The organism is Winogradskyella costae, assembly GCF_013403865.1.
GTDB lineage: Bacteria > Bacteroidota > Bacteroidia > Flavobacteriales > Flavobacteriaceae > Winogradskyella > Winogradskyella costae.
The window spans coordinates 519,042-576,712 of the sequence record NZ_JABFDK010000001.1 but is presented as its reverse complement, the minus strand read 5'-3'; the positions used below and the strand labels follow the sequence as shown (position 1 = coordinate 576,712).

The 57,671-nt window shown below is 33.8% G+C and carries 47 protein-coding genes and 2 tRNA genes (2 of these 49 cut by a window edge); 35 read left to right on the top strand and 14 right to left on the bottom strand.

The genetic code is table 11. The annotated features are described in order from the left end of the window. The 5 genes from HM986_RS02530 to HM986_RS02510 form a co-directional block, all read left to right on the top strand. Window positions 1-647 carry the 3' portion of a sulfatase family protein gene (locus HM986_RS02530; RefSeq protein WP_179333506.1) on the top strand. Its footprint begins 1,048 nt before the window's first position, so 647 of the gene's 1,695 nt are visible here — the last part of the coding sequence; its start codon lies off the left edge, out of view; it ends in the stop codon at window positions 645-647. Window positions 648-650: 3 nt separating this feature from the next. After that, window positions 651-2,498, top strand: a complete 1,848-nt coding sequence (locus tag HM986_RS02525; protein WP_179333505.1) for a family 43 glycosylhydrolase — start codon at window positions 651-653, stop codon at window positions 2,496-2,498. A gap of 81 nt (window positions 2,499-2,579) precedes the next feature. Then, window positions 2,580-4,346: a DUF4886 domain-containing protein gene (locus tag HM986_RS02520; RefSeq protein ID WP_179333504.1), complete on the top strand. Its 1,767-nt coding sequence runs from the start codon at window positions 2,580-2,582 to the stop codon at window positions 4,344-4,346. 164 nt (window positions 4,347-4,510) lie between these two features. After that, window positions 4,511-5,332, top strand: coding sequence for an endonuclease/exonuclease/phosphatase family protein (locus HM986_RS02515; RefSeq protein ID WP_179333503.1), 822 nt, complete (start codon window positions 4,511-4,513; stop codon window positions 5,330-5,332). Window positions 5,333-5,380: 48 nt separating this feature from the next. Beyond that, window positions 5,381-6,757 (top strand): sugar porter family MFS transporter, encoded by a 1,377-nt coding sequence (locus tag HM986_RS02510; RefSeq protein WP_179333502.1) that lies wholly within the window; start codon window positions 5,381-5,383, stop codon window positions 6,755-6,757. A gap of 104 nt (window positions 6,758-6,861) precedes the next feature. On the opposite strand, the gene HM986_RS02505 is transcribed toward HM986_RS02510, so the two are convergent. The 3 genes from HM986_RS02505 to HM986_RS02495 form a co-directional block, all read right to left on the bottom strand. After that, on the bottom strand, window positions 6,862-7,698 hold the full coding sequence (locus HM986_RS02505; protein ID WP_179333501.1) for a universal stress protein: 837 nt from the start codon (window positions 7,696-7,698) through the stop codon (window positions 6,862-6,864). Between the two features lie 57 nt (window positions 7,699-7,755). Next, window positions 7,756-8,586, bottom strand: a complete 831-nt coding sequence (locus tag HM986_RS02500; RefSeq protein WP_179333500.1) for a universal stress protein — start codon at window positions 8,584-8,586, stop codon at window positions 7,756-7,758. Between the two features lie 699 nt (window positions 8,587-9,285). Further along, window positions 9,286-9,361: transfer RNA gene (locus tag HM986_RS02495), tRNA-Phe, on the bottom strand. 103 nt (window positions 9,362-9,464) lie between these two features. Between HM986_RS02495 and HM986_RS02490 the strand changes: the two genes are divergently transcribed. The 7 genes from HM986_RS02490 (at window position 9,465) to HM986_RS02460 (ending at window position 17,412) form a co-directional block, all read left to right on the top strand. Next, a complete protein-coding gene (locus tag HM986_RS02490; protein ID WP_179333499.1) occupies window positions 9,465-10,193 on the top strand; it encodes a type III pantothenate kinase in 729 nt (242 codons plus the stop codon). Beyond that, window positions 10,193-11,515, top strand: a complete 1,323-nt coding sequence (locus tag HM986_RS02485; RefSeq protein ID WP_179333498.1) for a hypothetical protein — start codon at window positions 10,193-10,195, stop codon at window positions 11,513-11,515. The genes HM986_RS02490 and HM986_RS02485 overlap by 1 nt, the downstream gene beginning before the upstream one ends. A 16-nt stretch (window positions 11,516-11,531) precedes the next feature. After that, window positions 11,532-12,893: a tetratricopeptide repeat protein gene (locus tag HM986_RS02480; RefSeq protein ID WP_179333497.1), complete on the top strand. Its 1,362-nt coding sequence runs from the start codon at window positions 11,532-11,534 to the stop codon at window positions 12,891-12,893. Continuing rightward, entirely contained in the window at window positions 12,893-13,459 is a 567-nt protein-coding gene (gene lptC / locus HM986_RS02475) for an LPS export ABC transporter periplasmic protein LptC (RefSeq protein WP_179333496.1), read from the top strand. Before HM986_RS02480 ends, lptC begins: the two co-directional genes overlap by 1 nt. 122 nt (window positions 13,460-13,581) lie before the next feature. Then, a complete protein-coding gene (locus HM986_RS02470; RefSeq protein WP_179333495.1) occupies window positions 13,582-13,773 on the top strand; it encodes a hypothetical protein in 192 nt (63 codons plus the stop codon). Window positions 13,774-13,776: 3 nt separating this feature from the next. Then, complete coding sequence (locus tag HM986_RS02465; RefSeq protein ID WP_179333494.1) at window positions 13,777-15,066, top strand: hemolysin family protein; 1,290 nt, start codon at window positions 13,777-13,779, stop codon at window positions 15,064-15,066. Between the two features lie 198 nt (window positions 15,067-15,264). Next, the gene (locus tag HM986_RS02460) at window positions 15,265-17,412 is read left to right on the top strand and encodes a SurA N-terminal domain-containing protein (RefSeq protein ID WP_179333493.1); all 2,148 of its coding nucleotides are present in this window, start codon (window positions 15,265-15,267) and stop codon (window positions 17,410-17,412) included. 154 nt (window positions 17,413-17,566) lie between these two features. Here HM986_RS02460 and HM986_RS02455 read toward each other — a convergent pair whose 3' ends face one another. Further along, window positions 17,567-18,499, bottom strand: coding sequence for a GYDIA family GHMP kinase (locus HM986_RS02455; protein ID WP_179333492.1), 933 nt, complete (start codon window positions 18,497-18,499; stop codon window positions 17,567-17,569). Window positions 18,500-18,521: 22 nt separating this feature from the next. Continuing rightward, window positions 18,522-19,850 carry a hydroxymethylglutaryl-CoA reductase, degradative gene (locus tag HM986_RS02450; RefSeq protein WP_317167339.1) on the bottom strand — a complete coding sequence of 443 codons (1,329 nt, stop codon included), beginning with the start codon at window positions 19,848-19,850 and terminating at the stop codon, window positions 18,522-18,524. A 228-nt stretch (window positions 19,851-20,078) separates the two neighbouring features. Between HM986_RS02450 and HM986_RS02445 the strand changes: the two genes are divergently transcribed. From HM986_RS02445 to HM986_RS02430, 4 genes are all read left to right on the top strand, one after another. Beyond that, window positions 20,079-22,265, top strand: a complete 2,187-nt coding sequence (locus HM986_RS02445; RefSeq protein WP_179333490.1) for a S9 family peptidase — start codon at window positions 20,079-20,081, stop codon at window positions 22,263-22,265. 64 nt (window positions 22,266-22,329) lie between these two features. Then, entirely contained in the window at window positions 22,330-24,159 is a 1,830-nt protein-coding gene (locus HM986_RS02440; RefSeq protein WP_179333489.1) for a peptide MFS transporter, read from the top strand. Between the two features lie 60 nt (window positions 24,160-24,219). After that, window positions 24,220-26,340 carry a peptide MFS transporter gene (locus HM986_RS02435; RefSeq protein ID WP_179333488.1) on the top strand — a complete coding sequence of 707 codons (2,121 nt, stop codon included), beginning with the start codon at window positions 24,220-24,222 and terminating at the stop codon, window positions 26,338-26,340. 95 nt (window positions 26,341-26,435) lie between these two features. Next, entirely contained in the window at window positions 26,436-26,975 is a 540-nt protein-coding gene (locus tag HM986_RS02430) for a thioredoxin family protein (protein ID WP_179334371.1), read from the top strand. Between the two features lie 9 nt (window positions 26,976-26,984). Here HM986_RS02430 and HM986_RS02425 read toward each other — a convergent pair whose 3' ends face one another. The 5 genes from HM986_RS02425 to surE are packed head-to-tail and all read right to left on the bottom strand — an operon-like array spanning window position 26,985 to window position 31,819. Next, window positions 26,985-29,015: a ComEC/Rec2 family competence protein gene (locus HM986_RS02425; protein WP_179333487.1), complete on the bottom strand. Its 2,031-nt coding sequence runs from the start codon at window positions 29,013-29,015 to the stop codon at window positions 26,985-26,987. Window positions 29,016-29,047: 32 nt separating this feature from the next. Then, window positions 29,048-29,557: a C40 family peptidase gene (locus HM986_RS02420; protein ID WP_179333486.1), complete on the bottom strand. Its 510-nt coding sequence runs from the start codon at window positions 29,555-29,557 to the stop codon at window positions 29,048-29,050. A gap of 54 nt (window positions 29,558-29,611) precedes the next feature. Further along, window positions 29,612-30,730 (bottom strand): lipid-A-disaccharide synthase, encoded by a 1,119-nt coding sequence (lpxB, locus tag HM986_RS02415; protein ID WP_179333485.1) that lies wholly within the window; start codon window positions 30,728-30,730, stop codon window positions 29,612-29,614. Between the two features lies 1 nt (window position 30,731). Continuing rightward, window positions 30,732-31,016 carry a hypothetical protein gene (locus HM986_RS02410; protein ID WP_179333484.1) on the bottom strand — a complete coding sequence of 95 codons (285 nt, stop codon included), beginning with the start codon at window positions 31,014-31,016 and terminating at the stop codon, window positions 30,732-30,734. 26 nt (window positions 31,017-31,042) lie between these two features. Next, window positions 31,043-31,819, bottom strand: a complete 777-nt coding sequence (gene surE, locus HM986_RS02405) for a 5'/3'-nucleotidase SurE (RefSeq protein WP_179333483.1) — start codon at window positions 31,817-31,819, stop codon at window positions 31,043-31,045. Window positions 31,820-32,077: 258 nt separating this feature from the next. Between surE and HM986_RS02400 the strand changes: the two genes are divergently transcribed. Together HM986_RS02400 and HM986_RS02395 are read left to right on the top strand one after the other, a co-directional pair. Then, window positions 32,078-34,264, top strand: a complete 2,187-nt coding sequence (locus HM986_RS02400) for a carboxy terminal-processing peptidase (protein ID WP_179333482.1) — start codon at window positions 32,078-32,080, stop codon at window positions 34,262-34,264. Window positions 34,265-34,345: 81 nt separating this feature from the next. Then, window positions 34,346-35,440 carry an ABC transporter permease gene (locus tag HM986_RS02395; RefSeq protein WP_179333481.1) on the top strand — a complete coding sequence of 365 codons (1,095 nt, stop codon included), beginning with the start codon at window positions 34,346-34,348 and terminating at the stop codon, window positions 35,438-35,440. A 1-nt stretch (window position 35,441) separates the two neighbouring features. Here HM986_RS02395 and yihA read toward each other — a convergent pair whose 3' ends face one another. Then, complete coding sequence (yihA, locus tag HM986_RS02390; RefSeq protein WP_179333480.1) at window positions 35,442-36,059, bottom strand: ribosome biogenesis GTP-binding protein YihA/YsxC; 618 nt, start codon at window positions 36,057-36,059, stop codon at window positions 35,442-35,444. A gap of 139 nt (window positions 36,060-36,198) precedes the next feature. Beyond that, window positions 36,199-36,963, bottom strand: a complete 765-nt coding sequence (locus HM986_RS02385; RefSeq protein WP_179333479.1) for an alpha/beta fold hydrolase — start codon at window positions 36,961-36,963, stop codon at window positions 36,199-36,201. 285 nt (window positions 36,964-37,248) lie between these two features. Between HM986_RS02385 and mraZ the strand changes: the two genes are divergently transcribed. The 17 genes from mraZ to HM986_RS02300 all read left to right on the top strand — a co-directional run bounded on the left by mraZ (window position 37,249) and on the right by HM986_RS02300 (window position 55,133). Further along, the gene (gene mraZ, locus HM986_RS02380; protein ID WP_179333478.1) at window positions 37,249-37,719 is read left to right on the top strand and encodes a division/cell wall cluster transcriptional repressor MraZ; all 471 of its coding nucleotides are present in this window, start codon (window positions 37,249-37,251) and stop codon (window positions 37,717-37,719) included. Next, window positions 37,706-38,602, top strand: a complete 897-nt coding sequence (rsmH, locus tag HM986_RS02375) for a 16S rRNA (cytosine(1402)-N(4))-methyltransferase RsmH (RefSeq protein ID WP_179333477.1) — start codon at window positions 37,706-37,708, stop codon at window positions 38,600-38,602. The genes mraZ and rsmH overlap by 14 nt, the downstream gene beginning before the upstream one ends. Next, the gene (locus tag HM986_RS02370) at window positions 38,599-38,925 is read left to right on the top strand and encodes an FtsL-like putative cell division protein (RefSeq protein WP_179333476.1); all 327 of its coding nucleotides are present in this window, start codon (window positions 38,599-38,601) and stop codon (window positions 38,923-38,925) included. Before rsmH ends, HM986_RS02370 begins: the two co-directional genes overlap by 4 nt. Before the next feature lie 147 nt (window positions 38,926-39,072). After that, complete coding sequence (locus HM986_RS02365; RefSeq protein WP_179334370.1) at window positions 39,073-41,031, top strand: penicillin-binding protein; 1,959 nt, start codon at window positions 39,073-39,075, stop codon at window positions 41,029-41,031. After that, window positions 41,028-42,491, top strand: a complete 1,464-nt coding sequence (locus tag HM986_RS02360) for a UDP-N-acetylmuramoyl-L-alanyl-D-glutamate--2,6-diaminopimelate ligase (RefSeq protein WP_179333475.1) — start codon at window positions 41,028-41,030, stop codon at window positions 42,489-42,491. The genes HM986_RS02365 and HM986_RS02360 overlap by 4 nt, the downstream gene beginning before the upstream one ends. A gap of 13 nt (window positions 42,492-42,504) precedes the next feature. Beyond that, window positions 42,505-43,746, top strand: a complete 1,242-nt coding sequence (gene mraY / locus HM986_RS02355; RefSeq protein WP_179333474.1) for a phospho-N-acetylmuramoyl-pentapeptide-transferase — start codon at window positions 42,505-42,507, stop codon at window positions 43,744-43,746. A 96-nt stretch (window positions 43,747-43,842) separates the two neighbouring features. Further along, on the top strand, window positions 43,843-45,174 hold the full coding sequence (gene murD / locus HM986_RS02350) for a UDP-N-acetylmuramoyl-L-alanine--D-glutamate ligase (RefSeq protein WP_179333473.1): 1,332 nt from the start codon (window positions 43,843-43,845) through the stop codon (window positions 45,172-45,174). Between the two features lie 88 nt (window positions 45,175-45,262). After that, window positions 45,263-46,453, top strand: coding sequence for an FtsW/RodA/SpoVE family cell cycle protein (locus HM986_RS02345; RefSeq protein ID WP_179333472.1), 1,191 nt, complete (start codon window positions 45,263-45,265; stop codon window positions 46,451-46,453). Then, complete coding sequence (gene murG, locus HM986_RS02340) at window positions 46,453-47,550, top strand: undecaprenyldiphospho-muramoylpentapeptide beta-N-acetylglucosaminyltransferase (protein ID WP_179333471.1); 1,098 nt, start codon at window positions 46,453-46,455, stop codon at window positions 47,548-47,550. Before HM986_RS02345 ends, murG begins: the two co-directional genes overlap by 1 nt. After that, the gene (gene murC / locus HM986_RS02335; protein ID WP_179333470.1) at window positions 47,547-48,899 is read left to right on the top strand and encodes a UDP-N-acetylmuramate--L-alanine ligase; all 1,353 of its coding nucleotides are present in this window, start codon (window positions 47,547-47,549) and stop codon (window positions 48,897-48,899) included. The genes murG and murC overlap by 4 nt, the downstream gene beginning before the upstream one ends. Further along, window positions 48,886-49,608, top strand: coding sequence for a cell division protein FtsQ/DivIB (locus tag HM986_RS02330; protein ID WP_179333469.1), 723 nt, complete (start codon window positions 48,886-48,888; stop codon window positions 49,606-49,608). Before murC ends, HM986_RS02330 begins: the two co-directional genes overlap by 14 nt. Before the next feature lie 3 nt (window positions 49,609-49,611). After that, complete coding sequence (ftsA, locus tag HM986_RS02325) at window positions 49,612-50,943, top strand: cell division protein FtsA (protein ID WP_179333468.1); 1,332 nt, start codon at window positions 49,612-49,614, stop codon at window positions 50,941-50,943. 123 nt (window positions 50,944-51,066) lie between these two features. Further along, window positions 51,067-53,001 (top strand): cell division protein FtsZ, encoded by a 1,935-nt coding sequence (gene ftsZ / locus HM986_RS02320; RefSeq protein WP_179333467.1) that lies wholly within the window; start codon window positions 51,067-51,069, stop codon window positions 52,999-53,001. A gap of 166 nt (window positions 53,002-53,167) precedes the next feature. Beyond that, entirely contained in the window at window positions 53,168-53,617 is a 450-nt protein-coding gene (locus tag HM986_RS02315) for a GatB/YqeY domain-containing protein (protein ID WP_179333466.1), read from the top strand. Between the two features lie 39 nt (window positions 53,618-53,656). Next, window positions 53,657-53,730 (top strand) — tRNA-Arg (locus HM986_RS02310). A gap of 399 nt (window positions 53,731-54,129) precedes the next feature. After that, complete coding sequence (locus tag HM986_RS02305; RefSeq protein ID WP_179333465.1) at window positions 54,130-54,504, top strand: hypothetical protein; 375 nt, start codon at window positions 54,130-54,132, stop codon at window positions 54,502-54,504. Between the two features lie 104 nt (window positions 54,505-54,608). Beyond that, on the top strand, window positions 54,609-55,133 hold the full coding sequence (locus HM986_RS02300; protein WP_179333464.1) for a hypothetical protein: 525 nt from the start codon (window positions 54,609-54,611) through the stop codon (window positions 55,131-55,133). Window positions 55,134-55,237: 104 nt separating this feature from the next. Here HM986_RS02300 and HM986_RS17830 read toward each other — a convergent pair whose 3' ends face one another. Both HM986_RS17830 and HM986_RS02290 read right to left on the bottom strand, forming a co-directional pair. Continuing rightward, the gene (locus tag HM986_RS17830) at window positions 55,238-57,319 is read right to left on the bottom strand and encodes an FUSC family protein (protein ID WP_317167338.1); all 2,082 of its coding nucleotides are present in this window, start codon (window positions 57,317-57,319) and stop codon (window positions 55,238-55,240) included. A gap of 289 nt (window positions 57,320-57,608) precedes the next feature. Next, window positions 57,609-57,671, bottom strand: the 3' end of a protein-coding gene (locus HM986_RS02290) for an FMN-binding glutamate synthase family protein (RefSeq protein ID WP_179333463.1). It continues 1,527 nt past the right edge of the window; 63 of the gene's 1,590 nt are visible here — the last part of the coding sequence; the start codon falls outside the window, past its right edge; its stop codon occupies window positions 57,609-57,611.

Below are 57,671 nucleotides of genomic sequence, written 5' to 3'. Positions count from 1 at the left end.
ATGAAAATACAATTGTGATTTATACAACAGATCAAGGTTTTTATTTAGGTGAAAAAGGGTGGTTTGATAAACGCTATATGTACGAAGAATCTCTAGCAATGCCTTTAGTTGTTAAGTATCCAAATATTATTCAGCCTGGAACTGTCATAGAGGAGATGACTCAGAATTTAGATTTTGCGGAAACGTTTTTAGATTATGCGCAAGTTGATATTCCTAAGGATATGCAAGGTAAATCCTTGCGTCCTTTGTTAGAGAATAACTTTGAAGGTACTGATTTTAGAGATGCAGTTTATTATCATTATTACGATTATCCTGCATTTCATATGGTAAAGAAACATCATGGAGTGCGCACTAAACGTTATAAGTTAATGCATTTTTATGATGATATTGATACTTGGGAATTATACGATTTAGAGGAAGATCCAAAAGAGATACATAACCAAATTGATAATCCTGAATATGATACAATTGAAGAAAATCTCAGAATTAAATTAGTAGAGCTTCAAGAAAAATACGAGGTAACACCTACAGATTTTGAACGCGCCTCTGAAGAACAAGTACAACGCGGTTACAAACAATTTAAAAGATTAAGAGGTCAGACGGGGACGTCTTACGATCCTATAACAGATAAAGATACCAAACTATAAATCATGAAGAACATACTTTTTCTATTCTTAATAGTATTTCTTTTCTCCTGTGATAACGAGAAGAGTCAGCATTCAGAACAAATTTCTAATACTCAAGAAAAAGCAGAATTAATAAAAGGGCTTGATACTTATATTAATCCATTAGATATAGATTATACTTATATGGTTTATAATTCTAGCCAAAACAAATCGTACCGTTCCGGTGCAGATCCTGCGGTTATAGAATTTAAAGGAGAATACTACATGTTTGTAACGCGCTCTTTTGGTTATTGGCATTCTACCGATTTAATTAATTGGAATTTTATTAAGCCGCAACAATGGTTTTTTGAAGGTAGCAATGCGCCAACAGCTTTTAATTACAAAGATTCGTTAGTGTACTTTGCTGGTAATCCTGCTGGTTACGGAAGTATTTTGTACACAGATGATCCAAAAAGTGGAAAATGGGAACCAACTGCGTCTATATCTACTAATATTCAGGATTCGGAATTATTTATTGATGATGATGGACAGACCTATTTATATTGGGGTTCCTCTAACATAAATCCACTTCGTGTAAAAATGTTGAATAAAGACGATCGCTTTTTAGAAACAGGAGTTCAGAAAGAATTATTCAACCTTATTGAAGAAGAACACGGATGGGAACGTTTTGGGGAGAATAACTTTCACCCGACTTTAAAAGAAGGATATATGGAAGGTGCTTCCATGACCAAACACAACGGAAAATATTATTTGCAATATGCAGCACCTGGCACACAATTTAATGTGTATGCAGATGGCGTTTATGTTGGAGATACACCTCTTGGGCCTTTCACATATATGAAAAATAATCCAATGAGCTTTAAGCCTGGTGGATTTACAAATGGAGCGGGACACGGCATAACGGTTAAACAAACTAATGGGCAATATTGGCATTTTGGTACTATGGCACTAGCATCTAACGCACAATGGGAACGTCGTTTGTGCATGTTTCCAACTTATTTTGATGCCGATGGTTTAATGTACACTAATACCGCTTATGGAGATTATCCGCGTTTTGGTTCTAGTCATCCTACAAAAGCAGGACAACACAATGGTTGGATGTTACTTTCTTATAAAGGAGATGTTACAGTGTCATCGTCGTTAATGCAAATTATGAAATTTACATCGAATGATGACGAAGTAAAAGTCACCGAATTACCTCTCAAAAAAGATGCGAACGGTCTAATAACTTCTGAAATATTGACCGATGAAAACCCTAAAACATTTTGGGTTGCAGAAGCAAATGATAATAAGCAATGGATAACAATTGAAATGCAAAACCTTGGGAATATTCAGGCTTTTCAACTTAATTTTCATGACCATGAATCTGGAATTTACACACGTGTCGAAGAATTAAAACATCAATTTACTATAGAGGTTTCAGAAGATGGAACTAAATGGCAAACTGTAGTGGATCGAAGCAATAGCGAAAAGGATACTCCAAATGCCTATATTGTATTAGACGAAGCGGTACAGGCAAAGTATGTACGTTATAAAAATATAAAAGTACCTGGCGCGAATTTTGCAATGTCAGAATTTAGAGTGTTTGGTTTAGGATTAGGAGCGCAGCCAGCGAATGTTTCTAAATTCGAGGTAAAAAGAGAGGAAGACCGAAGAGATGTGTCATTGACTTGGAATCTTGTAGAAGGAGCCCAAGGTTATAATATCCGTTGGGGAATAGCGGAGGATAAGCTGTATCAGTCTTGGCAAGTTTATGATACTAACGAACATTTTATGCGCTCTCTAGATCGTGATACACCGTATTATTTTACGATAGAAGCATTTAGTGAAAACGGTATTTCTGAGTCAAGTGAAGTGATTTTTGTTGAGTAATAATGTGATATATTTTAACCATAACGCGAGTGATGGTTTTTATTAGGATTTAAACTAAACTTTAACTAAATAAATATAATTATGAAAAATCTAACAACCAACAGATTGATTAAGTTGGCGCAATTTTGCTTTTGCGTGTTCTTATTGATTAATTTTAATTCATGTACTAAAGAAGATGATATTACTCCTTTAGGGAGTAAGGAGACGCTAAACGTCGAAACCCAAGCATTAGTACCCGATAATGTTACGTTAATTTCAGGCTGTCAACACACAATTACTCCAGAATTTAATAGTGTTATTTTTGCGGCAAGGAATTATACATGGTCAGCACAGCCAGCTGAATTAGTAGAGCTTGCAGTAGATCCTTTAACTTTTGCAGTAACAGTTCAAACAATCTCGGAAGGAAATGTGACGTTGACTTTAGAGTCAGATGATGGTGAGGTCTCCGCCTCTGTTGAGGTCATTATAGATGATGAAAATGATGGTGTTCTAAAAATCTTAGCTATAGGTAATAGTTTTTCAGAAGATGCTTTAGAAGCTAATTTTTGGGGTTTGGCTAATGCTGCTGGTAAACAAGTTGTAGTTGGTAATATGTATGTAGGTTCTGCAAATTTAGATACCCACGCTGCCAATGCAACGAGCAATTCAAATAGTTACAGCTATAGAAAAATTGACTTAGATGGAAATCGTACTGTTACATCAAGTTTTTCAATCTCTGAGGCAATAGCTGATGAAGATTGGGATTATATAAGTTTTCAGCAAGCGAGTTACGAATCTGGACTTTTTGATACATTTATAAATCCGCTTCAAACACTTTATAACGTTGTAAAAGGGCAGAATCCTAACCCATGTACAAAGTATATATTACACAAAACTTGGGCTTATGCTCAAAACTCAACCCATTCAGGTTTTGTGAATTATAATAATGATCAGACAACAATGTTTAATGGGATTATTGAAGCTTATAGTCAGGCGGAAAACTTAATACCTACAGCAATGGTAGTGCCTACAGCAACTGCAATACAAAATGCAAGAACTAGTTTTTTAGGTGATGGTTTTACACGTGATGGATATCACTTAAACGATTTAGGTCAATATGCAGCATCATGTACTTGGTTTGAAATGATGTTTGGTGAGTCGGTAATAGGAAATGCTTATGAGCCTGATGGGATATTACCTTATTATAAAGAATTAGCACAACATGCAGCACACGAGGCTGTGTTGAGTCCTAATGAAATTACGATTTTAACCGACTTCGCAACTGCGGGAGGTAACGGTATTATTTCAGAGCCAGTATTTATTAATTTCGCTAGCTCAGGTAATCCTGAAGGTTGGAATGCTTATTCAAGCTTTTTAGAAGGATCTGGTATCGCTAATATTTTGTACCCAAGTGGTGGGTTTACAGGTGTAGCAGCGACTACAACTGCCCGATTTAGAGGTTTAAATAACACTTCGGGTGCAAGTTCAACAACAACAGATTTAAATATGCCAGATGAAGTATCACGTTCTAATTTTTATTCTCATGCATTAGATTGGGGGTCTAATCCTGGATTGGAAGAGAGTGTGATAGAATTTACAGGTTTTCAGTCGAATGATACCTATGAACTTTGCTTCTATGGTTCAAGAAATGGTGTTAGTGATAATAGAGATACAAAATATACAGTTGTTGGTGCTACTGAGCAGTCTGCTACTTTAGATGCTGCAAATAATGCTACAAACACAGTTTGCATCTCTAATGTTCAGCCTGATGCGGATGGCAAAATTATTTTGAAAGTTTCATCAGGTGATTCTAATGATAACAGCAATCAATTTTACTATATAAACGCAATGAAAATAACGCCACAATAACTATTAATCATAAAATAGGTCTCTTTAATTGTTGGTGCTTTGTGATTAATACAAATAAATTATTTCGCAATGACTAACAATTAAAGAGGTGTCTATTTCTATCTAAAAGCCTTGAAAATTATTTCCCTAAAATAAGCGGTTATAACATTAAATTTTTTTTTAATATGAAGTATTTATTAGTCGTCTGTTTTGCTTTTTCTAGTTTATGTTTTGCTCAAGATTTCTCTATAATGAGCTACAATATAAAGTTGGATTATCCAATAGAAGGAGAAAATAGCTGGACAAATAGAAAATCATTTTTTATTAATCAATTAAAGTTTTATGAGCCAGATGTCTTGGGAGTTCAAGAAGCAATGCCAAATCAAATGAAAGATATGGATAGTCTTTTGGTTGACTATAGTTATGTTGGTGTTGGTCGCGACGATGGCATAGATGCTGGAGAATATTCAGCACTATTTTATAAAACAGATAAATTCACTGTTTTAAAATCAGGAACCTTTTGGTTGTCTGAAACACCAGAGAAAGTTTCCATGGGTTGGGATGCGGTTTGTAATAGGGTTTGTACTTATGCTTTATTTGAAGATAAAGTTTCGGGTCAATTATTTTGGGCGTTTAATACCCATTTTGATCATGTAGGTAAAGCAGCTAGAAAAAATAGTGCTATTGTTATACTTAGTAAAATAAAAGAACTCAATACAGCCGAGTATCCTATTGTTCTTACGGGGGATTTTAACATGGAGCCCAATCACGCTAGTATAAGCTATATCAAAGAGTACTTAAAAGATTCAAAAGATATAGCGCATGTTGTTTTTGGTCCGGAAGGTACTTATAATGGTTTTGACTTTAATAAACCGGTTACTAGACGAATAGATTTTGCATTTGTAAGCGATAACATTGAAGTAAAAAAATACGCCGTATTAAGTGATAACTGGAATTTACATTATCCTTCAGACCATTTACCAATTTTAATTACATTGCAGCTATAAAAGTTTAAATAGACTAAAACTCTAACTAATATTAAATAAATTTATAAAATGAAAAAAAGTGTTTTTTTATTATTAATCGCAGCGGTTTCGGCTTTAGGTGGCTTGCTCTTTGGTTATGATACAGGTGTTATTAATGGTGCCCAATTTTATCTTACAGAGTATTTTGACTTAAGCGATGCCTTAAAAGGCTGGGTTGTTGGTAGTGCACTTATTGGGTGTTTTGTTGGAGCTATTATTGCCGGACCTTTAAGCATTAAAATAGGTAGAAAAAAATCTTTAATAATTTCCGCAATATTCTTTACCGTTTCCGCTTATGGATCGGGTTTACCAGAACTATTTCCTCAGACTGTTAGTATGCTAGTAGTTTTTAGAATTATTGGTGGTTTAGGTATTGGTGTGGCATCTATGAATGCTCCCATGTATATCGCAGAAATTGCACCTTCAAATATTAGAGGGCGTATGGTCACATACTATCAGTTGGCTATTGTAATTGGCTTTTTTGTAGTGTTCTTAGCGACTTATTTTATAGGTAATGATTTAACTGTAGAAGAAAACATTGAATTTGGATGGAGAAGAATGTTCTGGTCAGAATTAATACCAAGTCTTCTGTTTTTAATCTTATTATTTATTGTTCCTAAAAGTCCGAGGTGGTTAGCTTTAAAAGGTAAAGATGCTGATGCTTTAGCTGTTTTGCAGAAAATTAATGGAGATGAAGTTGCTGAAAAAGAGATGCTTCAAATTAAGGAGTCTCTAAATAAAACTAACGATGGTATTAAAGTAAGCTATTTTTCTAAAGGGATATTAGCTATTATTGCCATTGGTACGGTGCTTTCGATGTTACAACAATTTACAGGAATTAACGCTGTATTATATTATGGTGCAGATATTTTTGAAAAAGCACTTGGATTTGGAAAAGAAGATGTCCTTGCGCAACAAATATTGTTGGCGTTTGTAAATTTAGTATTCACATTCGTAGCGATGTTTACAGTAGATAAGTTTGGTAGAAAACCATTACTTTATATCGGATCTGTTGGTATGATAATAGGGTTCTTACTTTTAGGGATTACGTTACAACAAGAAAGCGTAGGAGTGCTATCCTTAATTGGAGTATTGCTATTTATTGCTTCCTTCGCATTGTCAATGGGGCCAGTAGTATGGGTTTTACTATCAGAAATGTTTCCAAACAAAATAAGAAGTGCTGCTATGTCTGTAGCTGTTGCAGCACAATGGGCGGCTAATTATGTGGTTTCACAATCGTTTCCTGTTGTAATGGGAAGTGACGTAAATAATAGTGCGCCTTGGAATGGATCATTGCCATACTATATATTTATAGCATTTATCTTAATCATAGTCTTTGTAACCTATAAGTTTATACCAGAAACTAAAGGAAAGTCATTAGAGGAGATTGAAGGCTTTTGGAAGTAAGTATTATCCTGAAATTTTAAATATAAAGAAACCCGATTCGTTAGAATCGGGTTTTTATGTTAGAACCAAAACTAGGGCTAAGTGAGTGTGAAAATTAATAGAGGTTATCTAAATTCTGGAACAACTAGAAATGGGATCATTGCATGAAATCCTATTTTCTGAATAACAGGTTCGTTTAAAAAGCTTTCAATAAAACTATGCTTATAATTTATCATAGTAAGTATATTAATATCAAATTCATCAATAAATTCAGTGATGGCTTCTTCTTTAGTGCCAAAATTGGGCTTCCAATTAATAGCACTTGGGTGATCTTCAAGGTACGCTTTCAGCATTGCTAAATTATAACTTTGTTTTTCTGTTAAGCTGTCTTTGATATTAACGTGAACAACTTGTATTTTAGATGAATATAATTCAGCTAATTCTAATAACGGTTGTAATTCATCCCCATAAAATCTATTAAAATCCGTAGGAAAAGCAATTTGCTTTGGTTCAATAAAGTCATAAGCATCTGGCACAATTAGAACAGGGCATAATCTTATTTTTTCAACGATATTAACGGTGTTACTACCAAAAAGAAATTCTTTAGCTCCAGTGGCACCTTTAGTGGCCATAATGACTAAGTTAATGTTATAGTTCTTTATCGTGTTTTTAATCGCATCTAATAAAGGCTCTGTGCTAAAAACAGTTTCAAACTTGTGATCAGGATTTGTTCTTAAAGCCTTCGCTTTATCTCTTAAGTCAACTAAATCTTGTGTAGTTTCTTCTTTGTTTAAATCAATAAAAGTTGAAGTGATATAGGTCCTAGAAGTTGGGTTTTTAAAAGACCAAGTATGTAACAAATAAAATGTACACGGTTTGTTAGCGTATAGTTGTAGTGCATAAAGTATAGCACTCCATGCATTCTCTGAAAAATCTGTTGGAAGTAATATGTGGTGTCTCATAGTCGTTTATATCTAAGCAAATTTAAAGTATGATGGTTTTAAGAAAAATGATTTATATCAGTTTTGAGGTATAATTAAAAAAGGAATAGTTGGGTGGAAACTAATATTAGTAATTACAGGTTCTTTCATTATGTTTTCTATAAAGCTATGCTTATAATTTACCATGGCTAAAATGTCAATTCGGAACTCTTCGGTAAATTCTTGAATAGCTTTTGCCTTTCTATCAAAATTAGACATCCAATGAATACTATAATTATATTGATTTAAGGTTGTTTCTAATAAAGCTAAATTTTGTTTTTGTGGCTCTGAAATATCATTTTCATTATTGATATGTACGATTCTAATTTTAGAATTATTGAGATCTGCTAATTGTTTTAGAGGTAACAATTCATCGCCATAAACGCGGTTAAAATCTGTGGGGAAAGCAATTTGTTCAGGTTTTACGAAATCAAATTTATTTGGAATAACCAAAATAGGGCAGTTTTTTACCTGTTTAATCGTATTCACGGTGTTACTTCCAAAAAGTATTTCTTTAGCTTTAGTTTCCCCTTTTGTGCCTATAACAATAAGGTCTATGTTTTCTTTTTCCACGACAACATCAATTAAACTATGCAAATCATTAGTGCTTAATATAATTTCGAAAGTATGATTATCATTGGCATAGTCTCTTTCTATCTTGGTTTTTAAATCAGTTAAGTCTAGTCTTGCTTTTTCTGCTAAAACACGTGCTAATTTATTAGACATGCTAGACATAGAAGAAGCATTGAGCTTAGAGGAATGTAAAAAATGAAATGTACATTGTTCTTCTTTATATAGTTTTAATGTGTATATCGCAGCACTATAGGCGTTATCTGAAAAATCCGTTGGTAAAAGAATATTTTTTGACATAATTACTTATTTATATTAAGGTTAGAATGCTACGTTATCTTTACTAAGTGTTTTATAATATTTGATATGTAATGTTCTGGTTTATATATTTTTATCTGTTGGTCTATGGTGTAAAATTATAGATTAAATACATTTTAAACTATGATAAATGTCAGTTGAAAATGTAACATTAGTAATTATGATGTACAGGTTGAATTATAAAAATTATAACTGCTGAAGCGATACGTTGGCATTGATGAATGCTGATAAAAATTTTAATTAACCCGTAGTTTTAAATGTAATTTAGATGATGTATGGTGGACTAAAAGTGAAGCTTATGCTACGTTCTCAATATATATAACGGTGAAGGAATTTCGGTTTGTGATTGAGTTGTAATGGGTTTAGTGTGGATTCTATCTTAATAAGCTTTGAATAGAGAGGGAAGATTAAATAATTTTCATTTTTAAATTTTTTTCTGGCAGTTCAAAGGTTTTGATGCGATAATCTTAAAGCAGAATTTGTGCTAATTATAAAGTTAACGTAATTTTTTTAGATTCTTAATGAGATAATATCTTGTTAGGAAGTACTTGTCAGCAGCAGAAATAACAAGATTGTTTTAATATAAGAAATTAAGGATAGCTTAATATAACAAACATATAAGTATATGATAAAACCAAAAAACCTGCAACTTTCTAATAAATAGACTGTTACAGGTTATGGTGGTGGTGCCTCCAGGAATCGAACCAGGGACACAAGGATTTTCAGTCCTTTGCTCTACCAACTGAGCTAAGGCACCAATTGCTTTGTTAAGCGGGTGCAAATATAAAAGCATTTTTATTATTAACAAAAAGAATTTGATAAAATTTGATTTTATAAATTTGCAACTAATCAAAATTAATATGAATCTTATTGTAGATGTGGGTAATACGTATGTTAAGTTTGCTGTTTTTTATGACGCAGATTTAATTTATAAATTGAATTTTAAGCTTAATGAGTTTGAAAAACAGTATAAAATCGTAAAAAAAGACTTCCCTAAGTTGAAAAAAGCAATCATTTCTTCGGTTGGTCTCTTGTCAAAAGCGCAAGTTGAAATCTTAGAAACGGATTTAAATGTTTTGGTATTAACATCAGAACTAAAATTTCCATTCAATAATGATTATCAAACGCCAAAAACCTTAGGTGTAGACCGTATTGCTTTAGTTTGTGCTTCAGTACATCAGTTTGCTAACAAAAATGTATTAATCATTGATGCAGGCACGTGCATTACGTACGATTTTGTAACTAAAGAAAATCATTACAAAGGAGGTGCTATTTCACCAGGGTTGCGATTGAGATACTTGTCTTTAAATAATTTAACTGCGAATCTTCCGTTATTAGAAACCAAGTTGCCCGATAATGTTATCGGCAATTCAACAGACACATCAATTCATTCAGGTGTTGTTTATGGCACAATCAATGAAATTGATGGGGTTATTAATAGATATCTAGAAGATTACTCAGATTTAACAGTTATTTTAACAGGAGGAGATAGTAAATTTTTGTCAAACCAATTAAAAAATACCATATTTGCGAAATCAAATTTTCTTTTAGAAGGTTTGAATTTCATTCTAGAATATAATTCAAAATAATGATAAAACGTTTTATTGTAATTTGTATTACAATTATAAGTTCTGCAGCTTTTGCACAACAAGGAACAGGTTCTCCATACTCTTTTTACGGTATTGGTAGTCTAAAGTTCAAAGGAACTGTAGAGAACCGTAGTATGGGGGGCATGAGTGTTTACTTAGATAGTATACATTTTAATTTGAAAAATCCCGCGTCTTACGCAGGAGCCCCTTTGAAGGGCGGTTATTTTAATGGTGAAAGTCGACCAGTAAAATTTACAGTTGCAGGAACTATGACTGAATCTACATTGAAAAGTAACTCTGGTGAAGCAAATACCAATAGTACTATTTTTGATTATTTAGCTGTAGCAGTACCAATTGGTAAATTTGGTGTGGGATTTGGTTTAGTGCCATACACGTCTGTTGGCTATAGATTAGATGATCTCAATGATGAAAATGTTATAGAGAACCGTTTCAGTGGTGAAGGAGGTTTAAATAGGGTTTTTGCCGGTGTAGGGTATCAAATCACAGAGAAATTGAGTGCTGGTGTCAACTTTAACTACAACTTTGGGAATATCCAGAATTCTGCTCTAGAAATTGAATATACTCCAGAGGGTGATGTGGTGCAGTATCAAACACGTGAGTTTAATAGATCTGACTTAAGTGGTTTAAACGTTAACTTTGGGGTGAATTACAAAACCATGATAACTGATAAGTTAGAACTATCAGCATCGGCTACTTATGCGCCAGGAAGTAAACTTAACTCAGATAATACAAGAACGTTTTCAACGGTTACCGTAAGTGGTTCAACGCTTGAGACGACATCGACTTCTAATACAATTGAGGCAGACCTCGAAGGGCAAAATCTTAAAAAAACAAAATTAACCTTGCCAGGAACTGTGTCTTTTGGTGTAGGTGTTGGAAGTCCAAGATCATGGTTTGTAGGTACTGAATATACTTATCAAAATTCATCCGATTTTTCCAATCCTGTCTTTCCGAATCAAAATTCTACATTTGAAAACTCTTCAAAGATTGCGGTTGGTGGTTTTTTTATCCCAGATTACAGTGCGTTCTCAGGGTACTTAAAACGTGTAGTTTATAGAGCAGGATTTAACTTTTCTAACACAGGTTTAGTTGTAAAAGATGAATCTATAAATGAGTTTGGCATATCTTTTGGTTTAGGTTTACCAGTTGGGAATCGAAACTTGTTCTCTAATGCCAATTTAGGTTTAGAGTTTGGAAAGCGAGGAACAACGAATCAAAACTTAATTCAAGAGAATTTCATAAACTTCAATGTAAGTTTATCTTTGAACTCGCGATGGTTTGAACAAAAGAAGTATAAATAAAAAAAACAACTTAAAGATGAAGACGAGAATTACCTTACTGCTTTTAATGCTTTTCATGAGTGTTAATTTTGGGTTTGCTCAGCAAGATGAAGAATGTGGAAACAATCTATCAATTTTTGATAGTTATGTAAAGAGTAAAAAGTATGATGATGCTTATGGACCATGGAAAATAGTTAGAGAAAAATGTCCAAATTTTAATAGAGCTATTTATGTTCATGGTGAAAAAATCCTAAAGCATAAAATTGAAAACTCTTCTGGAGAAGAGCAAGTAGCACACCTTAATGATTTAATGCTTTTATATGATCAGAGTAGAGTGCATTATGAATCTAGATATGATTTAGGTGAAATATTAGCGGATAAAGCTAATTTAGCTTACAAATACAGAAAAGAGTTAAACAAGTCAGATGAGGAAGTTTATAATATGTTTGATGAAGCATTTACAAAAGATCCTGAAAACTTTGATAGTTCAATAGGTTTGTACACATATTTTTCTTTAGCTGTGGATTTATACGATGCTGAAAAGAAAACTGCGCAACAAATGTTTGATAAGTATGACGATGTAATGGAGATGATTGAATCTATTGAGGAATCTTATACAGAGAAACTAAACAAATTAGTAGAGAAAGAAGAAGCTGGTACGGCCTTGACTAAGAATGAACCAAAATATAAAGCTAATTATGAAGCTAATTTGGGAGCTTTTGATAAAGTAAAGTCTAGTATGGATAATAAAGTTGGAGAAAGAGCAACTTGTGAGATTTTAGTGCCATTATACGAAAAGGATTTTGAAGCAAATAAAACGAATGGAGAGTGGTTGCAACGTGCAATGAATAGAATGTATGCTAAAGATTGTAAGGGAGATCCTTTATTTTTAAAATTAGTAGAACAAAAGAATACTATTGAGCCAAATGCTGATACGGCATATTATTTATACATACTTACAGGTGAGCAGAAATATGTGGATCAAACCATTGCTTTGTCTACAGATCCATTAAAAAAGGCAAAACTATACAAGGGGTTAGCAAAAGAACTTAAAGATAAAGGAAGCTACGGAAAAGCAAGACAATACTATATGGAAGCGTTAAAGCTTAACCCTTCAGATGGTTCTCCGCATTTATCAATTGCTAATATGTATGCTAAGAGTGCAAACAGCTGTGGAGATTCAAACTTTAATAAAAGAGCTGTATTTTGGTTAGCTGCTCTCGAAGCAGAAAAGGCTGGTCGAGTAGATGGACGTCTAAGAAGTGCAGCAACTCAAACGGCAACGAGTTATAGAGCAAGTGCGCCCTCTAAAACGGATATATTTCAGGAAGGAAATAAAGGAGAGTCTATATCTATTGGTTGTTGGATAGGACGTTCAGTAACCGTTCCTAGTAATTAATGATAAAAAGTAAATCACATAATATTAAAAACCTAGTCACAGCAATCGTTGTGACTTTGTTTTTTTCATGTAATAATGACTTTAACGAAGTTCAAAAAGTGGGTGTGCTACAAAATCAGCCCATTGGTGAAGCGGAAAATATAGATTTAAAATATACCGAGTTAGAGGAAGATACCATTAGGTTAATTGCAAATTTAATAAGCCCTAAAATGTTAGATTATTCTAATAGAAATTTTGCATTTAATGAATTTCCAGAAGGTATCGAGCTTTTAATTTTTGATGATGAAAAGAATAAAACAACTATTACTTCAAACTATGCTATCATTTATTCTGATACAGATATTATTGATCTACGAGGTAATGTAATAATAGCAACGCATCAAAAAGACACTTTGTTTACAGAGCAGTTATATTACAATCAAAAGCTAGAATGGGCATTTACCAATATGCCTTTTGTGTTTAAGAGTTTAACAAATAATACACACGGTATTGGGTTTGATTCTAATAAGGAATTTAACAATTTTCAGATGTTAGAAATGGGAGGGGACTTTCAATTTGATAATTAACTATCTTTGCACAATAATCATTTTGCTTAACACGTAGCCACGTAAAAAACATAACTTCAAGCCTTTTTAAATATGGAGTGTGTACGGTATGCAATACGTAAAAAAACTATAAATATTATCACATGAAAATACAGAAAATTTTTCATTACGCTTATATTATTTTCGCCGTACTATTTGTATATGACGCCATTACTAAATGGACCGATAATAGAGATGGTGCATACATGTCATTGGTATTTGCAGCTTTAGCAACGTTTATGTTTTTCTTCAGAAAGCGTTTCAGTAAAAAATTTGAAGACCGAAACAACCAATAATTTATGACTTCTGACATAGTCATAATCATAAGTACACTTATACTTTCAGCATTTTTCTCTGGTATGGAAATTGCTTATGTGTCTTCTAATAAGATTCATATCGAATTAGAGAAGAAACAAGGAGATTTTTTAGGGAGAATCTTGGGTAAATTAACGGCCAAGCCTTCCAAATATATTGCAACCATGCTTATTGGGAATAATATAGCATTGGTTATCTATGGGTTTAAAATGGGCGAGGTGTTGGTGCGTTGGTTTCAAACCATGCTGCCTTCAGATAGCGCCGCTTTAAATTATATGTTTGTTGATTTGCAATTGTTAACACAAACCGTAATTTCAACTTTAGTAATTTTAATTACAGCAGAGTTTTTACCAAAAGTATTCTTTCAAATTTATGCGAATACCCTATTAAAAGTACTAGCCTTTCCAACTTACATTTTCTATATCTTGTTTTCGTGGGTTTCAGATTTTATTATCTGGATATCGGATGCCGTTTTAAAATATATATTTAAAGCCGAAGGAGAAGATGTTGTTTTAGCCATGACTAAAGTAGAGCTTGGTAATTATATTACAGAGCAAATGGAGTCTGTTGAAAATCATGACGATGTTGATAGTGAAATTCAAATTTTTCAGAATGCATTAGAATTTTCGGAAGTAAAAGCACGCGAGGTAATGGTGCCACGAACAGAAATTACGGCTGTAGATATTTCAGATTCCATTGAAAACTTGCGTCAACTATTTATTGAAACAGGTAGAACTAAAATTATCGTTTATAGGGATAGTATCGATGATATTTTAGGCTATGTGCATTCGTTTGAGCTGTTTAAAAAACCCGAAACGATTAGGTCCATAATTATCCGTGTGGCCTTTGTGCCAGAAACCATACTTATTAAAGACGTGTTGAATATTTTAACTAAAAAACGCCGAAGTATGGCAGTGGTTATTGACGAATATGGTGGTACCTCAGGGATTATGACCGTGGAAGATATTGTTGAAGAACTTTTCGGTGAGATTGAAGATGAACACGATACAGTAGAAATGGTAGAAGAACAACTCAGTGATAACACCTATAAGTTTACGGCAAGATTAGAAGTGGACTATATTAACGAAACGTATAAGTTAAATCTTCCAGAAAGTGAAAATTATGAAACCCTAGGAGGATTAATAGTTCACGCTACTGAAGGTATTCCTCAAGAAAATGATGATGTACAAATCGAAAACTTTAAGTTTACAATTACAGAAGTATCTTCAACAAAAATAGATGAGGTTATACTTAAGGTTCTAGATGTAGATTAGTTAACTTTTAGAGCGTCATTAGTTAGAATTTCATAGTTATTTCATCATATTGTAGAGCTATTATTTAAGTGCATTTTAATGAAATTTTGAATAAAGTATCCTGCACTTATAAAAACTACGCTTCTCCTTTTATTATTTAGTAGAATATACTATTTTCGCAGACTTATTTACACCAAATTAAAGACATTACAATAGACTATGGCAGTTTTAAATAAAATTAGACAACGCTCACTAGTATTAATATTAGTAATTGCATTAGCGTTATTTTCATTCGTAATTGGAGATTTATTCAAAAATTCTGATGCCTTAACAGGTGGATCACTAGATGTGGTTGCTACTGTTAACGGAACAGATATTAACCGAAATGAGTTTCAGCAAAAAGTAAAAAATTACCAAGATAGATCTGGTGGAAGACAAACGTCCACACAGTCTATGAATGCTATTTACAACCAAGAAGTTCGTAGAATTGTATTACAATCAGAATTTGAAGAATTAGGATTGTCTGTCGAAAAAGATGAAATGAGAGATTTATTGAAAACTAGTTTTTCTTCATATCCAGAATTTCAAGATGCAAACGGAAGCTTTGATGTTAATCGTTTAAATGCATTTATTGCAAATTTAAGAGATTTAAATGGTGACACTGCTCCTTTAGGAAACTTCTTAGTAAACTACGAAAGTTGGACAAACAATGAGCAAACAATTGCTGCGAACGCAATTCAGCAAACGTATTATAATATGATTAAAGCTGGCATTGGAACAACGGTTTCTGAAGCAGAAGAAGATTATTTCGGTGATTCTAAGACGGCAGATATTAGTTATGTTCAAGTACCATACACAACTATTGAAGATAGCTCAGTTCCTGTTTCTAAAAGTGAAATCACAGCTTACATGAAGAAGCATGAGGATACTTATAAAACAGATGCAACGACAGAAGTTGTTTATGTTGAGTTTAAGGAAGAGGCGTCTAAAGCTGATGAAGATAAAATAAAAGCAGATTTATTAGCTTTAAAATCTGATAGAACAGAATATAACGAAAACAGTAAGAACACAGAAACGATTCCAGGATTTGATTCTGCTACTGATGTAGAAGAATTTGTAAATTCAAACTCAGCAATAAAGTATAATGATACTTTTTTAAGAGCGGCACAATTACCAGCTGTAGCTAAGGACACATTGATGAATTTAGGTGTTGGTAGCTATTATGGGCCTTATAAAGATGGTGGGTTTTATAAATTATCTAAGATTGTTGCAAGTCAGCAATTACCAGATTCAGTAAAAGTTCGTCATATATTAGTTCCTTTTGTAGGTGGACAAAGAGCAGATGCTTCTGTAACTAAAACACCAGAAGAAGCTAAGAAAACAGCAGATAGTATTTTTGCACAAATTAAGGCTGGTACTAAATTTATGGATTTATTAGAATTATCTTCTGATAAAGTAAGTAACGAGCAAGATGGTGAAATTGAATTTGATTATTTAGCAGGAATGGCACCAGAATTTAAAGCCTTTGCTTTTGATAATAAAAAGGGTGATATTGATGTTGTTCAAACATCTTTCGGCTATCATATTATTGAAGTATTAGAGCAGAAGAGTTTTAATAGTGCAGTAAAAATAGCAACAATAGCAAGTAAAATTGAGCCTTCAGATCAAACACTTCAAGATGTGTTTAACGTAATGTCTAAATTTGAAATTGCGGCTAAAGATGGTGATTTTAATGCCTTAGCTAAAGAACGTGACTTAACAGTAAAGCCTATTTCATTTGAAGCTTTAGATGAAAATATTCCAGGTTTAGGAAGTCAAAGAGAAGTAGTGCGTTGGGCTTTTAATGAAGATACTGATGCAGGTGATTTTAAGAACTTCCCAATTTCTAATTTTGGTTTTATAGTGGCTAAGGTTGTAGAGAAGAAAGAAGAGGGGTTAATGAGCACTGAAGATGCTTCTATTACTGCTTTGCCAGAAATAAGAAAAGAGAAAAAAGCGAAAATGATTCGTGAGAAAATTACAGCGACTACATTAGCTGATATCGCTAAAAATCAAAGTCAGACTGTGAGAACAGCTGCAGCAGTTACGATTAAAAATACAACGTTATCAGGCGCTGGTGTTGAGCCTAAAGTTGTAGGTGCAGCATTCGGATTGGCTGAAGGCGCAACGTCTAAACCAATTGATGGTGAAAAAGGGGTGTATGTTGTGAAACTAGATAAAATTAACGAAGCTACTAAGTTAGACAACTACGGAGCTATTGTAAATAGATTAAATGCAGAGCGTAGAAATACGGTTCAAACTAAGGTGTTTACGGCGTTAGAAGAAGCTGCAGAAATTGAAGATAACAGAGCTAGAACGGTTTACTAACCTTACAATAGCGTTTAAAATATAATTATAAATGGCTTTGCAGAAATGTGAAGCCATTTTTTTATGCTGAACTTGTTTCAGCATCTATAGAATTAAATAAGATTGGTAATAATTTTATTTTCTTGCAATGTTTTTGAAACCGTGTAAGTATTATTTAAACTAAAACCATATCCACATAACGAATAACGGTATCAAACCCTTTTGCGTTAAAATAAGCGGTAGGATTAGTATTAGAAGCTACCAAAACGAAATCGCCTCCCCAAGCTCCAAGACTTTTTACCGCGCCTTTAAAATCAGAGAAAAGTCTCGTTTTAATAGGGTCTTGTTCTATGAGATTAGAAACGATTTTTTCATGAGCTTCAATTAAGTTTTCAAATTCTGAAAGTGAAGTACACGTAATCATTTCTTCAGTTATAGCATCGATTTTAGACGTGATTTTAGAATCAATTTTACCTAATGATTTATATGCTAAAATCCCTTCTCTACTATTTTGTTTTTGATTGAGATATACAAAATAGAGATGGTCTTTAAATAAGGGTTGAAAATTGACTGAGGTTACCAGTGGATTTTGATCTGCTTGTAATTGAAATGTAATTGAAGTATCATTTTGAGCACAGGCAATATCATAACCAGAACCACCAAATGTTTTTTTAAGTAATTGGTAAGCATCAACATTTGCCCAATTTGCAATATTATTAATTAAGGTAGACGATGTACCCAAACCCCAAAGTCTATTAAAATCTTGATGCGTTGTGATATCATAACCTTGATTTGAAACTAAAAACTCAGAATTCAAGCTTTGAGTTGCTTTTAAAATTTGTAACAAACGTTCTTTAACGTCATTGAGAGCTGGACTATTTAAGTCTGTCGTAGCAATCTCATTAAATGATATATGGCATTCAAACCAAATTGCTCCCAGTTCATTATAACTCTTCCAATTTATAATGTTAGAATCATTTGCTTTAACAAGTAAACTCTGTCCGTATTTAGTTGGTATCGCCAAAGCTTTTGCTTCATCTAAAACAGCATATTCAGCTGTTAGTAGGAGTTTTCCGTTACTTCTATATGTTTTAGGCTTTGAATTCAAAAATTTTTATTTTGGGATTACTTTATGGCCTTATATTTTTTATTGCCTCAACTACCGCACTATGAGTTACCACATTAGTCTTAAAATGTTCAACAAGCATCACTTTCTCATTCTCTGTTGCTTCAAACTGATTCAAAATATTCATGAGATGCATTTTCATATGTCCTTCTTGAATTCCGGTAGTGGTTAAAGATTTTATAGCGCCAAAATTTTGAGCTAATCCAGCAACTGCAACAATATTCATTAAGTCTTTTGCTGTTGGTTTCTGAAGCATTTCCATAGAAAATTTTACTAAAGGATGTAAGTTTGTTAAGCCACCAACGGTTCCTAATGCTAACGGGATTTCAATCCAGAATTTAAAGATACCATCAGTAATGGTACAGTGTGTTAAACTAGAATATTTGCCGTCTTTTGCAGCATAAGCATGCACGCCAGCTTCAACGGCTCTAAAATCATTTCCAGTAGCTAAAACAACAGCATCAATGCCATTCATAATCCCTTTATTGTGTGTGACAGCTCTATACGGTTCAATCTCTGCAATGCTAACTGCCTGCTTAAATTTAACTGCAAACTCTTCGGGATTAGGAATGTCCTTACTTTTTAAATCTTCAATCTCACAAGAGACTTCCGCACGCACCAAACATTGTGGTACGTAGTTGGAAAGAATACTCATTATAATAGAAATGTGCTTTTCGTCTTCGGTAAAGCGTTTAAACACTAAGGCTTCACTTTTAAAAGTTGTTGCAAATTGTTCTAAACAAGAGTTAATAAAATTGGCTCCCATCGCATCCAAAGTCTCAAACGTGGCATGTAGCTGGTAATAATTAGGTAAATCTTCAGATTTGTTACGTAATTGAATATCTAAAATACCACCACCTCTGCGTTCCATATTTTTAGTTATGGAAGTTGTATCACTAATCAATTTTGACTTTACAGCTTTAAAGAATGCTTCAAGTTTATCAAATTCACCGTTATATATAAAATGAACTTGACCTATTTTTTCGGTAGATAATACTTCAGCTTTAAAGCCTCCCCGATCCAGCCAAAATTTAGCAGCTTTACTTGCTGCAGCAACAACTGAGCTTTCTTCTATGGCCATCGGGACCGTATAAATGGTCTCGTTAATTAAAAAATTTGGTGCAACACCTAATGGTAAATAGTAATTAGTAATAGTATTTTCTATAAACTCATCATGTAAATTCTGAAGTTTATCATCTGAGTTCCAATACTGTTTAACAATTGCTCTCGCGCTATCTTTATCTGTGAAATACGTGTTTAAAAGCCATTCAATCTTTTGAGTTTTAGAAAGCTTAGAAAAGCCAGAAATAGTATTAGGCATGTTGGTTCTTATTTTTGTAAAAACAAAGATACTAGGATTGGCGTAAAATGTCTGCAAAATCGATTTTAAATGCCGATTTACTGTTAATAATAGCGATTTTTTGCATAATTTTTAGTAAACTTGGCATTGCTTTATTAAAACGTAAAATTTAAGAAAATCGCCTGTAAAAAATGGTGTGGATAGTAAATGTGATCCATAGCGAGCAGGATCTAGCCTTATATAAATAATAAATATAAACACATGACTTTGAGACCTCTTGTAGCTGTTTTTTGCTTTTTAATGACCTCTTTAGTTTTTTGTCAGGACAAACAAATTACGCTTCAGGACATTTGGGGTGGAACTTTTAGAACTGAAGGAATGCAAGCTTTGCATTCGATGGAGAATGGAAATCAGTATTCAGTTTTGAATTTTGATAGGCAAAGCAGAACATCTACCATAGATATTTATGACTATAAAACATTAAAAAAAGTAAAAACCTTAGTGTCATCAGCTGATATCGCTGAGATTCAAGGTTTTTTTGATTATTCGTTTAATACCGATGAATCTAAAATAATTTTAACAACAAAATCACAACCTGTTTTTAGACGTTCTACATTGGGTGAATATTACATATATGATATAGCTTCGAAAGAAGTAACTAAAGTGTCAGATGATTTAGTGCAAGAACCAACGTTATCTCCAGACGGCACTAAAGTGGCTTACGGATTTGAAAATAATTTATTCGTAAAGGATTTAAAATCTGGAAATGTAGAGCAGTTAACTACAGATGGCGAAAAGAATAAGATTATTAACGGTATTACGGATTGGGTTTACGAAGAGGAATTTAGCTTTGTTAGGGCTTTTGATTGGAATGCAGATAGTAACCAAATTGCTTTTATTAGATTTGATGAAACTGATGTTCCAGAATTTTCTATGGACGTCTATGGTTCAGATTTATACCAGACACAACATGTGTTTAAGTACCCAAAGGCAGGCGAAGCGAACTCTAAAGTATCTTTACATTTATTTGATTTAGATTCCAAAAAACTTACTGAGTTAAGTGTTACGAAAGACTATGTAGATTTCTATATTCCAAGATTAGAATGGACGAACGATGCTAATGTATTGAGTGTTCAGTTTATGAATCGTCATCAAAATGAATTAGATCTTTGGATGATTGATACCAAAGCGAACTCTTCAAAAGTAGTTTTAGCAGAAAAAGATAACGCCTATATCGATGTCACTTTCAACTTAACCTTTCTAAAAGATAATAGTTTTATTTGGACGAGTGAGTTAGATGGTTTTAATCATGTCTATCATTATTCAAAAGACGGTAAACTTATGAATCAAGTTACTAAAGGCAATTGGGAAGTTACCGACTACTATGGTTTTAATGAAAAAGCAAATACTATTTATTACCAATCTACAGAAAATGGTTCAATAAATAGAGATGTATATTCTATACAGTTAAACGGAAAAAACAAAAAGCGTCTGACGGAAAAAGTCGGAACAAACAGTGCTTCTTTTAGTGCTGACTTCACCTATTTTATTAATACGTTCTCAAGTGCAGTAACACCTCAAGAATATACGTTATACAGTTCTAAATCTGGTAAAGTTGTTAAACAAATTAAAGATAATGATCAATTAGCCAAGAAACTCGAGGGCTATGTGATGTCTGAAAAAGAATTTAGTACTATTTCTGTAAATGGGAATGATTTGAACATGTGGACAATTAAGCCTTCTAATTTTGATCCGAATAAAACATATCCATTATTTATGTATCAATATTCTGGTCCAGGCTCTCAGCAAGTTGCTAACCGTTGGAATAGTGCAAATGATTATTGGTATCAAATGTTAGCACAACAGGGTTATATTGTAGTTTGTATTGATGGAAGAGGAACGGGTTTTAAAGGAGCCGATTTTAAGAAAGTTACTCAAAATGAATTAGGGAAATTTGAAGTTGAAGATCAAATAGAAGCTGCAAAACAATTGGGGACGTTAGATTATATAGACGCTGAAAGAATTGGGATTTGGGGCTGGAGCTATGGCGGTTTTATGAGTAGTAATGCACTTTTTAAAGGAAATGATGTCTTTAAAATGGCAATTGCGGTCGCGCCAGTGACGAGCTGGAGGTTTTATGATTCTATTTATACTGAACGTTATATGACCACACCTCAAGAAAATCCAACGGGTTATGATGAGAACTCACCAATAAATCATGTAGATAAACTTAAAGGAGATTTCCTTTTAATTCATGGTACAGGTGATGATAATGTCCATGTACAAAATACCATGAGAATGGTCGAAGCTTTAATCCAAGCCGATAAACAATTTGAATGGATGATTTATCCAGATAAAAATCACGGCATCTACGGTGGAAACACGAGATTGCATTTATATAAAAAGATGACAGATTTCATCCATAGAACATTGGGTGATAAATTGTAATCATTAGAAGATTAAATGCTGAGATAAATGAAGTCAAAACTAACTAACACTAACTAATAATATTATGTCAACAACAATTAAACATGCACATCAGAAGGAACTTTTTGGGCATCCAGTAGGTCTATTCATTTTGTTTTTTACAGAAATGTGGGAACGTTTTTCTTATTATGGAATGCGAGGTATTTTAGTGCTTTACATGGCAACTTCTGCAACTGCAATTGATCCAGGTCTAGGTTGGTCTAATAAAGATGCGATTTGGTTATATGGTTGGTATACTATGCTAGTTTATGTCGCTTCTATACCTGGGGGGTGGATAGCCGATAAGTTTTTAGGTCAAAAGAAAACTGTTATGCTCGGTGGACTTTTGTTATGTTTTGGTCATGGTATTCTAGCGATACCTCAGAGTTGGGCTTTCTTTACAGGTTTAGGCTTGATTATTTTAGGTGTTGGTGGTCTTAAACCAAACATATCTACAATGGTTGGTGGTCTGTATAAAGAAGGAGATATTAGACGAGATAGTGGATTTACAATTTTTTATATTGGCATCAATGTTGGTGCGTTCTTAGCAAGTATTACTGTTGGTTTAGTCGCTTATTATTACGGATGGCATTATGGTTTTGGTTTAGCAGGTATTGGTATGTTACTTGGGCAAGTTGTATTTATCTGGGGACAAAAATTCTTAAAAGGAGTTGGTGAATTTACTGGTGGTAGTCAGGCTACAGAAGCAGAACGCTTAGCTTCAAAACGTCCGTTGAGTAAAATTGAAAAAGATAGAGTTGTTGTTTTATTGATTTCATTCTTAATCGTTGTTGTGTTTTGGGGAGCTTTTGAGCAAGCCGGAGGATTAATGAACTTATATACGGATGCTAAGGTCGATAGAACTACAGGATGGAGTTGGATGGAGGAAATTCCTGCAGCTGTTTTCCAATCTTTAAATGCAGGTTATATTATTATATTCGGAACTATCATAGGTGGTTTCTGGATTTGGTGGAAGAAAAGTGGAAGAGAATCTTCTTCATTATTCAAAATGGCAATCGGAACTATCATTATGGGTCTAGGTTATGTCTTTATGATGTTTGCATCTCAAGAAGCTAGTGCAGAAACGTTTGGAAAAGCAGCTATGATGTGGATTTTCTTAGCGTACTTATTCCATACAATTGGTGAGTTATGTACATCTCCTGTATCACTATCATTTATTACTAAGTTGGCTCCATTAAAATATGCGTCCATTATGATGGGGGTTTATTTTGCTGCCACAGGTTTTGGGAATAAGTTAGCTGGTACAATTGGAGAGTCTTCTCAGCTTGAATCGTTCACAGGCGAAATGATTGTTAGCAAACAAGAGATGTTGCCTTTTATTTCAAAAGAAACATTTAAAATTAAAAATGAAAATAAAAAAGTAGTTGAAATAACAGAATATCCAATTAATGAAGATAAAAACTTTAGTATAAGATCTACGGTATATCCTGAAAATGGAGAAGTGGTATTCAAGGATTTTGAAACAGGTAAAGACTTAAATTCTTTATTCAAAATGTCTCAAGGTGAGGATTCAAATACGAAACAGTTATTGGAAGATTTAACTGAGAATAATGTTTCGGCTTCAAATCCATATCATGCAAAATTAGTATTTGAAAAAGATAAAGACAAAGCTCAAATTACAGAAAATAAAGGAGACGGAAAAGATTATGGAGTGTCTTTTGTGTTAGAAGAAGAGCAAAGTGAGCAAGAGTATGCAACCTTTATGTGGTTAACTATATTTACTGTTGCATTTGGATTATTACTGCTTTTATTCTTAAAGAAATTGAAGAAATTAACACATGGAGCAGAAGATAACGAACATGAAATTTTAGAAGCAGAAGAGTTCGAGTTAGCAAATCCAGAACTTAACAAATAATCTAAACTCCTAAAAAAAAGAATTCTCCCTTAAGAATTCACTCTAACTAAATTATTTTTTATGAATACTGACATCGAAAATCTATTTAAAGACAAAGTTCTTGGTCATCCTGCTGGACTTTTTGTATTGTTCTTTACTGAAATGTGGGAGCGCTTTTCGTTCTACGGAATGCGTGTATTACTTGTTAATTTCCTTACTATGGCTGCTATTGGCTATAATCCAGGCTGGGAATGGACAGTAGAGAATGCAGGTGCCCTTTTCGGAACTTATGCGATGTTACTTTATATCACACCAATTATAGGTGGTTGGCTAGCAGATAAATATACAGGGTATCGTTGGGCAGTGATTATTGGATCTTTAATAATGACAGCGGGTCATGCCTCCATGGCTTTAGAAACTGAATTCTCATTATATTTTGGTTTGTTTCTTTTAGTAGTGGGTACAGGTTTCTTTAAGCCAACAATGACGTCTATTATTTCAGATATGTATAAAAAGAACCCAGAAAAGAAAGATGGTGCTTATACCATATATTACATGGGTGTTAATGCAGGTGCATTTTTCGGAATGATGCTATGTGGTTACTTAGCTGAAAAAGTAGGTTGGGCTTATGGATTTGGATTAGCAGGGATTTTTATGCTGTTAGGAACCATTCAGTTTTGGTTGGCAGGTCCATTATTCGGAAAAATCGGTGCTAAGCCATCGAAAGTTCATGAGGTCGAATTACCGCAAAACATCAATGAAGAAAGTGTAGAAATTTCAGAAGAAGAAATAGAAGAGCGTCCTAATCCTTTTACCACTTTAGACAAAGTATTAATCGTTATAGCATCAGTCATAGGTTTAGGTTATGCCGTTAACGATCCAATGTCTAAAATTGCTGGTATTGATATGTTCGCTTTTTTACAAATAGGTGATTTCGAAGGGCAATACACGGCAGTTTTATTTGCTTTAGCACTATTTTTAGTATTAGTAATAGGTCGTATTTTAAGATATACAGCTGTCGTAAGAGATAGAATGATTGCTTTTATAATATTTGCGTTCTTTACAGTATTCTTTTGGATGTCTTTTGAGCAAGGGGCATCTTCATTAGTGATTTTTGCTAGAGATAATGTTGATCGCTTATTAAGTGGGAATTCTGCGACGATATTCAATATTGTAAATACCTTACTTACGGTTATACCATTGATTATTATTTCTTATGTGCTTTATATTCTATGGAAGAAAACATTTAAGAAAATACCAGGTTCTAATATCGTCTTAGTTATTTGTTTCTTATTAATGTGGACCATTGTAGGTTGGATGTTAAATAGAGATTTTAATACTACAGCTTATGATGTAAGTTATAGTGCTATTGAGCAGCCAGAACTCGATGATAAAGGTGAGCAGGTTAAAAATGATAAAGGAGTATTGCAATTTAAATATATACCTGTTACTCAAAGTACAGTTACTAATTCATCACAAAAAATTGTAACAAAAACAATCACTGTAGGGGAGCCTTACGCCGATTATAAAGTAGGTGATAGTAAGGTGCTTATTAATAAGAATAAAGAATTAACAGAGTTCTCATTTGTGTCTACCGTTGAGAAACAAGCTGAGTTAGTTGCTAATGCAAAGACCTTAGGAAGAGATACTGGCTTTGTGGATGCAACAGTTACAAAGGTTAGAGATAACGAGGTTGAAATAACAGTGTCGTGGTTTAGTATTCTAAACTCATTCTTTATTATCGTATTCGCATCATTCTTTTCTAAATGGTGGGAAAGTAAATACAACCCAAGTGCAGCAACAAAATATGCCTTAGGTTTGTGTACTATGGGAATTGGATTTGGCTTATTAGCCTTTGGTGCTTTTGGTCTTGTCGATGGTGTAAAAGTAAGTATGGTTTGGCTAATTTTAGCATATCTATTTCATACACTCGGTGAACTCTGTTTATCACCTGTAGGTTTATCTTATGTAAGTAAATTGGTGCCAGGTAGGATGATTGCACTGATGTTTGGTATGTGGTATTTAGCCATTGCCATTGGTAATAAGTTGGCAGCAGTAGTTGGTGGACAAATCGAAAATATTACAAAGGAATATAGCTTATCTACCTTCTTCTTAATATTTACAATTGTACCGGTTATTGCAGGACTTTTTATATTTGTGTTAAACCCAGTATTGAAAAAATTAATGCACGGAGTACGTTAACAAAAACCGTTAAAAATATCTAAAATGCTCCTGTTTAGGAGCATTTTTTGTAAGTTCGGCTTATTATTTGCAACAAATCGAATATGATGAAAAAAATGACCTTAGGATTAATCGCTGTTTTTGCTTTTTCATTAACAGCAGTAGCACAAGAGATTAATTGGGTAACTTTAGATGAGGCTTTAGAACTTCAGAAAAAGGAACCAAAAAAGATATTTATGGATGTTTACACCAATTGGTGTGGACCTTGTAAAATGTTAGATAAGAATACATTTCAAAATCCAGATGTAGCTGCTTATGTTAATGAGAATTATTATGCGGTAAAATTCAATGCAGAAGGTAATGATGAAGTGACTTACAAGGATCAAACATTTAAGAATCCTAATTACGATGCTACAAAAGCAAATAGACGTAATAGTTCTCACGAATTTTCACGCTTCTTGCAGGTACAAGCCTATCCAACTATGGTCTTTTTTGATGAAGAAGGAGGATTTATTTCTCCGATCACTGGATATTTAAAACCACAGCAATTAGAGTTGTATTTAAAGCTTTTTGAAAGTGATAAACATAAGGAAATGACATCACAAGAACAGTTTAATGAATATTTTAAGTCGTTTACTCCAACATTTAAAGAGTAATAAATCACATTATTTTATAATAAAAGCTCCCTTTTCATTCGTTTGATGGAAAGGGATTTTTTTATGCTCACAAGTCTCCTTCCAACGTTTTAAATACGATTTATAATTACTCGCATCTGCAATAATCAGTTGTGGTTTTAGGCTATCAATAACTCTATTGAGATTCAGTCTTGGGGAATTTCGTAACAAAATATAATTGGGTCTAAACGTCAGTCCTTTATATATTGCGAAACTGTCTATGGCTAAAATAATATTGTCCTTATATTGGTAAACAGATTGTAAACTGTCCGAAACAATAATGTCCAAAGATTCACCTACTTTATAATTCTTTACGGCGTAATCCGATTTTAGTTTTACCGAATCGAGGTTGTGATAGAGGGTTAATTTATTGTTTGTCTTTAATCCAATCATTGAGTAGCGACTTTTATTAAATACCACTAAAGTATTATGTTGTGTTTGATACCTATTATAAAAGTATACACCTTGAAGTCCGATAATAGCGATTAAACTAATTGCTATCCATTTAAAATTTCGGAATTTGTAAACCTGAATCAAAGCCACAATAATTATATAACACACAATAGCCTGAAGTAGCGTAAACGGAATGTCCCTAAATAGAAAATTTTCAAACTGAGCAACCCAAGCGATAAAATCATTCAAGCTATCAATAATAAAACTATAAACGATTACTAAGAAATTTGGTAATGCGTTCAATAAAGCTAAAACAATAACGAGCATTCCAAAACCTAGAATTAATCCTAAAAATGGAATTACGACTAGATTCGAGATAAAAAACAAGCCCGGAAACTGATGAAAATAAAATAAGCTTATCGGAACAACTCCGATTTGTGCGGCTAAAGTGACTGTAAATATTTGCCAAGGTTTATCTATAATCCAATATTTGGGTTTCCAAAGTTTATAAATAATAGGTTGAACACTCACAATGCCTAAAACCGCTAAATAACTCATCTGAAATCCTACAGCAAATAGAAATGTAGGTTTAAATAATAGGATTACAAAAGCAGAAATGACGAGAGTATTATAAATATTAGTACGTCGTTTAAGGTGCATAGCAATACTTATAACGCTAAACATAGTTACTGCTCGTGTAACAGAAGGAGACAAACCTGCAATTACGGCAAAACTCCATAATATACAGACGAGAATAAAAGGTCTAATAAAATGGCCATTTTTAAGATAGAGTAGTGGTCTAAAAAGAAAATTGAGAATCAATAAGATAATACCAACATGGAGCCCAGACACTGCCAAGATATGGATAGTACCAGAGTCAACATAATTATTATAAATAGCTTTATCAATAGTTTGTCGTTGGCCAAGCAAAAGCGCGTTCATAATACTGAGTGCGTCATTTTCGAATCCTGCCGCTCTAAGTTTGGTGTTAATTTCTTTTCTTAAGGCATCCGCATATCCATAAATAGTAGATTTAGAATCTGAAAGTTGAAGGATATTCTCAGCGTTTAAGTACACCTGATGATATATCTGTTCTAATTCTAAATACTTGCTGTAGTCAAACTGATATGGATTTAAAGGTTTTTGAATCGTTTTTAATTCCGTTTTAGTATAAAATACATCATCAACATTAAATTGAATAGGCACACTATCTCGTCTAATATTAATCAATACCTGTCCAACTGCTTCTTTATCATTAAAAGTTAATATAGAGGCAATATATTTATCATTATAAGTATCTGGTTTTAGTCGTTTTTCAATTTTAAAAATGATAGCATCATAATCGTCAGTTGAATTTTGATTTGTATAATGCTCAGGCCTTAAGGTGTCATCTTGAAGATTGTAAGAAGTCATTCCAACACCAACCATACTGAGGTAAGCAAACATTCCATAAAATACTGAACGATTAATTTTAGATTTTATAACCAACCAGGACAAGCCTAAGGAAATAACGAAACCAATAGTTGTATATAAAATGACGTAGAAATTTAGCTTAAGGTAATGAGCCAAAAGAATACCGACAACCAAACAAATGGTAAATTTTATAATGGTAAAATTTAGTAACTTCATGATTTTGAGTTACTAAGATAATTAAAATGTATTTACAATACGCGTCTTGCTTGTACAAAAGAGAAGTACCAATATTTTTCTGCAATAGAAGAAATCATAACACCTCTGCTTGTTGAGGCATGGATAAACTCAACATTACCAGTTCGTACATTGGTTACAATACCAACATGATTTACGTTTCTGCTATTTTTGTTAGTAGCAAAAAACACTAAATCCCCTACGTTAACTTCTTTTAAATCAACCCACTCTCCTGTTCCTTTTAGTCCAGAGGTTGTTCGCGGCAAACTAACATCATGTTTTTTGTAACTCGTGTAAATTAAGCCAGAACAATCCATACCGCTTTTAGTGGTGCCGCCGTACTTGTAACGTGTACCATCAAAAGTTTTAGCATATTTTACGATTCGCTCAGCTTCAGCAGTAGGCTTTACGGTTGTATTAACCTTTACAGAATGTGTTTGGTTTTTTTTGCTAGAATTTGATTTTTTCGATTTGCAGCTGCTAGCAATAAAGAGTAATAAAATAAAGGGCAATAGTCGTTTCATTTTTTATTTAGATTTGGTGGCTGTTTGTTATATATAATTAAAATTAGGTCGTCCTCATTTAGAATTTTTAATAGAGTTGTAAATTAACTTTGCCGTATTTTCACTAGCTCCACGTCCTCCTAATAGTTTTTCTAATTCGTAATAATCTAAATAGAGTTGTTCTCTTTTTTTGGAATCTAAAATAGCCGTTAATTCTTTTTTTAGTCGCTTTTTATTTAAATCACCTTGAATAAGTTCTGTAACCACTTCGCGATCCATTATTAAATTTACTAATGAAATATATTTCAAGGTTATAATACGTTTTGCAATTTGATATGAAATTGCGTTCGCTTTATAGCATACTACTTGTGGTACTTTAAATAAAGCTGTTTCTAATGTAGCAGTGCCAGAAGTAACTAAGGCAGCAGTAGAAATACTTAGTAAATCGTATGTTTTGTTAGAGATAAATTTAATATTCTTCTTTTTTATAAAGCTTTGGTAGAATTCGTAATCTTGACTAGGCGCTCCTGCTATAACAAATTGATAGTCCTTAAAGTCATCAACCAAACTAAGCATTATGCCAAGCATTTTAGTTATTTCTTGCTTTCGACTTCCAGGCAGCAACGCAATGATAGGTTGGTCGCTAAGTTGATGTTCTTTTCTGAAAACACTGTCTTCAATTTGTGGCCGATCTGCAATGGCATCTATTAATGGGTGACCTACAAAATTCACGTCGTAATTGTATGTTTTGTAAAATGCTTTTTCGAAAGGAAGAATGCAATACATCGCATCAACATCGTGTTTTATTTTTTCTACTCTATGAGCTCTAGAGGCCCAAACTTGCGGTGATATATAATAATGCGTTTTATAATTTAGTGCTTTTGCCCATTTGGCAATTCTAAGGTTGAAGCCGGAGTTGTCAATAAAAATAATCACATCTGGCTGAAATTTTTCAATATCAGATTTGCAAAATTTTATTTGTCCTAAAACTTTTCTGAGATTTAGAATCACTTCAGCAAAACCCATAAATTGGCGTTCTTTATAGTGCATTACTAAGTTTCCTCCAACATTTTGCATAAGGTCTCCACCCCAAAATCTAATATCAGCCTGTTCATCCTCTATAAACAAAGCTTTCATAAGATTTGAGCCGTGTAAATCGCCTGAGGCTTCACCAGCAATGATATAATACTTCATTTTAATCTACTAATTTAATTATCATTGTTGCAATTAGTACGACAACTATAGATATTAAAACTCCTTTAGCTCTATCATCTTTATTTTTTTTCAAGAAGAGAAAAAATGTTCCCAAATTTAATAGTGCGCCAAGGCTTATTAATTTTGCTAAAAAACCTCCTGAAATAGATTTTTCGATCACATCACCCCAGTCGTCTGAGTGTCCAAAAATCTGAATAGCAAAAATAAACCCGAAAATGCTAGCTATAATACCAACAATAAAACCTATTAAAATTTCTTTTTTCATAAAAGCATCTCTACGTTTAATAATCGCTATTTATTATTTAAGTTCCATGTATTTAGATTCTGTATGGCATGGTGTGCGGTTAAATCAAAATGAACAGGCACTACGGAAACATAGCCGTGTTCTAAGGCCCACTCATCCGTATCTTCACCGTTGTCCATATTTACAAATTTACCGCTAAGCCAATAATAGTCTCTACCCATCGGGTTTGTTCGCTTGTCAAATTCCTCTTTCCAATTGGCACGAGCCTGCCTGCAAATTTTAATGCCTTTTATAGCGTCTTTTTCTAGGTTTGGTAAATTAACATTTAGCACCACTCCATCAGGTAATCCATTTTCTAATACTTGTCTAGTAATCGTTTCTACGAACGATGTACAATGTTCAAAATTGGCATTCCAATTATAATCCAGTAGTGAAAACCCAATGGCAGGAATACTTTCAATACCAGCTTCTAAAGCAGCACTCATAGTGCCAGAATAAATGACATTGATAGATGAGTTAGAGCCATGATTAATCCCTGAAACACAGATGTCTGGTCGCTTTTCTAAAATTTCATTTACAGCGAGTTTTACACAGTCAGCAGGCGTTCCAGAGCAACTATACTCTGGTTGTTTACCATCAACAGTGATTTTCTCCATATGTAAAGTTGAATTTATGGTAATGGCATGTCCCATGGCGCTTTGTGGGCTATCTGGAGCCACAACTACAACATCTCCAATTTTGTTCATTACCGAAATTAGCATTCTAATTCCTGGTGCGGTTATTCCATCATCATTCGTAACTAAAATTAAAGGACGTGTAGACATTATGTTTAAAAAATTTAATGAATTGTAAAAATACTAAAAAAGGTATCGATTTATAAGTAAACTCACCTTTAACAAAAAAATAGGGTACCTATTTTTTATGGCACGGTTTTTTCTTCTATTTTAGTGAAAAATTGAGAACCTACTTAATAATAAGTAAAAAGAGAGATGGACCAAACCATAGCATTATCTTCTAAGTAAAAGAATGAAGATTATTGGTGATAGCATTTTTCGGTATTAAAAAAAAAACAAAAAAGAAAGATGAAAGGGAATTATAAATTTTTGCTACTCGCTTTATTGATAGCATTTGCCTCATGCAGTTTTACGAGTAAAAAATTCGAAGATCCAGATAAAGATAAATTGTTAATTCAACTTATTTCTTATCTACTTGATCAAGGCCATTTTGAACCAAAAGACATTAATGATGATTTTTCATCACATGTATACGATAGTTACTTAAATAATTTAGATCCATTTAAGCGTTACTTCTATGAGTCGGATATTAAAGAGTTCGAAGCTTACAAGAATAAAATTGATGATCAAATTAAAGCTTACGATGTGTCGTTTTTTAACCTAACGCACCAACGCTTACTTGAACGTATCGCTGAGTCTAAAGAATTGTATAAAGATTTGTTAGATAAACCTTTTAATTTTTCTAAAGACGAAGACTATAATGCGAATTATGAAAATCTTACTTATGTGGCTAATAAGCGCGAAATGAAAGAGCGTTGGAGACAACAATTGAAATTTTCTACCATCGTTAATTTTGATGATGTGGTTTCGCAACAAGATATTGATGGGGATTCGGAAACAGCTGCAGATCTTGATTTTTCAGAAGCTAATGAAAAACCAAAGGCTAAAAAATCTGAAGCTAAAAAATCAGATAAAGAATTAGAAGTAGACGCACGTTTGTTGACAAAAAAATCACTCGATGAGCTTTACGATTATATTGATGATAGAACACGTAACGATTGGTTTGCGATGTACATAAATGCTATTGTAGAAGGGTATGACCCGCATACATTTTATTTCGCACCAGAAGATAAGGAGCGCTTTGATAGAGATATTTCAGGTAAATTTGAAGGTATTGGTGCGCGTTTACAAAAGAAAGTAGACGGTATTATGGTTAATGAAATTATCAGCGGTGGACCAGCATGGAGAGCTAATGAGTTAGAAGTGGGTGACCAAATTCTTAAGGTTAAACAAGAAGATGAAAAAGAGGCTATCAACGTTGTTGGTATGCGATTAGATGATGCTATTAAATTTATAAAAGGGCCAAAAGGAACTGTGGTGACACTAACCTTAAAAAAGGTAGATGGAACGATTCAGGATGTTTCTATAAAAAGAGATATCGTGGAACTCGAAGAAACATATGCAAAATCTTCAATCGTTGAAAAAGATGGAAAAACCTTCGGAGTTATTAATCTTCCTAAATTTTACATCAGTTTTGATGACTATAATGAAAGAAATGCTGCTTCAGATATTAAACAAGAAATCTTAAGATTAAAAGAAGAAGGAGTAGAAGGTTTAGTAATGGATTTGAGAAATAACGGTGGTGGTTCTTTGCAAACGGTTGTAGATATTGCTGGTTTATTTATTGAAGAAGGTCCAGTTGTACAAGTAAAAACAACGGGAGAAGCCAAGGAGGTACTTAGTGATAAGGATGCCTCTATAGTTTGGGATGGTCCATTGGTGATATTGGTAAATGAATTATCGGCATCTGCTTCTGAGATTTTAGCAGCAGCAATGCAAGATTATAAAAGAGGAATTGTTATAGGTAGCAAGCAAACTTATGGTAAAGGAACAGTGCAAACTGTGATGGATTTAAACCGAATGGTAAAAAATAATACCAAAGGTGATATGGGTGCTTTAAAATTTACTACTCAGAAATTTTATAGAATTAATGGTGGTTCAACACAGTTAGAAGGTGTAAAAAGTGACGTTGTTGTACCAGACCGTTACAGTTATATTAATATTGGAGAGAAAGATCAGGACAACCCATTAGCATGGGATAAAATTGATGCCGCTGATTATGAAATTTGGGATAACTATTTTGATTACGATACTACAATCAGTAAAAGTAAAGAAAGAATGGCTGCTAATGAGCAGTTAAAGCTTATCGATGCCAATGCACAATGGGTAAAGAAAATAAGAGATCGTGAGTCTTACTCGCTAAATTATAATATCTATAAAAAGGAAATGGAGGTTAACGAAGAGGAGGCGAAACGTTTTACAGAACTTTCAGAATATCAAACGAATTTAACATTTACCTCGCTACCTTACGAAGTGAAACTAATGAACGAAGATTCTGTGTTATTAGAAAAACGTGATCGTTGGCATAAAGCTTTAGCAAAGGATGTTTATGTAGAGGAAGCAATTAATGTGCTTCATGATTTAAAAATGACTTACGAGATAAAAAATAAAGTTGCTAATTCTGTAAAGAATTAAAGTAATAAAAGAGCCTTGTTTTTTGCTACTTAGTGAAATCTAAATGTTTGAAACAAGATGCCTGCTAATTAATAAAGATGAATGTCTAATCAAAATAATTCATTAACAAGCTTAGCGCTTCAAAAGTTTAAGAAAAACTTTTGGGGCGTTTTTAGTTTGAGTACTATTACTTGTATTGGTTTGGTTTCTGTGTTTGCTTATGTATTCGCGCCAGATGCTTCAAAAAACGCCAATCAAATGCATTTAGCTATTCATTCAAAATCGCCTGGTTTTGAAGTGGAGATATTAACGATTCCATCTGGTATTGAATCGGAACAAAACTTTTTTTCTAAATTATTCTTTGGTTATAATAATACAGATACAGAGATTCCTATTCAGTCGTATAATCTTCAAAATGATATTTTACACTATGTAGAATATGCTTCAGATGGCTTACAAGGTGAAAAAAAACAAATAGTGGTGTCGCGTTTTCCGAATTCAAATTATAAATCTCATATAGAAACTAAAAGTTTTGTTTTTGGTACAGATAAGTATGGGAGAGATTATTTGAGTCGTGTATTAATTGGTTCTCGTATCTCGTTTTTTATTGGTTTTGTAGCTGTCTTTATTTCACTAATTGTAGGGGTTTTAATGGGGAGTTTAGCGGGCTATTATGGCGGGAAGGTGGATACTGTTATTATGTGGGTTATTAATGTAACGTGGTCAATTCCAACCTTATTATTGGTTATAGCCATTACTTTGGCTTTAGGAAAAGGCTTTTGGCAGGTGTTTATAGCCGTAGGTTTAACTATGTGGGTAGAAGTAGCAAGAGTGGTAAGAGGGCAAATCATCAGTGCTAAGGAAATGCAATACGTAACAGCTGCTAAAGCTTTAGGTTATAAAGATTATAGAATCATCACAAAACACATCTTACCCAATATTTTTGGACCATTAATCGTTATTTCTGCAGCAAATTTTGCAGCAGCTATCTTAATAGAAAGTGGCCTTAGTTTCTTAGGTATTGGAGCACAACCGCCAATGGCAAGCTGGGGAGCCATGATTAAAGATCATTACAATTATATTATTTTGGGTAAACCTTATTTAGCACTCATTCCTGGAGTGTGTATTATGCTATTGGTTATGGCTTTTATGTTAGTGGGTAATGCTTTGCGTGATGCTTTGGATGTGAAATCCTAATTTAATTTTGAGATCTTAGTTGTTCAATTTCTTCGTTAGTGTCTTCAATAAAGTTTAGTACATCATCCTTGCCTATGTAGTTAGAAGCAGACGTCACAAAATAAGGTGGTAATTCTTCCCAGAATTTAAGTAGCTCTTGGCAGTATTCATCTACGTGACGTTCAATAGCTTTTGGTTTTAACTTGTCGGCTTTGGTAAATATAATACCAAAAGGAATTTCGCTTTCGCCCATGTATTTCATGAATTCTAAATCTATGGGTTGCGGTTTATGTCTAATATCTACGAGTACGAAAGCAGAAACCAATTGTTGGCGTTTTTCAAAATAATCGGTAATGAATTTTTGAAACTTCTTTTTAGAGGATTTTGAAACGCGCGCATAACCATAACCTGGTAAATCTACTAAGTGCCAATTCTCATTAATAAGAAAGTGATTAATTAATTGTGTTTTTCCAGGTCGTCCAGACGTTTTCGCTAAACTTTTTCTATCAGTTAGCATGTTGATTAATGATGACTTTCCAACATTACTTCGCCCTATAAAGGCATATTCGGGTAGGTTGTTCTTCGGGCATTTTGCCACTTCAGAATTACTAACGATAAATTCAGCTGATTTTATTTTCATCTTTAGTTCCTGTGAAAACAGGAATCTTATTTAATTAAACTTATTTTTTTGTGAAGTAAAATAGGGGTATAATGGAAATAGGCTAGTGATGTTTTTTACTTCGTGCTCTCAACTTCAGTCTTCGAGCTTTTTGCTTACTCTAAAATTCGCGCTTATCAAGCCAGCTCATCAAAATTGTATTAAATTCTTCTGGGTGTTCCATCATGGCTGCATGTCCACACTTATCTATCCAATATAATTCAGAATCTGGTAATAATTCGTGAAACTCTTCAGCAACTTCAGGCGGAGTGACGCTATCATTTTTCCCCCAAATAATACATATTGGAGTTGTCATGTTTGGTAAATCTTTAGCCATGTTGTGTCTAATGGCACTTTTGGCGATTGCCAAGGTTTTAATCAATTTATTACGATCATTTACAGTTTCATAGACTTCATCTACAATTTCTTTGGTTGCTACTGCTGGGTCGTAAAAGACTTCTTGTGCTTTCTTTTTCATAACCTCGTAGTCGCTCCGTTTGGTGTAGCCACCACCCATAGCGCTTTCGTAAAGTCCTGAACTTCCGGTGATAATTAAGGCTTTTACTTTTTTAGGATATAATTTTGTGTGGTAAAGTCCTATGTGTCCACCAAGAGAATTTCCTAGCAAAATAACATTCTCTAAGCCCTTATACTCAATAAAATCTTTTAGATAATTAGCAAAACTTTTGACGTTCGTTTTTAATAACGACATGCTATAAATAGGGAGTTCTGGAATAATGACTTTATAGCCTCTAGAGCTAAAGTATTTAGTGACTCCGTCAAAATTACTGAGCCCACCCATTAAGCCATGCAACACAATAATTGGTGTGCCTTCGCCTACTTCAATATATCTAAAATCCTTTTCTTTCTTTAAAAGGTGTGCCATGTGCATGTTCGTGCTTATGTGTTAGAAACAAATATAACTAAATCCTTTAGAATATAAATAATATGGAATAAATATCAACTTTTTTTATGAGATGGATGTTATGTGGGGAGTTGTTAATAATTCCCACTTAAAAATAATTGCTTAAAAGTGATATTCATTGACGTGAAAATAAATTGGGGCAATTTTAAACTAAAACTTATTAACAAATGTGGTAGAATGTGGTAAAAAGTGGTGATTTTTTCAATATCTTTGAATCTTAACCGTTATAGTGGTAAACAAAACCTTTTGAATTCATTTATAGGAACATACGAATGTAAAGCTGATGCCAAAGGAAGGCTAATGATACCTGCTGTGCTTAAAAAGCAGTTGTCAGCGGCTTTGCAAGATGGTTTTGTTTTAAAGCGTGCTGTGTTTCAGTCGTGTTTGGAACTGTATCCTATGTCCGAGTGGAACAAAATGATGGAGAAAATAAACAAGCTTAACCGCTTTAAGAAAAAGAATAATGATTTTATCAGACGTTTTACAGCTGGTGTTAAAATTGTAGAAGTAGATAGTGCTGGTCGTTTATTGATACCGAAGGACTTAATCGGTTTTTCTGGTATTACTAAAGAAGTGGTTTTAGCATCTGCAGTGAATATTCTTGAGATTTGGGATAAAGATAAATACGAACAAGCTATTGATGATGCGGCCGAAGATTTTGCTGATTTGGCCGAGGAAGTAATGGGACAAGATGACGACGAGAATGGATTATCATAACGCAGTATTACTTAAAGAAACTGTTGATGGTTTAGCAATTAAGCCAGATGGAGTGTATGTGGATGTCACCTTTGGAGGTGGGGGTCATAGTAGGGAAATTTTATCGCGATTAGGTCCAAACGGAAAATTATATGCTTTTGATCAAGATAAGGATGCTTTAGCAAATGCAATTGATGATGATCGTTTTGTGTTGATTAATGAGAATTTTAGGTTTGTAAAACGATTTTTAAGATTTTATGGTGCTAAAGAAGTTGATGGTGTTTTAGCAGACTTCGGTGTATCGTCTCATCAGTTTGACGTTGCTGAGCGCGGATTTTCAACACGATTTGAGGCAGATTTAGATATGCGAATGAATCAAGATAGCAAATTGTCTGCTTTTGAGGTTATTAATAATTATGATGAAGAGCAAATAAGAGCTGTTTTATTTCAATATGGTGAATTAAGAAATGCGCCAGCAATGGCAAGGGTAATTGTTGAGGAGCGAAAGAATGCTGAAATTAAAACGAGTGAGCAATTAAAAGCAGCTTTAAAACAATTTTTAAATCATCAAAAAGAAAATAAAGTCTTAGCACAAATCTATCAGGCTATTCGAATTGAGGTAAATCAGGAAATCGAAGTTTTGAAAGAGTTACTACTTCAGACTCCTGAGGTTTTAAAGAAAGATGGTCGCTTAAGTTTTATCTCATACCATTCTTTAGAGGATCGTTTAGTAAAGCGTTTTATTCGAAATGGATTATTTGAAGGTGAGCCAGAACGAGATGTGTTTGGGAACTTTGAAGTGCCGTTGAAAAAAGTTGGAGGTTTAATTGTGCCTTCTAAAGAAGAAATAAAACAAAACAATAGAGCGCGTAGTGCAAAACTGAGGATTGCCAAAAAAATATGAAAAAAAACATATATAGAATATTAAGAGGTAAGTTTCTAGTCAGTGATGATTCGTTCAAAAATTGGCGTATCATCATTTTTATTTCGTTTCTAGCTATCATAATGATTGCAAGCTCGCATAGTGCAGATCAAAAAGTATATGAGATTGCAAATTTAACGAATGAGGTTAAGGAATTACGCTCGGCGTTCGTAGATAAAAAAGGAAAATTGATGCAGCTCAAAAAAGAATCTTTTGTAGAGGCGGAAATGAACGAAAAAGGTATTGGTATTTCTTTAAATCCACCAACAAAAATAATAGTTAAATCATCTAGATCAATTGATTAAAGAGGTTGGTGATTTTAGGCAGGGTTAAAATAGGCTTAAATATAATTAAATCTCGGTTATCGAGTAAAATCACAATAGTAATAATAAGAAGCTTTGGCAATAACAGAAAAAAACATATTAAACAGATTGTACTTCGTAGCAGGCTGCATGTTTGTATTCGCCTTGGCTGTGGTGTTCAAGTTGGTGAGTATTCAGTTTATTCAGGGTGATGAATATAGGGCACTTGCAGAAAAGAGCACAACTAGAGATTTTCCAATTCCTGCAAATCGCGGTAATGTGTATTCTGCTGATGGGAGCTTACTAGCGACTTCGATTCCAAAATATGATATTAGAATTGATGCCATTCAGGCTAAGGACGTCACATTCGAAAAATACATAGGAGCTTTGGCAGATTCGCTTCATGCGTACAAGGGAAAGCCAGTTTCATATTATAAAAATGTAATTCGTAAAGCACGAAAAAATAAAAACAGATATTTCCTGTTGGCTCGAAATATTAGCTATTCCGATTATATCAGAATGCGCAATTTTCCTTTACTAAATCTAGGAGCAATTAAAGGAGGATTAATTGTGGAGCAAACGACAAGACGTGAGCATCCGATGGGTGGTATTGCGGAGCGTACTATAGGATATGAGAGACAAGATGAAGATGGTAATTTTACAAGGCCAGGTATTGATGGAGCGTTTGGGGTAAAATATTTACAGGGTAAAAATGGAAAACGTTTAAAACAAAAGATTGGTAATGGGCAATGGAAGCCTATCGCTGATTTCGATCAAATAGAGCCACAAGATGGGTACGATGTTTATACGACTATAGATGTTAATATTCAAGATATAGCGCATCATTCATTGTTGAAGCAGTTAGAAATCTACCAAGCAGACCATGGTTGTGTCGTGGTGATGGACGTGAAAACAGGAGAGATTAAAGCAATTTCTAATCTAGGAAGAAGTAAAAACGGAAACTACTACGAGCGCTTAAATTATGCGGTTGGAGAAAGTCATGAGCCGGGTTCTACATTTAAAGTGATGGCATTGATGGCGGCATTAGAGGATAAAGTTATTGATACCTCAACTGTTGTTGATACCAAAAAAGGAAGAAAGTCTTTTTATGGTCGTGTTATTACGGATTCGGGTAACGGCTATGGGGAGATTTCTGCAGCACGTGCGCTAGAAGTGTCTTCAAATATTGGTTTGGCGACCATTATAGATGAGCATTATTCAAAACAACCTGAGAAGTTTTTAAATAGGTTAAGTTCTTGGGGGTTGGATAAACCTTTAGGGGTTGCTATTATAGGTGAAGGTAAGCCAGACATCCCAAAGCCGGGAGCACCGAACTGGAGCAGAAATGCATTACCATCTATAGCTTATGGTTATAATCTTGAGATGACACCGTTACAAACCTTAGCGTTCTATAATGCGATTGCTAATGATGGGGAATTGATAAAGCCAAGGTTTCTGAAATCAGTAAAATCTTTTGATAAAAATATTGAAGTGTTTAAAAAAGAAGTGCTTGTTGAAAATATCTGTTCTAACAAGACCTTGAATGAAATGCGAGATATTTTAAAGAATGTTGTCATTCGTGGTACAGGTGAGCGTATGTATTCTCAGACGTTTTCGATGGCGGGAAAAACCGGTACAGCGAGAACGGATTATGCAAATACTGAAGAGTGGAATAAGAATAGGAAATATATTTCTTCGTTTGCAGGTTATTTTCCTGCTGACAATCCTAAATATTCCTGCATTGTAGTTATTCATAAGCCTAGCACAAAAGTAGGTATTTACGGCTCTGATGTGGCTGGTCCAGTATTTAAAAGAATTGCTCAAAAGATCTATACAGATACGCCAATTATCTATGAGGTTGAGATGCAAAACTTCAAGAGTAGTGTAGTTAATAAAGATTTTGAGAGTTATTATGAAAATGCTCGCAAGTATAAAGAATTAATGCCAAGTGTCGTTGGGATGTCCGCAATGGATGCGTTGGCATTGTTAGAGAATTTGCAGGTGGATGTTAGAGTGAAGCTAAATGGAAATGGAGTGATTAAAAAACAGTCTGTAGAAAAACATCAAAAATTACAAACGAATCAAACCATTGTTTTAGAGGCGTCATGATGGTATTAAAAGACATATTATATAAGGTTACTATTAACGCAGTTGTTGGCAGCACAAGTATTACCGTGGGTAAAATCGAATTTGATTCACGTCAAATAGAAGTCAATGACATTTTTGTAGCTATATCAGGTACGATTACAGATGGTCATAATTTTATTGAAAAAGCGATAAAGGATGGAGCTACGGCAATAATTTGTGAGGCGCTTCCTGAGGATTTGGAAGATGGTGTCACTTATATTAAAGTCGCTAACTCTAACCAAGCTATGGCTTATATGGCGGCTAATTTTTATGGTCACCCATCTGAGAACCTCAAATTAGTTGGTGTAACAGGAACAAATGGAAAAACAACAGTATCAAGTTTATTGTATCAGTTGTTTAAAAAAGCAGGTTATAAAGTAGGGTTGTTATCCACCGTTAAAATTATGGTAGATAATACAGAATATAAGGCGACTCATACCACACCAGACTCTTTAACTATTAATAGTTATTTGCAGTTAATGAACGACGAAGGTGTTGAGTTTTGTTTTATGGAAGTGAGTTCTCATGGTATTCATCAAAGTAGAACTGAGGGTCTAAAATTTGAAGGTGGCATTTTTACAAATCTGTCGCATGATCATTTGGATTATCACAATACGTTTGCGGAATATAGAGATGTAAAGAAACGATTTTTCGATCAATTGCCGAAAGATGCTTTTGCGCTAACCAATATTGATGATAAAAATGGTTTGGTGATGTTTCAAAATACGGCAGCCAAAAAGCATACGTACGCTTTAAAAAATTATGCGGATTATAGAGCGCAAATTTTAGAAAATGAATTTGGTGGTCTGTTATTAAAGCTGAATGAAAGTGAATTATGGTCGCGCTTAATAGGGAGTTTTAATGCTTACAATATCCTGGCGATTTATGGAGCCGCTGAATTATTAGGGTTAGATAAAGTTGAGATATTACGCTTAATAAGTGAGGTCGAAAATGTAGCAGGACGTTTTCAATATTTTATGTCTGAAGGAAAAATTACGGCGATCGTCGATTACGCACATACACCAGATGCCTTAAAGAATGTTTTGGAAACAATAAACGACATCAGAACTAAAAACGAAAATCTGATTACGGTTGTAGGTTGTGGTGGAAATAGAGATAAAACAAAGCGACCAAAAATGGCGCATATCGCTTCTGCTTTAAGTACTAAAGTGATTTTAACAAGTGATAATCCAAGGAATGAAGTTCCGGAAACCATAATTGAAGAAATGGAAAAAGGAGTGGAGCCTCAAAATTTTAAAAAAACCTTATCTATAACAGATAGGAATCAGGCAATTAAAACAGCTTGTCAGATGGCTGGACCAAATGATATTATTCTTATTGCAGGAAAGGGGCATGAAACATACCAAGAGATTAAAGGTGAGCGCTTTGATTTTGATGATTATAAAATCGTTCAAGACTATTTAAAACGATTAAAGAAATAAATAATAATTAAGAATGCTGTATTACTTATTTGAATATTTAGAACAACAGTTCCAATTTCCTGGAGCATCACTTTTTGGGTTTATAACCTTTAGAGCTGCTGTGGCAATTATATTGTCATTGTTGATTTCTACAATTTTTGGTAAACGCATCATTCGATTTTTGCAAAAGCAACAAGTCGGAGAGACGATTCGTGATTTAGGATTAGAAGGTCAAGTTGAAAAAGCAGGTACGCCAACAATGGGTGGGATTATTATTATTCTAGCGACCCTTATTCCTGTGTTGTTATTAGCGAAGCTTGAAAATATCTACATCATCTTACTAATTGTGACCACACTTTGGATGGGAACCATTGGATTTATAGATGATTATATCAAGAAATTCAAAAATGATAAAGATGGGCTAAAAGGGAAATTTAAGGTGCTTGGACAGGTTGGTTTAGGGATTATTGTTGGTGCAACATTATTCTTTCATCAAGATGTTACGCTTAAAGAGAAATTGCCAATTGCGCAGCAACTCGAATTACGCGCTGAAAACCCAGATGTGCAAGCGGCAAAATTATTTAAAGATGAAGAAAAATCGACAAAAACGACCATTCCATTCTTAAAAGATAATGAATTTGATTATTCGGATTTAATTACATGGATTAGTCCAGGTTTAGAGAAGTATACATGGCTCGTATTCATTCTTGTTAGTATTATTATAATTACAGCAGTATCAAATGGTGCAAATCTTACAGATGGTATCGATGGGTTGGCTGCAGGAACATCAGCCATAATTGTATTGACACTTGGGATTTTTGCATGGGTTTCTAGTAATATCGTTTTTTCAGGATATTTAGATATTATGTATATCCCAAGGGCAGAAGAAATTACAATCTACATCGCGGCATTCGTGGGAGCATTAATTGGATTTTTGTGGTACAATACCTATCCGGCTCAGGTGTTTATGGGAGATACAGGGAGTTTAACCATTGGTGGAATAATAGCTGTAATTGCTATTGCAGTTAGAAAAGAGTGGTTGATTCCGATACTATGTGGCATATTCCTAGCAGAAAATTTATCGGTTATTTTACAAGTCAGCTATTTTAAATATACCAGAAAAAAGTTTGGTGAAGGCCGACGCATTTTTAAAATGTCGCCGTTGCATCACCACTATCAAAAATCAGGTTATCACGAGAGTAAAATTGTCACTCGTTTTTGGATTATTGGAATTCTTCTTGCGATAATAACTATTGTTACGTTGAAAATTAGATAAAACAATTTGTCATTTCTGCGCAGGCAGGAATCCACAATAAGAGTAGTAATATAGTAGATTCCTGCCTGCGCAGGAATGACAAAAAGGATTAATAAAATGAAAAGACTTGTAATTCTTGGTGGTGGCGAAAGTGGAGTGGGAACCGCGCTTTTAGGAAAAGCAAAAGGATACGAGGTATTTGTATCAGATAAGGGAAAGATTAAAGAAAAATATAAAAACGTTCTTTTAAATAATGAGATTGAATTTGAAGATGAACAGCATACAGAATCAAAAATTCTGAATGCAGACATCATCATGAAAAGTCCTGGGATTCCAGATAAAGTGGCTTTGGTAAAACAAATTCGTGACACCGGAATAACAATCGTTTCTGAAATAGAATTTGCTTCGAAGTTTACGGATGCAACTTTAGTTGCTATTACAGGTAGTAACGGTAAGACGACAACAGCGACCTTAACACATCATATTTTAAAGCAAGAATTAGATGTTGGATTAGCGGGTAATATCGGTGATAGTTTCGCAAAGCAAATTTTGGAGAAGAATCATGATAATTATGTAATGGAGATTAGCAGTTTTCAATTAGATGATATTATCGATTTTAAACCAAAAATTGCAATGTTAACGAATATTACACCAGATCATTTAGAACGCTATGATTATAAATTTGAAAACTATATCGCTTCAAAATTTAGAGTGATAGAGAATCAAACCGAAGATGATTATTTTATATACGATGCGGATGATGTGGTCATTTTAGAGTATATGAAATCGCATCAAATTCAATCGAAAAAATTACCTTTTTCATTAACAAAAGTTATTGAGCAAGGAGCATATTTAGACAATAACAATATAATAATAACAATAGATAATAATAGAATCATTATGCCAACAGATAATTTAGCATTAGAAGGGAAACACAACGTGAAGAATGCAATGGCAGCTTCTACTGTGGCACATTTACTAAAAATCAGAAAACAAACGATACGCGAAAGTCTTGAGAATTTTCAAGGTGTTGAGCACCGTTTAGAGCACGTTTTAAAGATTAATAAGGTGCAGTATATTAACGACTCAAAAGCAACCAATGTTAATGCAACATATTTCGCGTTAGAAAGTATGGATGCGCCAACAGTTTGGATTGTAGGAGGAGTAGACAAAGGAAATGAATATAGGGAATTATTCAAATTTGTAAACGAAAAAGTAAAAGCTATCATCTGCTTAGGTGTAGATAACGCAAAACTCATGGAGTCTTTTGAGAATATGGTAGATGTTATTGTTGAAACACAATATATGAGTGAGGCGGTGAAGATTGCATACAAACTGGCTAATGCTGGTGATAATGTGTTGTTATCTCCTGCTTGCGCTAGTTTCGATTTGTTTGAAAACTACGAAGATAGAGGAAGACAATTTAAAAATGCGGTTCGTAATTTATAGCGCGGTGGAATTCTTGTGAAAGCCTGAATTCTAAAACATAATGAATACATAATTAAATTCTGTACGAGCAGAAGTAAGAAAAAGTAAAATGCAAAATTTATTCAAACAGATAAAAGGGGATAGAGCCATTTGGGCTATAGTCACGCTGTTGGCTATATTTTCATTTTTGCCTGTGTATAGCGCTGCAAGTAATTTAGCATATCATGGAGGGAATAGTAGTACGTTTTCTTTCTTTATAAAACACTTTATGCATTTGTTTTTGGGCTTTGCAATTATGTTTGGTATTCATAAAGTGCCTTATAAATATTTTCGTGGTTTGTCTATGGTTATGATTCCAATTGTGCTTGTGCTATTGGTAGTGACGATGTTGCAAGGGACAACTATAGATGGTGCCAACGCAAGTCGTTGGATACAAATCCCTATTGTTGGGATGTCTTTTCAGACGTCAACCTTAGCTGCAGTGGTTTTAATGGTTTATGTAGCACGTTATTTATCAAAAATTAAGGATAAAGAAGTTAAGTTTAAAGAAACGATTTTACCTTTGTGGTCACCTGTGTTCTTAATTTTAATCTTAATACTTCCTGCTAATTTTTCTACAACAGCAATTGTGTTTACCATGATTATGATGTTGGCTTTTATAGGAGGCTATCCTTTAAAGTATTTGGCATTAATGATAGTGTCAGGATTGGTTGGTTTAACGATTTTTATTCTTGTTGCAAAAGCGTTTCCTGATGCGATGCCCAACCGTGTTGATACTTGGATAAGTCGTGTTGAAAATTTTTCAAATGGTGAAGATACAGAAGCCGATTATCAAATTGAAAAAGCAAAAATAGCAATCGCTACGGGGATAACACCTTTGGGGCCTGGAAAAAGTATTCAAAAAAACTTTTTACCGCAATCCTCATCGGATTTTATTTTTGCTATTATTATTGAAGAGTACGGCTTATATGGAGGTGTGTTTCTATTGGTTTTATATTTATGGTTGTTATTTAGAATTGTAATTGTAAGTCATAAGTCAGATACGATTTTTGGAAAATTGTTGGTTTTGGCTGTTGGTCTGCCCATTGTATTTCAGGCTTTAATAAATATGGCTGTAGCCGTTGAGTTGTTTCCGGTTACTGGTCAAACATTACCATTAATTAGTAGTGGTGGGACTTCTATTTGGATGACCTGTTTAGCAATAGGGATTATATTAAGTGTAAGCGCAAAGCGCGAAGAATTAAAAGAACAGGAAGATTTGGATGATAATCCATTGGCTATTTTAAGTGAAGCAATTTAATGAGTAAATACAAATTCATATTATCAGGAGGAGGAACAGGAGGACATATTTATCCTGCAGTTGCAATTGCAGACGAATTAAAGTCGCGCTATCCTGATGCGGAATTCTTATTCGTTGGAGCTTCAGACCGAATGGAAATGGATAAAGTGCCGCAAGCAGGTTATACCATTGAAGGTTTATGGATTTCAGGAATTCAACGCCAATTGACGTTGAAGAATTTAGCCTTTCCCTTTAAATTAATAAGTAGTTTATGGCGTTCTAGGGCAATAGTAAACACCTTTAAGCCTGACGCTGTTATTGGTACAGGTGGTTTTGCGAGTGGGCCATTATTACAGGTGGCGTCTTCAAAAGGAATTCCAAGTTTAATACAGGAACAGAATTCATTTCCGGGAATTACGAATAAGTTATTGGCTAAAAAGGTCAATACAATTTGTGTAGCTTATGAAGGTTTAGAAAAATTCTTTCCAAAAGCTAAAATTAGATTAACAGGAAATCCAATTCGTAAGGATTTGCTGCAGGTAAAGGATAAACATATTGAAGGTAAAGATGCTTTTGATTTAAAACATAACAAACAAACACTTTTAGTGTTAGGAGGGAGTTTAGGTGCAAGGCGTATCAATCAATTAATAGAGGCGAATATTGCATTCTTTGAAGCTCAGGACATACAAGTGGTTTGGCAATGTGGAAAATTGTATTACGATCAATACAAGCAGTATAATGATTTGCAAAATGTGCAAGTTCATGCATTTTTAAACCAAATGGATTTGGCATATGCTGCGGCAGATGTTATTATTTCTAGAGCAGGAGCCATTTCGGTCTCAGAATTATGTATTGTGGGTAAACCTGTGATTTTTATTCCGTCACCAAATGTGGCAGAAGATCATCAAACTAAAAATGCGAAATCGGTTGCAGATAAAAATGCGGCTATTTTAATAAGAGAAAATGACTTAGATACTGATTTTCAAACCGAATTTTCAGAATTAATGTCTAATGACGAAAAACAAAAAGAATTAAGTAAAAATATTGAAGCCTTAGCTTTAGTGAATGCTACGAATGCTATTGTTGATGAAGTTGAAAAACTATTGAGAAATAAATGAATTTAGAAACTGTAAATAACGTCTATTTTATTGGTATCGGAGGAATCGGTATGAGTGCTCTTGCGCGTTATTTTGTAGCCAATGGTAAGCAAGTTACTGGTTACGATAAAACAGCAACAGATATTACAAGATCGCTTCAAGATTTGGGTGTTGCTATTCATTTTAATGATAGTGTTTCAGAAATCGATGCGACGTATTTGGATTCAAAATCAACCTTGGTCGTTTATACACCCGCAATTCCAAAGGGACATTCTGAATTTAACTATTTTAAAGATAATGGTTTTTATCTTTTAAAGCGTTCAGCAGTTTTAGGGGAAATTACAAGGCAAACAGTGTGTCTCGCGGTTGCTGGTACACACGGTAAAACAACAACGACTAGTATTTTAGGTCATTTGTTAAATGCCTGTAATATTCCTGTTACGGCATTTTTAGGTGGTATTAGTGAAAACTATAATTCTAACTTAATTCTCAACGGAACGGAAGTCACAGTGGTAGAGGCTGATGAGTTTGATCGATCGTTTTTAACCTTATCTCCAGATTTAGCGTGTATTACGTCTATGGATGCCGATCATTTAGATATCTATGGCAATGCTGAAGAGTTGGTGAAAACTTTTAAGGATTTTTCAGAGTGTATTAAGCCTAACGGAAAGTTATTTGTAAAAAATGGTTTGCCGCTAAAAGGTATCACTTATGGTATAGCGGATGATTCTGACTATAGTGCACAAAATATTTCTATAGAAAATGGTTGTTACGTGTTCGATGTAAAAACACCAACCGGCACGTATAAGGATTTCAAATTTAGTTTGCCAGGTAGGCATAATCTTTCTAATGCTATTATTGCAATAGCAATGGCTGCTGAGTATGGCTGTTCTTATAAAGATCTATCTCAAGCTTTGGAGACTTATAAAGGTGTGAAACGACGATTTACATATCAAATTAAAACGGATAATTTTGTTTTTATCGATGATTACGCACATCATCCTGAAGAAATTAACGCAGTACATCAGGCGGTTAGAGAGATGTATCCCGACAAAAAAGTGTTGGCGATATTTCAACCACATCTCTTCAGTAGAACAAGAGATTTTATAGATGGTTTTGCGGAAAGTCTTTCAAAATTTGATGAATTATTGCTGTTAGATATCTATCCAGCAAGAGAGGTTCCTATCGAAGGAGTGACTTCGGAGTGGCTTTTAAATAAGGTTGAAAATTCAAATAAAAAACTAGTTCAAAAATCGAATTTAATTAAAGAAATAAAAGCATCTGATGCCAAAATTATATTAACTATTGGAGCAGGAGATATTGGGGAAGAGGTAAAACATATAAAAGAAGCGTTTTATGTCGAAAATTAATTATAACTATATTAAAGTCATAGGATTGATTGTTTTAGTGGGCTTTTTGTTTGCCTTTTCTAGTCATAGAAATAAGGTTCGAAAAGTAAGTGAGCCTGATATAAAATTTTTAGGTGAAAATAATTTGTTTATTACAGAAGCGAATGTTAGTAAATTGTTAATACTAAATCAACAACCTGTTTCGGAGCAACCTAAAGATATTATAGATTTGAACGAATTAGAAATTGCCCTGAATTCTAATCCAATGATTAAGCAAGCCGAGGTGTTTATGTCAGTAAACGGAAGGCTTTCGGCTGAAATCGAACAAAAGAGACCTATAGCAAGAGTCAACACAAATGCATCATATTATATAGACGATGAAGGTGGTTTTATGCCGTTGTCTCATAATTATGCTGCAAGAGTTCCACTCGTTACCGGAAATATTAAGAAAAATAAGCTTGAAACTGTCTTCAAATTTGCGAAATTTGCAGACGAGGATGATTTTTTGAAGAAACATGTTATTGAGATTCGTCAGAACGGAGATAATACAATTGATTTTAAAATTAGAAAAAGTGATTTTATAGTTCATTTAGGGACTTTAAAACAACTCGAAAAAAAAATAAACAACTTTAAGGCGTTTTACCAAAAGGCTATAAAGGACCAAATTTTAGATAGCTACAGTGTGGTAAATCTAAAATTTGACAAACAAGTTATTTGCACCAAAAAGTAAGCTATGGACAAACAAAATATTTCAGTTGGTCTTGATATAGGAACCACAAAAATTGTGGCCATGATTGGTCGCAAAAACGAGTATGATAAAGTTGAAATTTTAGGTTTAGGAAAAGCTAAAAGTATGGGTGTGCATCGTGGTGTGGTAAATAATATCACCCAAACGATTCAGTCTATTCAGCAAGCGGTGCAAGAAGCGGAAGCAGCAGCAGGGGAGAAGATTGTTGATGTTACTGTAGGTATTGCTGGTCAGCATATCCGTAGTTTACAACATAGTGACTATATCACACGCCCAAATTCTGATTTAGTCATTGATGAAGATGATATAGATCGTTTAATCAATCAAGTACATAAATTAGTGATGCTTCCGGGTGAGGAAATAATACATGTATTACCACAAGAATTTAAGATTGATGGTCAAGCCGAAATTACAGAGCCAATCGGTATGTATGGAGGGAGACTAGAAGCTAATTTTCATGTTGTAGTCGGTCAGGTGTCCTCAATTAGAAATGTTGGTCGCTGTATAAAAAGTGCAGGTTTAAATCTTGAAGGGATTACATTAGAACCCTTAGCATCTGCAAATGCGGTATTGAGCAGAGAAGAAAAGGAAGCTGGTGTTGCGTTAATTGATATAGGGGGTGGTACAACAGATTTAGCTGTTTTTAAAGATGGCATAATTCGCCATACTGCTGTAATTCCTTTCGGTGGAAATGTTATTACAGAAGATATAAAAGAAGGCTGTTCAATTATAGAAAAGCAAGCAGAGCTTTTAAAAGTGAAGTTCGGTTCTGCATGGCCAGGAGAAAATAAAGACAATGAAATTGTATCTATTCCAGGATTAAGAGGAAGAGAGCCAAAAGAGATCACATTAAAAAACTTGTCTAAAATTATCCATGCGAGAGTTGTGGAAATTGTAGAGCAAGTGTATGTTGAAATAAAAAATTACGGTCACGAAGAACAGAAGAAAAAATTGATTGGAGGTATAGTTTTAACAGGTGGCGGTGCACAACTAAAACATCTAAAACAATTGGTTGAATATATCACAGGGATGGATACGAGGATAGGTTATCCAAACGAGCATTTAGCTGGTGATAGCGATGAAGATATAGCGAGTCCCTTATTTGCGACAGCTGTTGGTTTAGTGATGGATGGCTTAAAGCGACAAGAACGCAAAAAAGTTGAAGCTATCGAAGAAGAGGTGATAGAAGCAGTTGAAGAAGAGCATGTCCCAGAGCCAGAAATTGAAGTTAGAGAAGAAGTGCCAATAAAGGAACGTCGTTCGTTTTTAGATAAATTAACAGAGCGTGTAAAAGATTTTTTGGATAATGCGGAATAAGTGCAAAGCATTTTAATTTCGCTTAAATTCAAATTAGAAAGAATAAAATAAATAAAACTGTAAGGACAACTCGTAAGTTGTTTTTACTTACAAAGAATAGAATAATAGTAAATCCATAATAAAATGAGTAGTAGCAACGAATTTGGAAATATTTCATTTGATTTGCCAAAGCATCAATCAAACGTCATCAAAGTAATTGGTGTCGGTGGAGGTGGAAGTAATGCCATCAATCACATGTTTCAACAAGGTATTAAAGGAGTTGATTTTGTAATCTGTAATACAGATTCGCAAGCACTTCAGAATAGTGGCGTTCCAAACAAAATACAATTAGGTGTTGCCTTAACAGAAGGTTTAGGAGCAGGTGCAAATCCCGATGTTGGTGAAGAAGCAGCAATAGAAAGTTTAGAAGACATTCGCAGAATGTTAGATACCAATACAAAAATGGTATTTATAACTGCAGGAATGGGAGGTGGTACAGGTACAGGTGCTGCCCCAGTCATTGCTAAAATGGCTAAGGAACTCGATATTCTAACGGTTGGGATTGTAACTATGCCATTCCAATTTGAAGGAAAAATGCGTAACGCACAAGCGCAACGTGGTATCGAAAAACTACGTTCTCATGTCGATTCGCTAGTTGTGATTAACAATAATAAACTTCGTGAAGTTTATGGAAACCTTGGGTTTAAAGCAGGTTTCTCTAAAGCTGACGAAGTGTTATCCACAGCCTCTCGTGGTATTGCGGAAGTTATAACACATCACTACACTCAGAATATTGATTTACGTGATGCTAAAACCGTATTGAGTAATAGTGGTACAGCGATTATGGGATCTGCTACTGCGTCTGGACAAACCAGAGCTCAAGAAGCTATTATGAGTGCCCTCGATTCACCTTTACTTAACGATAATAAAATTACAGGAGCTAAAAACGTATTGTTGCTAATCGTTTCTGGTTCACAGGAAATTACTATTGATGAAATCGGGGAAATTAACGATCATATCCAAAATGAAGCTGGTCATGGAGCCAATATAATTATGGGTGTTGGTGAAGATGCTGAATTGCAAGAGTCTATTTCTGTAACTATCATTGCTACAGGATTTGATTTAGATCAACAGAATGAAATTTCTAATACAGAGACTAAGAAAGTAATTCATGCTTTAGGAGAAACTACAGAGACGAGTACTCAAGAAAAAGAGCCTGCGATTATCACTCCAGATATTGTTTTAGAAAAAGAAAAAGAAGCACCAATTGTTCGTCATACATTACTTGAAGAAGAAGAAGAGGTTAAAGATGTGCCAAAAGCAGAAGATAATGATGGAACAAACTTAATTGCAACTACAGATTTCTTAAGAAATATGAATGTAGTATACGATGAAGTTTTAGACACAAAACCACAAGCTACAATAGAACCTGAAGAATTTGTTATTACACCAATTGTAAATAAGGCAGAAAAAATAGAAGAAGTAAAAGAAGAGCAGATAACATTTTCATTCGATTTACCTTTAACAAATAAAGAACCAGAAAAAGTAGAGCAGCCAAAAGCTGAAGAAGAAAAGATGTTTTTTAGTTTAGATGAAGAGGTTAAGTCTATTGATGTTAATGAGCCAGTTGAAATCATTGCAGTAACAGAAGTTAATGAACAAGGTGAAAAGCGCTATGCTTTAGATGATTTTGAAACGTTTCAATCGTCTATAAACACTAAAAAAGAAAAAACTGAAGTAAAGGAAGAAATTGTTTTTGAAAAGAAAACAGTTCCTGCGGTTGATACACCTGAAGTTAGAGAAGAAGAGATTGATCCAATGAACAGTCCTATCTCAGAGTTGCTTATTGCACGTGCAGATGAGCGCAGAAGAAAAATGAAAGATTTCAATTATAAGTTTAATGATGCTAAAATAAACGAAATCGAGAAAGTACCTGCTTACAAAAGACAGGGTGTTAATTTAGAAGATGCTCAGCATTCTTCTGAAACAAAAGCTTCAAGAATGTCCGTTGGCACCGATGAAAATGACGATATTCAATTAAGAAGTAATAATTCATTTTTACACGATAATGTAGATTAATAGCAAATTTAATTTATGGTGTTAAAGCACTAAAAACTAGTCCAAAAAGCTCCTTTAGCTTTTTGGACTTTTTTTTTGAATAAAATTTAATAGGTATCTGTTATTCTTCTGTAAGCTAAGACGAACTTTTTAGTATCTTCGCAGTCTTATTTAAAGGAACAGGATTATGAGTTTACAAGTAGATATTATGACTGCTATGAAAGCAGCAATGAAAGGGAAAGACCAAACAGCCTTAGCTGCATTGCGAGCGGTAAAATCAGAAATACTATTAGCACAAACGGCAACAGGTTCTAAAGAAGATATTTCTGAAGAAGAAGAAATAAAGATTTTATCTAAAATGGTAAAACAGCGTAAGGATAGTGCCGCCATATTCTTAGAACAAAACCGTAATGATTTAGCTGAGCCAGAAATAGCGCAAGCTGAAGTAATTAGTCAGTTTCTACCAACACAACTTTCGGAAGAAGAAATTACCATTGTAGTGATGAAAACTATCGCAGCAACAGGTGCAGAAGGTATGAAGGATATGGGTAAGGTTATGGGAATGGTGAGTCAGGAATTAGCTGGTAAGGCTGATGGAAAAACTATTTCGAGTATTGTAAAAGCGAAATTATCATAAGACAATAAAAAAGATATTCCTGTTTTTTAAGGAATTAATGGCTGCGTAGTTCAACTGGATAGAATATCAGATTTCGGCTCTGAGGGTTGGGGGTTCGAATCCCTTCGCGGTCACGAATAAATAGTTTCATAAGAAAAAACGCCAAGCTTGCTTGAGCGTTTTTTCGTTGAAACTATTTTCAAAGCGGAGCTTTAAAGGATGCGTAGCAATCCTTTAAAGCTTCGTTTTGTTATGGACATAAAGAGAGTGTAAGCTCGCTTGAGCGTTTTTTCTGGTGTAACTATTTCTAAAACGTAGCTCTAAGGGGTAATGGTACAACTCTAACCTTTATTTAGTCTTATAGAAAAAACGATTTTCAAAATGCTGTCAAATAACAAGACTTATGTGATATTAAGTATCTGTGGTATTTAGTAAATAAAAATCTAAATATTAAGAGCGGCAATAATTTAACAGTCATTTAGTAAGTGATTCCCAAATTATAGATTTACTTTGTACTATAATTCAGGTTGAAAATGATTAAAACACTTTTTAGTATATTATTGTTTCTTGCTAGTTTGGGTACTTTTGCTCATGCTTGCGATATGCAATTGCTAAATAGTGATTTAGAATTGTCGGTAAGTATTATTGATAGTTCTAATGAAGTTGTGAAGTATTCTACCACACATCATTCGTTTTTCGATATTCAATCAGAAAATTATAATGTTGTTTTCTTCAGTGATACTGAGCCTTCTCGGATAGACAGAGTTTTAGAAAATTCTAATGGAATTATCAATCGAAGCCAACAACTTTCTGCTGTATTAAGCTCTCAATTTAGTAATGCAGCCCTACAGAATTTTAATACTCTCTACTTACGGGAGATTCTTTTTCCATTTCATTCTTTTTGGTAAATTAAATGTAATAACATCATGTAAGATGATGTCTGTATATGACATAATACTGTCATCGCGTTTATTATAGATTTAAAATTAATATCAAAAAAAATTAAAAAATCATGGGAACAGGATTATTTGTTATCGATGCGATTATAATCGCTATCGTTATTTTACCGTTTGTTTTATTTATAAACGGAAGTAAAAAAAGAAAACGAAAATTACGAAAAGCACTTCAGTTAGAAGCAACACAAAGCAATTGTAAATTAACTAAGATTGAAATCGATAGTAATTTTGCAATAGGAATTGATGAGGAAGAACAAAAATTATTTTTTTATAAAGAAACAAGTGAGTTCTCGTTTGCGGAAGTTGTAGACTTAAAATCGATAGTGACTTGTAAAACTCTAAGAGAAAACAAGCGTGTAAAGGACAAAACAAAAGACTATGATGTTATTGATAAATTGCAACTGTCATTTGTTCATCACAATTTAAAGGATGTTACGGATTTTATGTTATACAACAATGATGATGAAATGGTTTTAAATAATGAAATTACCATAGCACAAAAATGGCAAGATTATGTAAACAATTTTATAGCAATTAAGGCTGCATCACAAGAAGGGGATAAGGCATTAGCTGTGGCTTAATCGTAACCTATTATATCTTTTTAAAAAAAAACTTCTTTCAAAATCAATTTAGAAAGAAGTTTTTTTTATCACTATGCTTCAAGTGAAAAATGTTCTGACAGGGGTTAATGTACTTTAAACTTATAGGTAAGTTTTAGCATTTTTTCACTTAATGAAAATAGCCAATAGAATTGTTCCCAAATTAAATGTGCTTCCTTATGCGTTTGTTCGCTGTTGGTTTGTGAAATTGTATCATTTGTAATACGATTAAAGGGAAAGTTAAAAGGTATAGGTTCATAAATAGAAGCTGTTTCAATTGGATCTTCAAAATTTATATCCATTAATTGCGTACAGATCTTGTCTAGATTTTCCGTAATCTTTTCTGAAATTACGATGAAATCTTCTGAAGCCTCCGTTGTGCTGTGATTCTGTATATAGGAACTTAAAGAAGCTAAAGACGACAGGAAACTATGATTTATCACCACTAATTCGTAAATGTCCTCTATATGATTTTGTTTAGACTCAGGTTCTTGCGCCATTCGCTGAAATGCAGAACTTAAATTAGACGTTTGTAAAAAGGCTTCTTTGCGGTTAACTTTTAAGCTTGTTGGTACAGCTCCTTTTTTTATGTAAAAGGTAGTAATGGATTTAAAAAAGTCTGTATTCGCTTTTAAACTATTCTTAATAGTATCACCGATTTCCATAAACGACCAAGCCGGCCAAAGCCAACGCATTACTAAATAAGAAAGCGTAGCGCCAATCAAGGTATCAATGACTCTAAATTGGATAACTTTTAAGATATCAGGTTGAAGGATAGCATAAATAAATATAACACTTAACGTAATAAAGGTTGCGGACGCTTTGTAGTTTTTTTGTACCATAGAAAACGCAACAACTAAAGATAAAATCCCTAATGCTCCATAAATGTATGGGTCACTTACTAAAAACACTAATCCACTTGCTAGAGCTGCACCAATTAGTGTGCCTATCATTCGGTCTTTAGAACGTGTTTTTGTTAGTCCGTAACTAGGACGCATAATAACTATTACGGTAAGTATAATCCAGTATGGGTTTTGAAAATCAAAGAATAAACCAATCCCGTAACCAAGCATTACAGCAACTGCTAATCTGAGAGAATGTCTAAAAATCGTTGATCTAAAGCTTAAATTCCTAAGAATTAATTTAGGATCGTAATCTTGCGAAGCTACAAAACGCTTTAGTTTATCGTTTTTAATATAGTCATCTGATGAGAGTTCGGGATTACCTAATAGCCATTTAATTTTCTTTAATTTTTCAAATTGTTTTTTTTGGTAATCCAGCAGGTTTTGAAGCATTAAATAACGGTCGTAATCTTCAATTTGATTTTCATTTTTAAATTTTAAAATGTCATTTTCCAATGTTTTTAATGCATCAGATAGCACTTTGTTAGATGGAAATCGTTTGGATTTGTTGCTGTGCTCTGCAATAGATCGAAGTTGATATGATAATTCTAAAATCAATTTTTGGAAGTCGGCTTTTAACTCTGGATATTTTCTAAAAAGCACATCCATTTTTTCGTAATTTACTGGATTTGCAATAGCTGTTTCCAATATTTCTACAAGTTGGATAAAAACTAACAAACGTCTACTTTGATAATTCGATTTTCCTGAGCTTTTTCGAGATAAAATTAATATTTCTCGCAAAGTTTCGTGGTGTTCAGTTAAGGCACTTTGCAAGGTCATTAGTTGTGTTTGCAGGCTTTCTCGATCTGGTTGGTCACCAATGAGTTGTCTTCTAGTATCTAAAAAATCTGCGGTGAGCAGAAAAGTTTCATTTAAGGTTTGTTCAGTTTGAGCTTTTGGATTGAGCAGAAACCATAGTGTAGATAGTAATAAATACCACAAACCGCCAAGCCCAATGAATAAAGCATATTCATAAACTTCTAAGTTCTTTGAAGTGTGCGCAAAACTTAGAACCAATGCCAATAATCCAGAAAAGCTAATTAGAGATGCCCTAAAACCATAGATAGATAGAAAGGCTATACTAAATGTTAATAGACCTAAAATAGGGAAGAGTAAAAAGTTTGAAATATTGAGATAGCCACCAATAAAACTAATAACGACGACTAAAACAGCAGAAAAAAGAATCCCAACCTGTTTGTGTTTTAAGCGGCCACTAATATCACTCGGTGAGCACCAAAACGCACCAAAACAAAGAGCTAAGCCGATTTCAAAATGATCAGTTACAATCCCTAAAACAATGGGTATAGTAACAGCAATACCAATTAAAACGGCTTTTGAAAAGCTAGTGCTTTTAAAGAATTCTATTAACTCTTTAGCGGGTTTTGAGATGGAAGCTAAAATTGGATTAATGATTTAATGGTTCTGTGTAAAGATACGATTTGAATAGAGATCATTGTCGTTAATTATCTGAAGTCATAAAACAGCGATGTAAAAAAAAGCTGTTAACTTATGTTTAGAAAAGTTAACAGCTCTTAATATATAATGAGTATCCAATTTATTTCATGATACGCGTCAATTGGAAAAACTTTTTATATTCCTGAGGTATGGTGTCAATGTT

Bases quoted from the DNA above. Each gene is read 5' to 3' on its own strand.
- HM986_RS02480 (WP_179333497.1), top strand. From the start codon at position 11,532: ATGAAGACGAGAATTACCTTACTGCTTTTAATGCTTTTCATGAGTGTT.
- HM986_RS02435 (WP_179333488.1), top strand. From the start codon at position 24,220: ATGAATACTGACATCGAAAATCTATTTAAAGACAAAGTTCTTGGTCAT.
- lpxB (WP_179333485.1), bottom strand. From the start codon at position 30,730: ATGAAGTATTATATCATTGCTGGTGAAGCCTCAGGCGATTTACACGGC.
- lptC (WP_179333496.1), top strand. From the start codon at position 12,893: ATGATAAAAAGTAAATCACATAATATTAAAAACCTAGTCACAGCAATC.
- HM986_RS02445 (WP_179333490.1), top strand. From the start codon at position 20,079: ATGACTTTGAGACCTCTTGTAGCTGTTTTTTGCTTTTTAATGACCTCT.
- murC (WP_179333470.1), top strand. From the start codon at position 47,547: ATGAATTTAGAAACTGTAAATAACGTCTATTTTATTGGTATCGGAGGA.
- HM986_RS02370 (WP_179333476.1), top strand. From the start codon at position 38,599: ATGAAAAAAAACATATATAGAATATTAAGAGGTAAGTTTCTAGTCAGT.
- HM986_RS02385 (WP_179333479.1), bottom strand. From the start codon at position 36,963: ATGGCACACCTTTTAAAGAAAGAAAAGGATTTTAGATATATTGAAGTA.
- HM986_RS02360 (WP_179333475.1), top strand. From the start codon at position 41,028: ATGATGGTATTAAAAGACATATTATATAAGGTTACTATTAACGCAGTT.
- HM986_RS02305 (WP_179333465.1), top strand. From the start codon at position 54,130: ATGATTAAAACACTTTTTAGTATATTATTGTTTCTTGCTAGTTTGGGT.
- HM986_RS02515 (WP_179333503.1), top strand. From the start codon at position 4,511: ATGAAGTATTTATTAGTCGTCTGTTTTGCTTTTTCTAGTTTATGTTTT.
- HM986_RS02420 (WP_179333486.1), bottom strand. From the start codon at position 29,557: ATGAAACGACTATTGCCCTTTATTTTATTACTCTTTATTGCTAGCAGC.
- HM986_RS02510 (WP_179333502.1), top strand. From the start codon at position 5,381: ATGAAAAAAAGTGTTTTTTTATTATTAATCGCAGCGGTTTCGGCTTTA.
- ftsA (WP_179333468.1), top strand. From the start codon at position 49,612: ATGGACAAACAAAATATTTCAGTTGGTCTTGATATAGGAACCACAAAA.
- HM986_RS02525 (WP_179333505.1), top strand. From the start codon at position 651: ATGAAGAACATACTTTTTCTATTCTTAATAGTATTTCTTTTCTCCTGT.
- HM986_RS02485 (WP_179333498.1), top strand. From the start codon at position 10,193: ATGATAAAACGTTTTATTGTAATTTGTATTACAATTATAAGTTCTGCA.
- HM986_RS02395 (WP_179333481.1), top strand. From the start codon at position 34,346: ATGTCTAATCAAAATAATTCATTAACAAGCTTAGCGCTTCAAAAGTTT.
- HM986_RS02520 (WP_179333504.1), top strand. From the start codon at position 2,580: ATGAAAAATCTAACAACCAACAGATTGATTAAGTTGGCGCAATTTTGC.
- surE (WP_179333483.1), bottom strand. From the start codon at position 31,819: ATGTCTACACGTCCTTTAATTTTAGTTACGAATGATGATGGAATAACC.
- HM986_RS02315 (WP_179333466.1), top strand. From the start codon at position 53,168: ATGAGTTTACAAGTAGATATTATGACTGCTATGAAAGCAGCAATGAAA.
- HM986_RS02365 (WP_179334370.1), top strand. From the start codon at position 39,073: ATGTTTGTATTCGCCTTGGCTGTGGTGTTCAAGTTGGTGAGTATTCAG.
- HM986_RS02330 (WP_179333469.1), top strand. From the start codon at position 48,886: ATGTCGAAAATTAATTATAACTATATTAAAGTCATAGGATTGATTGTT.
- yihA (WP_179333480.1), bottom strand. From the start codon at position 36,059: ATGAAAATAAAATCAGCTGAATTTATCGTTAGTAATTCTGAAGTGGCA.
- ftsZ (WP_179333467.1), top strand. From the start codon at position 51,067: ATGAGTAGTAGCAACGAATTTGGAAATATTTCATTTGATTTGCCAAAG.
- HM986_RS02500 (WP_179333500.1), bottom strand. From the start codon at position 8,586: ATGTCAAAAAATATTCTTTTACCAACGGATTTTTCAGATAACGCCTAT.
- HM986_RS02505 (WP_179333501.1), bottom strand. From the start codon at position 7,698: ATGAGACACCACATATTACTTCCAACAGATTTTTCAGAGAATGCATGG.
- HM986_RS02410 (WP_179333484.1), bottom strand. From the start codon at position 31,016: ATGAAAAAAGAAATTTTAATAGGTTTTATTGTTGGTATTATAGCTAGC.
- HM986_RS02345 (WP_179333472.1), top strand. From the start codon at position 45,263: ATGCAAAATTTATTCAAACAGATAAAAGGGGATAGAGCCATTTGGGCT.
- HM986_RS02465 (WP_179333494.1), top strand. From the start codon at position 13,777: ATGACTTCTGACATAGTCATAATCATAAGTACACTTATACTTTCAGCA.
- HM986_RS02440 (WP_179333489.1), top strand. From the start codon at position 22,330: ATGTCAACAACAATTAAACATGCACATCAGAAGGAACTTTTTGGGCAT.
- rsmH (WP_179333477.1), top strand. From the start codon at position 37,706: ATGGATTATCATAACGCAGTATTACTTAAAGAAACTGTTGATGGTTTA.
- HM986_RS02425 (WP_179333487.1), bottom strand. From the start codon at position 29,015: ATGAAGTTACTAAATTTTACCATTATAAAATTTACCATTTGTTTGGTT.
- HM986_RS02300 (WP_179333464.1), top strand. From the start codon at position 54,609: ATGGGAACAGGATTATTTGTTATCGATGCGATTATAATCGCTATCGTT.
- HM986_RS02400 (WP_179333482.1), top strand. From the start codon at position 32,078: ATGAAAGGGAATTATAAATTTTTGCTACTCGCTTTATTGATAGCATTT.
- mraY (WP_179333474.1), top strand. From the start codon at position 42,505: ATGCTGTATTACTTATTTGAATATTTAGAACAACAGTTCCAATTTCCT.
- HM986_RS02470 (WP_179333495.1), top strand. From the start codon at position 13,582: ATGAAAATACAGAAAATTTTTCATTACGCTTATATTATTTTCGCCGTA.
- HM986_RS02430 (WP_179334371.1), top strand. From the start codon at position 26,436: ATGACCTTAGGATTAATCGCTGTTTTTGCTTTTTCATTAACAGCAGTA.
- HM986_RS02460 (WP_179333493.1), top strand. From the start codon at position 15,265: ATGGCAGTTTTAAATAAAATTAGACAACGCTCACTAGTATTAATATTA.
- murD (WP_179333473.1), top strand. From the start codon at position 43,843: ATGAAAAGACTTGTAATTCTTGGTGGTGGCGAAAGTGGAGTGGGAACC.
- HM986_RS02490 (WP_179333499.1), top strand. From the start codon at position 9,465: ATGAATCTTATTGTAGATGTGGGTAATACGTATGTTAAGTTTGCTGTT.
- murG (WP_179333471.1), top strand. From the start codon at position 46,453: ATGAGTAAATACAAATTCATATTATCAGGAGGAGGAACAGGAGGACAT.